Genomic DNA, 43,078 nt, shown 5'->3' with positions numbered 1-43,078 from the left:
AAAGGCATCGTGCAGGGCGAGATGCCTCCGCTCTTCGTCATCGGTCCAGACGGCAAGACCGAGCTCGTCAACTATCGCGCTTACGGCAACGTGTTGATCGTCGATCGGCTGTTTGCTGCCGCCGAACTGCGGCTTGGCGGCGAGCACCAGCAGAGGGTCAGGATTGTCAGGACCGACGGGAGGCCGTCGTCATGAGCACTCGGAATGCAAACGATCACGAGCAAGCAGTTCCGCCGGAGACACAAGGGGAGCAGTCCGAGAGCTTCCGCTTGAGAGCGGAGCATCCGCGCGTGACGCGGTTGTCGCGGAAAGTCCTGGCTGGAGGCAGCGCCGTTGCATTGCTCGTCATCGGTGGAACTGTATTGTGGTCGCTGCAGAACAATCGTTCCCGAAACTCGACGGCCGACGAGCTTTACAGTACCGATCATCACAATGTTGCCGACGGAATTACGACGCTGCCGAAGGACTATGCTGGCGTTCCGCGCCAGCCAATCCCGCAGCTCGGTCCGCCGCTCCCCGGGGACCTCGGTCGACCGATCCTTGCCGCTCAAGGCCAGTCGCCGACGATCGGCGCTGACCCGGACCAGCAGCGTCGGGATCAAGAGACCGAGGCAGCCCGCATCAGTCATCTGTTCGCTTCGACCAATGGACGAGAGTTGCGTCCGCCCGCTGCTGCGGCTGTTGGAAGCGACCGCGTCGTGCCACCGAACGCAATGAGCCCCGTCGACGATGGATCTGCGCAAAACGGTCAGGACCGCAAGCTTGCCTTCGTGAATGCTTCTGTGGATCGGCGCACGGTAAGCCCTGACCGCGTCACCAAGCCCGCTTCACCCTACATCGTGCTGGCCGGGACGGTAATTCCAGGGGCCTTGATCACCGGGATCCGATCGGACCTGCCAGGCCAGATTACCGCGCAAGTAACCGAGAATGTCTTTGACACGCCGACCGGTCGCTATCTGCTTGTACCTCAGGGATCGCGTCTGATCGGGATCTACGATAGCCAGGTCACTTTCGGCCAGTCCCGCGTCTTGCTCGTCTGGACCCGGCTGATCGTGCCGAATGGACGATCCATTGTTCTCGAGCGGCAGCCTGGCGCTGACACTGTCGGCTACGCAGGCCTCGAAGACCAAGTCGACAATCACTGGGGTGAGCTATTCAAGGCTGCGGCACTATCGACGCTTCTAGCTGTTGGGACGGAACTAGGCGCGGGCTCCGACACAAATAGCAACGACAGCGCGATCATCCAAGCATTGCGACACGGCGCCTCCGACTCACTGAATCAAACCGGACAGCAGGTCGTTCGCCGCAGTTTCAGCATCCAGCCTACTCTGACCGTGCGACCTGGTTTCCCGGTTCGTGTTCTTGTCAATCGTGACCTCATACTTACGCCGTATAGAGGGTGACAACATGCCAAAGCTCAAAATAGGAGAGCTTCCAGACGACAAGCCGGTCAAAGTGAGTACGGAGCTGCCGGCGGCCGTGCATCGCGATCTCATTGCATATGCAGAAGCCCTTACGCGTCAAGGTGGTCAAGTGGTCGAACCGACTAAGCTCATCGCCCCCATGTTGGCGCGCTTTATGGCCACGGATCGAGGATTTTCTAAATTGAAACGTGAAGGCCACGTACCGGTCGCTGACGAAGGACAGTGATGCTCAAGGCTTCTCGAAGCTGGCGGTCAACGCTAAATAGTACGATGCATCAACCTAGGCGCTGTCGGGTTTGGCCCGAGAGCTAAGATATCGTGTCGAAAAGTGTGTTCCTGCGTCTGCTCCGAAATAACTCCGATTACGAGGCTTTCTCTGTTTTCAGATGCGACAGCGCTGGGCGTCGGTGGGCATTTATTCGTCACCTTCAGGCGCGTTACACTGCTCCGGCCATCGACGCTGATAGGCACGTCACCCTCGATCGTCGCCCGACGCTGCGGGCGCTGCGAGCCAGCGTTTCCCATTCCCTGGTGAAGCCGTTCATCGGTAGCGAACTGCTCGCGTGCGTCAAGTCCACACTCGAATGCCGGTCGGCGCAAAGGAGGCACCCATGAATATTGCCGTATCCAGCTCTACGGGGGGTCTCTCAATGCGCTCTCAGGTGCGGTGGAAGCTGTGCTGGGAAAACGAGTTGCAACTCGCCGACCATGTCGAACTCGCCGAGTTCTTTCGAAAGACGTATGGGCCGACTGGGGCGTTTAATGGAAAGCCATTCGAAGGCAGTCGAAGTTGGGCCGGCGCGAGGCCTGAGCTCCGTGTAATCGGCTACGACTCGCGCGATGTAGCGGCTCATATGGGCTTACTGCGCCGTTTCATCAAGGTTGGCGCGGTCGATGTACTAGTGGCCGACCTAGGTTTGTACGCGGTACGTCGAGATTTTGAGGGACTCGGAGTCACCTATCACGGTGCAGTGCACGTCCTGCGTCCAACCCTGCAGGAGCTTGGTGTTCCCTTCGGCTTCGGCGCGGTTCGGCCTGTGCTGCAGAAGCATGTTGAAAGGGGCGCCCGGCAGGGTTTGGCAACCGTTTTGTCGGGGGTTCGCGTGCGGTCGACCCTTCCAGATGTGCGTCTCGACAAGCCGCCCACACGCACCGAGGACGTACTCATCGTGATTATACCAATTGGACGGTCGATGAGCGAGTGGCCGACCGGCACGATGATTGATCGGAACGGGCCGGAGCTGTGACACACCTCGACTGCTCTTGCGAAGCGCGCGGCGAATACGCTGACCGCACCGAAAGTCGCGGCGTCTATCTGACGTTTGACGACGGTCCTAATCCACTTTGCACGCCGAATGTCCTCGATGTGCTGGCGGAACACCGAGTGCCAGCGACTTTCTTCGTCATTGGCGCGTACGCGGCGGACCAGCCGAAACTAATCAGACGAATGGTCGCAGAAGGGCACGAGGTCGCAAACCACACAATGACTCATCCGGACTTGTCCAGATGCGAACTCGCCGAAGTGCAACAAGAAATACTAACGGCGAGCAGAGTCATCAGGATGGCATGCCCCCAGGCCTCGCCGCGGCACATGCGTGCACCCTATGGCATGTGGACCGAAGAGGTGCTCGCTACGTCAGCGAGGGCTGGGCTGGCTGCCCTGCACTGGTCGGTAGACCCGCGAGACTGGTCTCGTCCCGGCGTTGACGCGATTGTCAACGCGGTGATGGCCTCTATCCGGCCGGGAGCAATTGTGCTCTTGCACGATGGATGTCCACCCAGCGAGTTGGGACGGGGCACTCATGCTGGTCTGCGCGATCAGACCGTCTTGGCGCTTTCCAACCTGATTCCAGCATTGCATGTCCGCGGATTTTCAATCCGCTCGCTTCCTCAACCTCACCAAACCGGCACCCTATGAACCTGCTTACCACAACCAGCACTGTCGCTATCTCGGTCTATGCGCTTCTCTCGACTGTCCATAGAAGCGTGCAGGTGCTTTATGCTCTGCCGACAAACGTTTCATCGCCGTCGGGCGACGTGGTCAACTCCGACGCTCTACCAAGCGTGGATGTCATCGTCCTCTGCTTCAACGAGGACCCGCGTACGCTCTCGGCGTGTCTGAAGTCCATTGCAAGCCAAGACTACGCCGGAAAGCTGCGGGTCTATGTGGTTGATGACGGTTCTGGAAATCTCGACGCTGTGGCACCCGTTCACGACGCCTACTCTGACGACCCGAGGTTCGGCTTCATTCTGCTGCGAAAGAATGTCGGAAAGCGGAAGGCACAGATCGCTGTGATACGCCGCTCATCTGGAGATCTCGTGCTCAACGTCGACTCGGACACGATAATAGCTGCCGATGTGGTCACGAAGCTTGCACGGAAGATGCAGGATCCAGCGATCGGGGCGGCCATGGGGCAGTTGACGGCGAGCAACCGAAGCGACACTTGGCTGACCCGGTTGATTGATATGGAGTACTGGTTGGCTTGCAACGAAGAGCGCGCGGCACAAGCTCGCTTCGGCGCCGTTATGTGCTGCTGCGGCCCATGTGCGATGTACCGTCGTTCCGCGCTCCTGTTGCTACTAGATCAGTACGAGACGCAATTCTTTCGGGGAAAGCCAAGCGACTTCGGTGAGGATCGCCATCTCACGATCCTCATGTTGAAAGCAGGGTTTCAAACGGAGTACGCTCCCGACGCCGTCGCGGCAACAGTTGTTCCGGACAGGCTAGGGCCGTATCTGCGCCAACAACTCCGTTGGGCACGGAGCACTTTCCGGGATACGTTCCTTGCGCTGCGCCTGTTGTCTGAACTTGATCGCTATCTCACGCTAGATGTAGTCGGACAGAATCTCGGCCCGCTACTTCTCGCCCTGTCATCGCTAACGGCGCTCGCGCAGCTCGCACTCACAGCCACAGTGCCGTGGTGGGCAGGACTGATTATCGCATCAATGACCGTGGTTCGCTGCAGCGTCGCAGAGTTTCGTGCTCGCGAACTTCGATTTCTCGGCTTTTCTCTGCGCACACTCATCAACATCTTTCTCTTACTCCCCGTGAAAGCCTATGCATTGTGTACATTGAGCAATAGCGATTGGCTGTCGCGCCAGGCTGCCAAGCTACCAAACGGGGGGAAAGCAGGTCGTCATCCGAAATCCGGTCGCTGGACCAAATGTTACAGAAGGTCCGGGAATTGGTGGGTCAATCCGAAGGAGGGATCTTTCGTGTGCTTCTTCGACGTTGGTAACGTCTGACAGCGCTTGCAGCGGCGAGTGATCGTGCAGTTACATAGGTGAATAGCTCGTGAGCCTGGATAAGAAATACCAACTGTTAGAGCGGGAACTGGCTGCCGACGATCCGTGGCGCCTCGACGGAAATCCGTTTGAGCGGGAGCGTCACACGCAAATGCCGCGGCTTTCGCTTTCCAGAGGGTCTATCACAAATGCCCTCGAAGTGGGGTGCGCAGCCGGCGCATTCACGGAAAAGCTGGCGCCGCACTGCAAGCGGCTCAGAGCGCTCGATGTCGTGCCGCGAGCGATTGGTCGAGCGTGCCAACGGACGAAGAGATGGTCGCACATCACGTGGATAGTCTGCGACGTTCAGCAGTTCTCGACCGGAGAGCTGTTCGATTTGATCGTCGTGGCGGCAGTTCTCGATCACCTGGCTGACACGGCCGAGATACGCGCCTAGTGCGGATGCTTGCGCCAGAAGGGCCGCTGGTTTTCGGATCCGCGCGCGATGCCACGTGTCGGCGCTGGGTCACCATGCTGGTGCCGAGACGGTCATCAGCATGTTGAACGAAACGCTGATCGAGGTCGAGCGGCTGCAGTGCCATGACGAGTCGGTCAACGAAGACTGCTTGCTCGCCTGCTTCCGAAATCCGATTCGATCTCGAGTCAATCGAATCGCCGACGTTGACATGGAGGCACAATGCGCATCTGCGGTATAAAGCTGACGCATGACGGGGCGATCGCTCTTGTCGAGGACGGACGGTTGCGTCGAGCAGGAGAAGCGGGGCAACAATCTGCGATATCAAGCCATCGACAATCTCGACGCAGTTGTCGCCGCTTTAGCGGAGCACGGTCTGGATCCGCGGGATGTCGATCGGTTTGTCATCGATGGTTGGGACGGGGAAGTCGAATCCCAATCCGAGGCCCTCAGTGGGGCGGCAGCGATCACTCTTAAAGGGGCGCCGTATGTTGAACGCTATGCCGAGGGCCTTCTCACTTCGCACGACGGCTTTGGGCTCATGCTCGAGGGCAGGCTCTTCCCTTATAGAAGCTATCCGCATGTCACAGGCCATGTGGCCTCCGCATACTGCACCAGCCCCTTTGCCAAAGCCGGACAACCAGCCTTCTGCTTGGTATGGGACGGCTGCATCTTTCCACGTCTCTACTATGTAGATCGTCGGGGCGCCCGGTTCCTCGAATGCCTGTTCCCGATGATAGGCCATGCATATGGTGCCGCTGGCTCTCACTTCGGACCTTATAGGCAGGCGAACCGGACCGGCTGGGACCTAGGTGTTGCCGACAAGCTGATGGCTTACACCGCGCTCGGGTGTGCTGATGAAGCCATGATGGCGGTATTTCAGGAGCTCTACGAGGAGCGCTTTGCGGCCGACACGGAGCAGGCTCGCCGTTACCGAGCGGGCATAAACAGCGCGGAGTCGTCACTTGCGGCTATGCACGACTTCTTCGAGCGGAGCGCGCTGCGATTGAAGGCTAAGGCACCCGAAGATGTACTTGCATCTTTTCATTGTTTTCTCGAGCGTCTCCTTGTTCAGGAAGTGACAGTCGCTTTGCAGCGGCATTCGGGTTTTCCGGGATCGCGCAACTTGTGTATAGCCGGTGGCTGCGGTCTCGACATAAAATGGAACAGTGCACTACGTGCTAATGGCCTGTGCGATGCTGTCTGGGTGCCGCCCTTTCCGAATGACAGCGGCTCGGCAATCGGCGCGGCTTGTGCCGCAATGGCGGCGGACATAGGCTTCGTGCCGGAATGGTCGGTCTACAGTGGCCCTGCCCTGGCACGCACCGATGTGCCGTCTGAGTGGGAGGCTGCGCCGTGTAGTATGCATGAACTTGCTGCCATCCTGGCGAGCAATAAGCCCGTGATTTTCCTCGCCGGCCGCGCTGAGCTCGGACCACGAGCGTTGGGCGGCAGAAGCATTCTCGCAGCCGCGACATCGGCGGGAATGAAGGATCATCTTAACGACATCAAACGTCGCGAACACTTCCGGCCAGTGGCGCCGATATGCCTGGAAGATCGCGCGCCGGAAATTTTCAGCCCTGGAACGCCGGATCCTTACATGCTGTTCGATCACCAGTCGCGAGCGGAATGGCGGGACAAAATCCCCGCCGTTGTACATCTCGACGGGTCTGCCCGGTTGCAGACCGTTCCTAGAAACTCTGAGCACAAAGTCGCTGAGCTTCTCGTCGAATATGAAAAACTCACGGGCATTCCGCCGCTTTGCAATACAAGTGCCAACCACCATGGGCGTGGGTTTTTTCCGGATGCCGCCGCAGCCTGCCAGTGGGGACGCGTTGAACACGTATGGTGCGACGGCCTGCTGTTGACCAAGCCGCTTGCAGCTGAGCTATCGCCGGGCGACGGCATCCCTCACGCCAAGATGAGCGCATGTCCGCGATAGCGATCGGCCTTACCGGCGTAACAAAGTCATATGGCGACAAGGTCGTTGTCGACCGGCTGTCGTTCACCGTTGCGTCGGGAGAGTGCTTCGGCTTGCTGGGACCGAATGGCGTAGGCAAGAGCACGATTGCGCGCATGGTTCTCGGCATGGCGTCAGCTGACGCGGGCAACATCACCGTGCTCGGGGAACCAGTGCCGGGACGCGCTCGCTTGGCTCGCATGCGCATAGGCGTGGTCCCGCAATTCGACAATCTTGATCTTGAGTTCACAGTCCGGGAGAACCTGCTGGTGTTCGGGCGCTATTTCGGCATGAGCGCGCACCAAATCGAAGCGGTCACGCCGTCACTGCTCGAGTTCGCTCGCCTCGAGAACAAGACGAATGCGCGCGTCGCCGAACTCTCTGGCGGCATGAAGCGGCGCCTGACGATAGCGCGTGCGCTCATCAATGACCCTCAGCTCCTCGTCATGGACGAGCCGACAACCGGCCTCGATCCGCACGCGCGCCACCTGATCTGGGAACGGTTGCGCTCGCTGTTGGCGCGCGGCAAGACGATTCTTCTGACCACCCACTTCATGGAAGAAGCCGAGCGGTTGTGCGACCGGCTGTGCGTACTCGAGCAAGGGCGCAAGATCGCTGAAGGCCGGCCTCACATCCTAATCGACGAGCAGATCGGCTGCCAAGTGATCGAGATCTACGGTGGCAATCCGCATGAGTTCGGTGCGCTGATCAGGCCGTACGCGCAGCGTATCGACGTGAGCGGTGAGACGCTCTTTTGCTATGCGCCAGATCCGGAGCGGGTGCGCGGGCAGCCGCGCGGGCACACGGGTCTACGCTTTCTGCAGCGTCCACCGAATCTTGAGGATGTCTTTTTGCTGCTGACTGGTCGGGAGATGAAGGACTGAACCATGTGGGGACGTTATGCGGCGGCTCTGCCCGCCAATGCGTGGAACTGGATCGCGGTATGGCGACGCAACTATCTGGCGTGGCGGAAAGTCGCGCTGGCATCGGTTCTCGGGAACGCCGCCGAGCCCATGAGCTCTCTATTCGGCCTCGGCTTGGGCCTCGGAGCAATGCTAGGTCGCGTTGACGGCACCTCATATGTCGCGTTTCTGGCGGCTGGCATGGTCGCGACAAGCGCGATGATTTCCGCCACCTTCGAAACCATTCATGCGGCTTTCGCTCGCATGCATCATCAGCGCACCTGGGAAGCAGTCCTGTGCACGCAGCTCACGCTCGGCGACATCCTTCTCGGTGAAGCGGCGTGGGCAGCCAGCAAGGCCTTTCTGGCCGGGACGGCAATTACGATTGTTGCCGCCATCCTGGGCTACGCAGCGTGGCCATCCATCCTCTATGCGCTGCCAGCTATCGCCCTTACCGGTCTCACCTTCGCGAGCCTGGCGATGGTCGTCGCAGCGCTTTCACCAAGTTACGACTATTTCGTGTTTCACCAGACGCTCGTCCTCACACCCATGCTGTTCCTGTCCGGCGCGGTCTTCCCGGTTACCCAACTGCCCGACGCCTTTCAGCAGGTGGGGCGCTTCTTGCCGCTGGCACATTCGATCGATCTCATTCGTCCGGCGATGCTTGGCCGCCCGGCCGGCAGCGTCGGCCTGCATATCGGTATAATTTGCATGTACGCAGTATTGCCGTTCTTCCTGTCGGCGGCACTGTTTCGTCGACGCCTGATGCGTTGACGCTACTCACGACCACTACGAGAAGGAGATATGCGATGCAGTATCGTGAACTGGGCCGCAGCGGCCTGAAGGTGAGCGCACTCGGCTTGGGCACTATGAGTTGGGGGGAGCAGAACGAGGAAGCCGAGGCACACGCGCAACTGGACGCAGCCCTAGATGCCGGCATAAACTTGGTCGACACTGCCGAAATGTACCCTGTGCGACCCCGTGCGGAGACACATGGATTTGCGGAGCGCTATATCGGCAGTTGGCTACGCAAGACCCGGCGCAGGCAAGACGTCGTGCTTGCGACCAAAGCCGTCGGCCCTGTTCGAGCAGGCAAGGCAAACTTGCCCTATGTGCGCGACGGCCGCGTCAGCTACACACGCGCCAATCTGTTCGAGGCCGTGGACACCAGCCTGCAAAGGCTCCACACGGACTATATCGACCTCTACCAACTGCACTGGCCCGACCGCAGCACCAACGTCTTTCAGTTAGTCGACTACCAGTACGAACTCGACGAGGACACGGTCCCGATCCTGGAGACGCTGGAGGCGTTGGACGCACTCGTCAGAAGCGGTCGTGTTCGTCACATCGGGCTCTGCAACGAAACACCTTGGGGCCTTGCGCGCTTCCTGCATCACGCAGAAGTACATGGTTTAGCCCGCGTGATGAGCATTCAGAATCCGTACAATCTGCTTAACCTCGACTTCGAGAACGGCCTCGCCGAGATGGCTCAGCGCGAACGGGTAGGGCTTCTAGCGTATTCGCCGCTCGCGATGGGCACACTGACCGGTAAGTACCTGGGTGGGTAGCGACCAGGCGGTTCGCGGCTGAACTTATTAGGGAGATTCTTCCGCTACAGCAATGAGAGGGCCCAGCATGCGGCCCTCGCATATACAACGCTGTTTCGGGAATATAACATTGATCCAGCGCACGGCGCGTTGTCATTCGTCAGCAGCCGGCCATTCGTTGCAAGCACCCTCGTAGGCGCGACCTCCGAGCTGCAGCTAAAGCAGAACATCGCCAGTGTGGAAGTCAGCCTGTCACGCGAGGTCCTCGATGGAATCCAGTCAATCTATCAGCGTTATGGAACGCCGTCCCCATGATTCGGGTATTGGCCTCCTGGTACAAATCACGTCGCCGATCGGGTCCCGTGAGCCGTATTGTGAGAACCAGGACAAAGAGCCGAGCGGGTTGAAACCGGACACTCACGCCGGCCTGCGCGACCAGACGGGTCATGGTGCTGTCCCGCTTGATTGCAGCGTTGCATGAGCGCGGATTTAGTCCCCGCCGCTTCTCAACATCATTGAACGAGTCGGCGGAGAGATGACAGCGTGGATTCTTGTGCGGGGCGCCACCCCAAGCCTCGCGATCAATATTAGTTGGAGCCACATGCAATGACGTACCCCGCACTGTCACCTGAGCCCTTTGTAATTCTTGCGATGCCAAGGACTGGCACGCACTATCTGGAAGCATTGCTAAACGAGCATCCGAACGTGTTCAGTAACGGTGAGTTGCTCAATCCATATGATACGAAGTGGCCCGATAAGGATCGCCTGCTACATAGCGATCGCGAGCTCCTAGAACTTGCCTACCTGCGCTATCCCCCGCGGAGGGACAAGGTGACGCACGTTGGCTGCAAGATCAACGAACCTCAGTTTCACGATCGTCCGGGCTTTTTTGCCGAGCTGGCCGGTTGGCCAGGCCTGAAGGTCATCCTCGTGGTTCGCAGAAACACATTGGAATCGCTACGATCGCTGGTGCAGGCAAGGCAAACCCGCCAATGGCTGAAATTCAGCTCTGACAACGCGGCTCCGCCGCCGTGCGTCAGATTGTCAATCGCCGACTGCGAGGCCTACTTCAAGACTGCCGACAATTTCCACGCTCGGGTCGCGCACTCCTTCGCGCTGACCAACATGCTTGTGATTGAGTACGAGAGTCTTCTTCGCGAACCCGCCGCTTGCTTGGCAACGATTTGGGAGTTCTTCGGGGTTCCAGCGCTTCAGCTTTCTGGTCGCGCCATTCTTCAGCGCCAGGAAACGCGACCGCTGGACCAGACGGTACAGAATTTTCATGAGTTGCGGCTTCACTTCGCAGACGGACCTTACGCTAGATTGTTTGAGGTCGGTAACTTCTGACTGACTTTCGCGGCGGCGAGCGACAGTGCACCTCACTCAGGTGGAACCTCACTCAGGTGGAACGGTCCTGAGTCAGGCCAGTAGAGTGTCCCTATCACGACGAATGGAGCGCGACATGCTGTGTCTAGTCTGACCAAACCTGCTAAGCCCCCGCCTATGGCGGGGCGAAAACCGGCAGTTCTACAGCTGCGGGAATGAAGTCATGGAGTCTCCTTGGGGAACCGCCAAGAACCCTCAAGGAGACCATGATGGAAGCAGAGTACAATCATCTTAATCACGCGACTTGGGAGTGCAAGCACCACGTCGTGTTTACGCCGAAGTACCGCAAGAAGCTGCTGTTCGGGAAGATCAAGCGGCATCTGGGCCAGGTATTTCACAATCTGGCACGACGGAAGGGGTGCCGGATCGAGTAGGGGCACCTGATGCCGGATCATGTCCACATGCTGATATCGATACCTCCGAAATATTCGGTGGCGCAGATCATCGGGTATATGAAGGGGAAGAGTTCGATCTGGATCGCGCAGAACGTCGAACGGAAGATGCGAAATTTCCTGGGCCACAAATTCTGGGCACGCGGATATTTTGTCATGACCGTCGGCCGTGATGAGGAAATGATCCGAGCCTACATCAAGAATCAGGAAATGGCCGACCAGCAACTGGATCAGTTTGAGCTAAAGATTTCAGCTGCCCCAAAATCCAAGCAATCGTCCTAACATCCCTTAAAACCGCCTTGGCGGTTCCCAATCAAACCTCCAGCTTTGCTGGAGGTTATTGGCTTAAGCCGCCTCAACCGCCGATCCTGAACGCCGGGCTGGGGCCGATCGAAGCCGATACGGCAGTATTCGACACCTTCAAGTCGACGACCGGGACGTTCACGGCCAGCACTTCCAACGTCGGAACGCTGACATTCGGCATCGGCGGAGGGACCGCCGGCAGCACGGTCCTCAACGGACTTGCATATGATGAGTCGGAAACCGGCTCCTTTGGCACGCTCTATCTCAATAGCGAGTCGGGGGCTTACACATTCGTCCCGAACAACGTTGCGATAAATGCGCTCAAGATCCCCACGACCGAGAGCTTCGTCATTACGGTCTCGGACGGCACGCTCTCGGCAAGTCGAACCTTCACGATCATCATCAATGGCGTCGAGGACGCCGCCATCATTTCCGGCACCACCGCCGGTTCGGTGATCGAGGCCGGTGCCGCCGTCAACGCCACGCCCGGCCTGCAGACCGCGACCGGCACGCTCACTGATACCGACCCCGACGATCCGACCAACACGTTCACGGCAGTCAGCTCGCCGACGAAAAGCGCCGGCGGCTACGGCACCTTCACCATGACGACTGACGGCGTGTGGACTTACATGCTCGACGAGGCCAACAGCGCAGTGCAGGCTCTCAAGGTCGGCGACACGTTGACCGACACATTCACGGTGACCAGCATCGACGGCACACCAGAGGAGGTGACGATCATCATCCGCGGCCCGATGGTTGGCGTGACGGGAACAGCCCGTCGCTGACGCTGAGCGAGACGCATCTGACGGCGACGGCGCTTGACGACAACATCGCCGGCTCGGCGCCGGACGTGACGTTGACGACAATGTCAGGCGATTTCTCGACGGGCGTTCATCTCGGTCCAGGGAGTGGACGGAGCGACAATCAGTTACGCATTGTCGATCACCGGCGGCAACGGCGCCGCGTCGGGTCTGATCGACTCGCATACCGGCGTCGCCGACGTGCTGGTCCAGAGCGGCAACACCATCGAAGGTCATGTCGGCACTATCGACGGCGCGCTGGCGTTCACTATCAACGTTGACCCGGCGACCGGGGTCGCGACCTTCACCGAGTACCGCGCTGTGACGCAACCTTTCGGCACCAACCCGGACGGCGGGGAAGGTGTGTCGTTGCCCGCCGGGATTGTGAACCTAAGTGCAACGATCACTGACAGGAACGGCAGTTTCCAGACGGTGAGGCGCGATCTCGGCAACCAGCTGACCGTCACCGACGACGGCCCGACGATCGTGGCGTTGGCGACGGCACCGTCGCTGACGCTGAGCGAGACGCATCTGACGGCGACGGCACTCGACGACCACATCGCCGGCTCGGCGCCGGACGCGACGCTGGCGACGACGTCAAGCAACTTCTCGACGGCGTTCACCGCGGTTCAGGGGGCGGACGGCTCGACGATCCGCTATGCGCTGTCGATCGCCGGCGGCAGCGGCGCGGCGTCGGGTCTGATCGACTCGCACACCGGCGAGGCTGACGTGCTGGTTTTGAATGACAACACTATCGAAGGTCATGTGGGTACCGCCGGCGGCACGCTCGCGTTCACGATCCAGCTTGATCCGACGACGGGGCTCGTGACCTTCACCGAGTACTGGGCGGTGCTGCAGCCGTTCGGCACCAACCCGGACGGCGGCGAAGCTGTGTCGCTGACCGCCGGGATTGTGAACCTGACGGCGACGATCACCGACAAGGACGGAGACTTCCAGACGGCGGCCCTCGACCTTGGCAGCCGGGCTGACCATCACCGACGACGGTCCGATGATTGGAGGCTTCGACACCGCAACTATTCTCGCCCAGGATAATCAAGTCGCCAACGGCACCTACCATGTGAATTTCGGCGCCGATGGCGATGCCGCGATGCTCGTAGCCGTCCACGATGGCGCGGTGAATGGTTACAATCTCGCGACAACGGATCTGGGCGGCGGCATCACGTCGGTGCACGTGACCGGGAATGGTGACGACACCTTCTACTACACGACCCAAGCGGTGAATGGCGGCGTGGAACTAGAACGCGTTCTTCGCCGATACAGGCGGGACTCTAAGCGATCCGTTCTTTACACTGCGGATCAACCCCGACGGAACTTACACGTTTGACATCGAGGGCGTCGGTTTCTTGCAGCAGACGACAGTCACCGGCTCCGATTTCGGAGCATCCGGCGGCGGTCAACTGTCACTCACCGCTCCGGACGGTCTATTCGTCATCACCGGCGACTTCAACGGTGCACCTGCTGACATCAAAGCGTCGAGCAATGGCATCGCGGTCGGTGACACCGGACTGCAGATGGATCAGAACGAGACCTTGCTTCTGACCTTCAGGCCCGAGCAAACGGACGTCAGTTTCATTCTGACGCAGTGGCAAGGAAACGGCACCGCAGACGTCGTATTCAAGGTCTTTAATGGTGCCACCGAGATCCATGACTTCAACATCAACATCCCAAAGCCATTGGGTGACGCCCGCATCGTTGTAGAAAAGACTTCAAATCTCGCGCTGATAAACACCTCCACCTTCGATAGTGCAACTTCGACCGATACGCTCTTCGTTGGGTCGGAATACAACCAGATCGGGGTGTCGTACGATCACGCCGTAACCGGCAACACCACGTTTACCGTCAACAACATCACTTACAGCGAGGGAACGAGGATCCCCAGCACCGACCTGCTGTTCGACGTGACAGCAGTCGACCGTGACAATGATGCGTCAACGACCAGCCTACAAGTTGACCTTCTGGGCAGCACGAATGTTGCGAGTGGCCTCGCCTTGAGTGCTACCCCACCGCCAGTGACCACCAACATCAGTGGCACCAACGATGCGGCCATCGTTTCCGGGGCCACGACCGGCGCCGTGATCGAGGCCGGCGGCGTCGCCAATGCAACGCCCGTCACACCGATCGTATCGGGCACGCTGACCGACCTTGTTGCATCAATGAATGAACTGGCGGTCCCGAGAGCTGCGGAGTCTTCTGGATCTGTCACTGGCGCTGGGAGGTTAGTAGTCGCCCAAGTCGACGAGCAATGAGGCCGCCAGGCCTTCTTCGGCGATAGAGACTCGATGATGTCGCATAGCCTTCGTCAACGCCGGATCCCAGGCAGCGTCGACCACCTTCCCCGTGAGGGGGGCTGGGATGGCTGAGGCCGCCCGGAGGGCAAGCTCGTAATCCTCCGCGAGGAAACGCCACGGTTGCGCGCCGTGTTCCCGCATGACGTGGTTGCCAATGTGCAGTCCCGGCCAGTCGAAATCGCCATGATATTGAAGTCGCGCGCCGGCGGACGCGAGTTGAGAGAGTAGGCATCGCTGCGCGGCGGCCGGCATGCCATCGGTGCAGACCATCGGAGCGCAATTGGCACCCCAGCGGTCGGCAGCGATCGAAAGCAGGTTTGCATTCTCGCAAACGTATACTTCGCGTCCGGCGACGTTCCATCTGGGCGATGAACGCAGCAAAACGCGCAGCGACGCGTACGCCGGCTCTCCCGGCGGCCTTCCGTAGCTTTCCGTTTCGCTCGTGGGGAGATTCAGAAAGAGGGCAGGGCGTGCCAGTTCGTTGACGAGAACCCCTACCTTCGCCCAGATGTCGCGATCCCGTTCTCCGTCTTGTCTCTCCTCGTCCGGGCTCTCCTCCACAGAGTCATCGTAGGTTCGCGGGATGGCCTGGCGGCAGACCGCCATCACGATGGTGGCTGTTGCCCGTCCGCTATCCAGCGCATGGGCATCGCCCAACACCTCGGCAGCCAGTTGCGAGCGCGTGATGCCGTTCGCCGGCAGACGTTGCAGGACCGCTTCAGCACGGCGACATAATTGGCTCGCTGCCGAAGGCTCTCGTTTGGCGAGGCGTTTGAGCAGGCCCAAGCCTGCCGGATTCTCGAGCAATCCGACGAGTCCGGGGTGATTGCAGCCCCTGATCACATCCGACCAAAGGGTTTGCGATTGAAATCGCTCGCTAGCGAGGTTGGCAATCGGGCCGTCAAGCCGCTCAAGCGCGTCGCGCAGCGAGAAGGCGATGCCAGAATTCCGGAAGGCGGCGTCGACCTGGCGAACATCGATCCGCAGCGAACTCGCGTAGTGCTGCGGACGACCCAGCAGCGAAGCCAGCGCAGCGTGCTCCGGCGCCGTCAAGTCGCCGATGCGAAAACTCTCGACCACGCCATTCAGCGGCACGCGTTCGAAGCGCCGACGCAGGCGCTTGCGCAGGGAGGCGAGATGGTTGCCGCCGAGCAGGCGTCGAAGACGTTCTTCGGTCCCATCGGTCATGCCGGCGCAAACCTGCGGTCGGGATCGGCTTCCCGTACTCTTGCCTTTCCGTCCCAGGTCCAGCGCGAAACGAACACTGCATCGATGCCCTCCTGCCGCTGCAACTGGCAGATCGATACGCCAGGCAGTTCAGCGTAGCAGGCCCACTCTCGTTCGCTCGTAATGACGAAATCCAGATCGAACTCCCGGATGAGGCCCATACAATGAGCGCGTGCGGTATCGTCAATGCCGGCAAAGGCTTCGTCGAGCAAAATCAACCTCGGTGCCAGCGCGTAGCTGCCCTGGCTGTAGAAGCTGGCGACAGCGGCAAACAATGGCACGGTGAGGCCGAGGGCTCGCTCCCCGCTGGAGGCCGGGCCGGAAAGTTTTCGCCATTGACCGTCTTGCCAGCGCTCGACGCGGAATCTGTGCCAGCGTCGATAGTCGAGCGCGCGCGAAAGCTGGTCGATCAGGCTGCCGCCATCCACTTCGGCGAGCTCGCGCTCGGCTGCGATGCGCTGCTGCAACATCGCGCCGACAACCCGACGGTCCTCGGACGACCACAGGTCCGCGTTGGTATTGAGGAGACGTTTACGCGCAGCCTCCAGGCCGACGGGGGCGCCTTCTTCTTCCGACAGAGGCGGCCACAATAGACGAAAGCGTACGCCCGTGGATGTTGGCCGACTGTACAGTTCTTTGTTGATCGCATCGCGCTGCGCCTCCGCTGTCTGCAGCAGACGCTGGATTTCGGAGGCGATCTCGGCCTGAAGATGATTTTCCAGCACAGCGCGCTCATTGGCGTTCAACAGCTCGGTACGCTGGTCGATCTCTGCCGCAAGCCGCGTCGCGAGGCGGTCCGGGCGTTCGGACCGGTTCTGGTAGATGACGTTTACGATGAGGCCCCAGTCGCTCTGTTCGGCAAGCACCTGATGGCCGAGCGCGCTGAGGGAACGTTGCAGTTCGGTAAAGTCTTCGCCGATCTGCCGCTGGACGCGCGTCCACGCCTCGTCGTCGTCCTTTACGCCGGACAGGGCCTGTTCGGCGCGGCGGGCCAGCGTCAGCGCCGGATCTATCGTCCAGGGGCTGCTAGCGTCCGGTACCTCCAGGTCTGTCAATGCGGCCGACAGCAGACCTGCCAAGGTGAATTGCCGGAACTTCGAAACGGCTTGTGCACGCGCTTCGCTGCCGCGCTCAAACGCCACATTAGCGGTCGCGGACTGCTCGTGGGCGACGGCACGGGCTTCGCCGGCCTTTTGCAAGGCCGTCCCTGCCTTCTTCCATTCGGTCTCGTACCCGTCGACGCCGGCACGCGCCTCGCTGAGCATCTGCTGCAGTTCCTCGACTCTTGCACCTACCGCTTCGCGCAATACAACAAGCCGCGATGATGCTTCTTCCGCCTCGATCCGAGCCGTATCGCGTTGCTCTTGATGCCTCTTCACGTCGTCAAGCAGTTCAGCTTCGCGGGCGCGTTGCCTATGTAGGTCTGCGAGCGCCAGGCGCAGCTCATGGATGGTTTGCGTGAGCCGGATCTGCGCGTCCTGATAGTTGTTCAGCGCCGCTTCGATCGCAGGCAGGGCGGCAGGTGATATTGGCAAACGCAAATCGCTAGCGTCAGCGGCAAGCCGTTCACGCGCTCTCCGCAGATTTTCTTCCGCCTCCCGGTATTGAGCGTCTGCCTCGCCCAACCGGTCGCGGGCAAGTTGTGCCTCGCGGGCGGCAGCGACGCCGGCGATGTGGGCTTCTCGAAGGACATCATCGGCCGGAGCCAGGCGCCATTCAGCGTCTGTCTCGTGCTGATCGTTGGTGAGTTGCTCGGTCTCCGCCTGCAGGGCCGCGAGTTCATGGCCGACTGACACTAGTCTCTCGGCAATTTCGGCCAGCCGTCGCTCACGGGCCGCTGCGCGAGCAGCGTATCCGATGTAGACCGCCGCAGGTTTGTCCCAGGCACCTGCCAGACTGCCAAGGCGGAATCGGCCGTCCGGAGCCACCCACGCTTCACTATCGACAAGATCGTCGTCGCTGCAGGCGATCGTTGCCAGCACCCGCTCGATGACATCAACTGATACGGTGCTGTGGTCCGGCAGGGCCGCCTGCAGCCAATTGGCAAGTGACGTCGGATGCGGTCCTCGCTCCAAGACCTGCGTATCGTGCAGCATGGAGCCGCCATCTCTGGTTTGCAGCCGGCCATCGGGCGAAACCCATGCATCCAGAAGGCCGGCAGCTTCCAGCGCAGCTTCGAGGCCGGCCCGCTGCGGACTGGTTACCGCGTCACGAAAGTCCACCAATTGCCAGAGTGGCGCGCCGGTACGGGCAGCCCTCGCATCGGAGCTTCGCGTGTAAGGTGCGGGGGGCATCGTGTCGATACCGGCTTCGAGACAGCTACGCTCGTCTCCGAGGGTCTCGCGCTCAGCCTCCAGCACCTGGCGTTTGCCGTCGAGTGTGGCGCGACGTTGTGCAAGCCGCCAATTGGTTTGCAACTGGGCTGCCTGCAGCAAAAGGCGCGCCGGGTTATCTCCATCCAGGGCCGCGACCCAGTCGCCCAAGGCCGCCAACGCCGCAAGACAATCGTCGGAACCAACTTGCAGTTGTTTCACGCTAGCGAAGTATCGCTCCCAGGTCTCGATGAGATCGATGCCCTTGCGTTCAACGTCGGCATCGGCCAGCTCACGTCGGTGCACTGCGGTTTCGACCGCATCCTGTCTATCATTACGTGTACGCAGGCGCTGTGCGTGCTCGGTCTCGATGGACGCCATGTCGGCGTGGCGCTGGCGGAGCAGCGCGATCTGTTCGCGTCGTCTGGTGACCAATTCTTGCAGCGCGGTCGATGCACCGTCGAACGTCTTTTGCGTCAGCTCGACCAGTGCATTGGTCGTGAGCGTTGACAGCGGGTTCTCCGCATGGAGGCTGGCGATACCCGCCGCCTCGGCATGGGTCATGCCGTCATGACGCAATCCAGTCATCCTGTGTTCGGCCGCGAGCGCGCGTTGATTGGCGAGTTCCGTATCCTTCGCGCTGCGCTCCGATCGTTTGGTTGACTCCTCGAGGGTTGAAGCTGCTCCCTGCGCTGCGCGTCCACGCACCTCGGCTTCCTTCACGGCCAATTCGAGGCGGTTGGCATCTTCCATCGTCGGGCTGCTACGTAGCGTTTCGAGGCGGGCGCGTTCGCTGGCCAGGGCGACCTCCGTCTCATGATGTGCGGTCTGGGCTTTCGCCTCATCGCTGCTTGCGTTCTCAAGCCGGACTTGAGCCTCGCTGCGCGCTCGGCTGGCGCTGTCGAATTCAGTCTGGGCCTGACGCAGCGCGCGCGCTTGCCGGCGGCTCTGCGTTCCGGCGTAAATGCGATAGCGTTGGTCGAATTGCACAACGGCCTTGGTCAATGCCTGGTATTCTTCAAGCTGACGGCGGTCCTCCTCGAGTTGGCCGAGCGCTTCGGCCACATCGCCGAGCAACTCCGGCGCAAGTGGCGGCAAGGCCTCCGTCAGTGCGTTCGAGAGCGCAGTTTCATCCGGCTTCCTGGAAAGTTGCGGCTGCCGCAACTGGATAAGGGTGTCCATCAATGCATCGTAACGCTTGGCGCCGAGGTGAAACAGACGTTCGTCGACCGCGCGACGATAGCTGGTCGCGGTGTCGAAGACCTGGCCATGGCTATGGAGAGCGTCGCGAAGGCGTTCCCTGGTCAATACGACGCGCTGGTCGCTCATCAACCAGAGGTCCTGATTGATGCGCGGCGCCTGCTCTGCTTCCTCGATCAGGAAGAACCAGCTTTCCACCTGCGGACGGGCGGCGACCGCGGAAAGTCCGACCCCGAGCGACAGATATCGCGGCGTACCGTCGTCGGCGAGGCGGCCGAATTCGATCCACGCATAGCCATTGCGACGATCGTGGCTGTTCATCAGGAGATTCCAGGCCATTCTCTTGCCGCTGTCCCCGTCGGGTTCGATGCGCGATGGCTTGACCTGCGCGTCGAGCAGGAAGGGCAGGGTCAACGACAGCACCTTCGACTTGCCGGTGCCGTTATTGCCGCGCAAGAGCAGATGGCCGTCGCGGAACCAGAATTCTTCACTGTCGTAATGAAACAGCTCCACGACACCGAGCCGTAAGGGTTGCCAGCGCGGTTGCGCTGGAACTGGTAGATTCGGCCTCTCGTGCGGTGGCGAAAGCAAGGCCGACATCGTCTTCATCTGGAAAAGAGATCATCGGAGACGGGGATTGGCATGTCCGGTGTTTCCTGGCGGATTTCGGCCTCGCCGAGCGCGAAACGCGCGAGCGCCGGAAGCGGCAGGATGGAGTCTGCGCTCCTGACAATTAGCTGGAGCTTCTCAAGACGCCCTATGGCAATCTTCGCGAGCTCACGTTCGGCGCCTGGTTCGCGTGCCGATTTCCGCCAATAGCGGCCATATCGGCTCTTGGCGTCACGCAGGAAGTCGACGATATCGTGCTCGCGCTTGACGAAGGGCTGCCTTCGACCAGCGGTATCGGTTTGCTGCCGGTAGTCCGTGGCGAGATATTCTGCAGCCAGCAATGTCACATGCGCATCGGTGCCTTCGGCAGGCATTGCGACATCCGTTAGCGTGCCTGTTTCATCGACAAGGGCCAGCCCCTCGGCTCGCTGCTCTGCGACCAAACCTGTCGCGTCGCACAGACGGGCGGCCATCGCCCCGCGTTGGTTTATGAAATAGGAACGGGCGTCCGGGTTCAAGTCTTCAAGGTAAACCGCCGGATCGTCGAGGAGGCGACGCGCGATCCGGTGTCTCAACGCCGTGCGCTGACCCTCGTCGCTGTCCGCGACGTGCTCATCGAGCAGAGTGTGCAACCGCTGGTCCAGTGTGTTGGGCGCCTCTTCTGCGGGCCAGGTCGACGGGCCCCGCACGGCCGCCAGTAGGCCGGCGAGCGCCGGCCGATGCACATCGTAGAGCGCATCCGCCTGATCGCCTCCACCCTGCACGAAAGCATCTTCGTCACCGGCAACACGTTGCAGCACGCCCAGGCTCAACAAGGTACGGCACACCGCCACCAGTTCGCGTCGCTCGTGATGGGAGCCGAGCGTGAAGGTGAAACCGAGTGACGTCAGTCCCGGTTCGGCGGAAAAACCGAGTAATCTTTCTCCCAGAATGCGAAGGGTGACTTGGGGGTCGGCGCGTTCGAGCACCGCGCAGGCAAGGCAGAGCAGCACATACTTGCGGCGATCATAGTCGGGCAGGCCCCGGGTGGAGTTGTTGAGATCGGCGGGCCGCTTGTAAAGGCGCGCGCCCTCCCGTCCGATCTGTAACGGCCATCCGGTTTCGCGGGTAAACCACTCTTGCAGGGCGTTTGCCTGGCGGCGCACTGCAATGAAGTCTTCATGCATCGGGCTCATCAACGGCGTCATCAACAAGGCGCGAAGGGCGCTACGAAATTCTTCGCGCTGGAACTGGCGCTGCTGCTGGCCGATGCTGCGGCTGTCCCTGGGTCTCTGACGACTTGTCTTCATTGCGCGTCTTGTGTCGATGTGATTGTGATCACGTGGTCGCGCCCGCCGAACGTGCCCCGCGGCGTATTGATTTCGGCATAACTGTCCGGAGGAAGCGGCTTCAGATGAATGTGCAACAGACCGTCACCTGTCGGCCGTTCTGCTACGGATTCTGGACCAGCTTGCTCGGACAGAGCTTCGCCAAGCAATCCCAAGAACAGGCTGAAGGCGTGTGCGTCGAGCTCGCCCAGGCTGGAAAGATGTGTGGGCAGCCCGGTCGCCAGGCGCTTGCGAGCTGCCTCGACCTGCTGAGATTCTTGTGCGAGTTCGCGCGCCAGGCGCGCGCGGGCCTCCGTACGGTCCCGTACGCGCGGCAGAGGCCCTCTTGGAGCGGCTTCGCCGTATTCACGCAAGCGGGGGTGAATCACCAAGGGCGGGGCATCGGCCCAGCGGGTGGTGGCCGGCAGGTCAAGCCCCGCATCGATGTCGAGCGAGAAATGCCGCGCGGGATTTAGCGCAAAGGCGGCGCGGGCAAGCCGATGGGCCTCGTTGTCGTCGGCGCAGGCGGCAAACCAGCCGGCCAGAACGCGGAAGTCGGCTGAGCGATCGCTGCGGCCGCTCCGCCGTTCATTGAGTGCAGCGATGGCCGCCAGAAGCTGCGGAATGGCCGATCGTGCCCGCGCTCGCAACAGCTCGGCTTGCGATGGTTCGTGGCTGGAGCGGAAGAACCAGCCACGCAGCCCCCTCCAGCGCTCGCGCCATGCGCCCCGGTAACGGGTTTGCGCGTCGATCTGATCCTGGATTTCGCCCGGAGCGGCGTCGCGCCCTTCGCGCGCGGCGACCTGTTGCAGCATCGCATCGATCCTGGGCTCCAGAGCATCGATCAAGCCGGCGATAGTGTCGGACCGACGCACCAGATCGCCGATGAAGCGCTCCAGATAATCGATGAGTTGTCGCTTGTAGTTCAGCACTGCACCGGCTTGGGCCTGCTGCAGCTCAATGCTGCGTGCAACGCCGGCCATGAACGCCTGTGCATTCTCGGCAAGGCCTTCGAAAACGCGGACGAGATCCCGAAGCGTTTCATGGACCTTGGCCGCATCCGGCTCGGTCTCGGCAGCCAGCGCCCGCAGGGCTTCGAGCCGGCTTGCGATGTCTTCGAGGGCTACGCTTTGCAGTTCGGCGCGGCGCTCCAGGGTCTGCACGAAAAGCGCCAGTGCCGATTCTACGGCTTCACCGCCCTGCGAGAGCCGATAGAGATAGCGAGCACGGTAGAAATCACTGAGACTGGACACCCGCGCAGTGTCAGGATGCGACTCCAGATTGCCCCAAGCGGTGAGCTGGGTCAGCGCGGCATTGACTTCTTCAATCTCAGGGAGCTTGGCTGGCCATCGAGCTTCGGCAAGCACTTCGTCCGGTCTTAGCTGCAGCCGGTACTGCCGCTTGGCTGCGGCGAAAACGTCCATGATGCAGCGATAAAGGTAGGCCTTTTCGGCGCTGACGTGCCTGAAAAGTTCGGCCGAATCGCTTACTGCTTGCATGGGCAATCTTCTCGATATTCCGACGGAGATCCGCAACTTGCGCGATAGGCTAGTCTATTTTCCCACCCGCTGCAGCGTGCAGTGCTATCTCGGCCCTCGGAATACACCCGGTTTACAGAACCCCAGATAGCCATTGGTCGTCCTTCGTCGGTGTCGCTCGCTGATCTCTTCGCGCACGAGCGGCGAGGGTGAAATCCTTCGTCGGCATCGCGCCGGTCGCCATGCGGCGCCGCTCGTCGGACGACAACGGTCGCCGCTGTGAGAGCAGCACGGAATTTCGAAAGCGTCCGTCGCGGGCGACATCGGTTGGTAGGCATTGAAAATGTTCCTTATTTGTTCTATTTAGTCAATGTCTTCCGCGACCAATATCTTCCCAACCCCAGGGTTTGCCTACTTAAAGAGGCGTTTGAGCCAATCTTTGATAAACGAACTTCCATATGAGGCATGCGCCCGGCCAAACCGACAATTATAATAGGCAAATTTGGTCACGAATTGACTATTATAGGCTGCAAGCATGGACCTTATCGAACTGGGCGAACGTGTTAAGGCGGCCCGTAAATCCAAGGGATGGTCGCAGACCAAGCTGGCACAAGCTGCGGGTATCAGCCGCGCACGCCTGGAGGCGCTTGAGAATGTGCGCCTTGCGGAAATGGGCATCAAACATCTGCTTCGTATCTTGAATGCGTTAGATCTCGACCTGAGGTTGACGCAGCTTAATCGCGGTCGCCCGACACTCGAGGATCTGGTAGCGGAGGAGGCTCGCTAATGCTCCGCGTCTGGACAGATCAGCAGTCCGCTGGACATTTGGACCGCCATGGACCGCGAGGGACAGCTTTCGTCTACGAGCCGAAAGTGGCAGCCGAACGTGCAGTCTCGATCACGATGCCAGTGCGGACGGCATCTTGGAATACGCAACATGGTCTTGCGCCGGTATTCGATATGAATCTCCCGGAGGGGGCGCTCCGGGCGTACCTTGTCCGAAGATTTGCCAAGGCGACCGGAACGTTTGATGATTTCGATTTGCTGGCGGTTGTTGGACGAACCCAGATTGGGCGTATCCGCTACTCTGATCTTGATGTCGAGCTAAATGAGGACGTTCCATTCCAATCGATCGACGAGATCCTCAGCGCAAAGCGCGGTGGCGAGTTGTTCGCTTATCTTCTTGAGAAGTTCGCGGTCCATTCAGGGCTTTCGGGAATCCAGCCGAAGGTGATGATCCGCGCTGTCGACGACGCGGGAAAAGGTACGGGTGATTGCCAATCCCAGAGCTTCCGCAGCGCTACGCACATCGTAAAGTTCTGGGACCCGAACGAATATCCCGAACTGGCTGCCAACGAACATTTCTGCCTGTCGGCCGCAAAGGCCGTGGGATTGACCGTTCCGGATTTCCAGCTTTCGGACAACGGTACCGCCATCGTTGTGAAGCGCTTCGATCTGCGGCTCGATGGCACTTATCTGGGCTACGAGGACTTTTGCGTCCTCAACGGTGTACCCACTACCGAGAAATACAACGGTGGCTACGAAACACGCTTATTCAAGCGTGCCCGCGATTTCATTGATCCGGCCGAACAGCGCAAAGCGCTAGAGGATCTGTTCAAGCTGTTCGTCCTCAATTGCGCGCTTCGCAATGGTGACGCACATCTGAAGAACTTCGGCGTCATCTATGAAGATGTCACTGGCCCCGCACGTCTTGCGCCGATTTATGATCTCGTCAGCACGGTGCCCTATTTGCCGAAGGACGGCATGGCGCTTACGTTGAATGGTTCGACCAAATGGCCAGACCGCAAAGCGTTGGTTCGTCTTGGCCAAACTCGATGTGATCTTTCCGTGCAGATGATCAACAAGATCATAGAGCAAGTCGCCGATGTTCTGGCGAAGCTGGCGCCGGAGGTAACGAAGTATTTCAATGAGAATTCGGTTCATCGTGAGATCGGAGGAAGACTTCTCGCGGCCTGGCAGTCGGGCATTCGAGAGAGTCTTGGCTTTCCGAGAGCGGCGCTCGTGTAGCAAGCCCAAGTTTGGCTTCTGGGGACGAGTTCAATCCGCGGTGGATTGTGGTCTCGCTGGGGGTGTGTCGCGATTGGCCAGGAGCTAGGATCGGCGGTCAAAATCGTCTCGCGAGACGACCCTGTTGAACCGTGAACCGAAGGTGCGTCGATGAGATCGATGTACCGTAGTTGCGAGCCCGCCGTGAAACCGAACAAAGAAGTCAAGCTTGCGCGCACCCACGCGCCCGTTGATCTATCACCGGCCGATTGGCAGCGCGGTTTACGCCGCCAGTTTGGCCGCGAGCAATCCTTTGTGCTGGAAAATCTCGGCAGCGAGCCGTTCTTCTCCGAGTTCCGGGTCACCAATCCCGATTCGAAATCGAGTTACCGCGTGGCGGTACGTGGCCTGGGGCCGGGAGGCAATTTCTGCTCTTGCCCCGACTACGCAACGAATGAGTTGGGGACCTGCAAGCACCTGGAGTTCACCCTCGCCCAATTAGAGAAAAAGCGAGGCGCAAAAGCAGCGTTCGCACGCGGCTACCAGCCGGCCTTCTCCGAGCTCTATTTGCGCAATGCAGGCCCGCGCCGCGTGCACTTCCGTCCCGGGACGGATTGTCCGCCAGCGGTGAGGCTGGCTGCCGATCGCTTGTTCGATATGAAGCGTGATGGAATCCTCGCAGACGATCGACTGGGCGAGCTCAAGCGCTTCATGACCTCGGTGTCGGAGAGTGGTCACGAGTTTCGCGCCTATGACGATACCCTCGATTTCGTTGCTGGAAGGCAGGACGCCGATCATCGAGCTTCCAAGCTCGAGCGATTGTTCCCGCGCGGTGCCGCCGACCCCAAGCTGCGAGGACTCCTGAAGGTGGCGCTTTATCCCTATCAGGCCGAGGGCGCGCTGTTCGCGGTGAGGGCTGGTCGGGCGTTGATCGGCGACGATATGGGATTGGGCAAGACGATACAGGCAATCGCCGCGACAGAAATACTGGCCCGCCACTTCGGCGTATCGAGAGTCCTGGTGATTTGCCCGACATCCCTCAAATACCAATGGCAGAGCGAGATAGCTCGTTTTTCCGGGCGGCGAGGCAAGCGCGCGGCGCGCGTCATAAGTGGCGGGCGAACCCGACGGCAGAACGACTATGGGCTCGACGACTTCTGCAAGATTACGAACTATGAGAAGCTGCAGGGCGATCTAGACCTGATCGCCGCCTGGGCGCCTGAACTGGTCATCGTCGACGAAGCTCAGCGTGTAAAAAATTGGAACACAATTGCAGCGAGAGCCTTGAAACGCATCGACAGTCCGTATGCGATCGTTTTGACTGGAACGCCCCTGGAGAACAAGCTGGAAGAATTGATCTCGATCGTGCAATTCGTCGATCAGCACCGGCTGGGTCCCACCTGGAAGCTCTTGCACGAACATCAGGTCAAGGACGAGGCCGGCCGCGTCACTGGCTATACGGGGCTGAAGAAGATTGGCCAAACCCTGGCGCCTATCATGATCCGCCGGCGAAAGCCGGAGGTGCTCCAGCAGTTGCCCAGTCGGACGGACCAGAACGTGCTGGTTCCAATGACCGAACCGCAAAAGCTTTTTCATCAGGAAAATGCGGACATCGTGGCCCGGATTGTCCAACGCTGGCGCAAGACCAGGTTTCTCTCGGACAAGGATCAACGGCGCCTGACCTGCGCCCTTCAGAACATGCGCATGTCCTGCAACAGCACCTATCTGCTCGATCAGCAGACTGACCACGGCGTCAAGGCCGATGAACTGGCCGCGCTGTTCGAGCAGTTGTTTGCGACGCCGGAGACCAAAGCCGTGGTGTTCTCGCAATGGACGCGGACCCATGACATCGTTATCCGCCGCCTGGAGGCGCGTGGGATCGGCTATGTGAGCTTCCATGGTGGCGTGCCGTCGGACAAGCGGCCGGAACTCATTCAGCGCTTTCGCGACGATCCCGCCTGTCGCGTGTTCCTGTCGACCGATGCCGGCAGCACGGGTCTCAATTTGCAGCACGCTTCGACACTGGTGAACATGGACCTGCCATGGAATCCGGCAGTGCTCGAACAACGCATCGCACGCGTCCATCGGCTCGGCCAGGCGCGGCCGGTTCAGGTCATCAATTTCGTTGCGAAAGGCTCGATCGAAGAGGGCATGCTTTCGGTGTTGGCATTCAAGCGTTCGTTGTCGGAAGGAATTCTCGACGGTGGCAGCGGCGAGATTTCGCTGGGCGGGTCGCGGCTCAACCGCTTCCTGAAGGACGTGGAAGGTGTCACGGGAACCATGGGTGCGGGCGAAGCCATCCCCCCTGCCGAGGAGGCAGGAGCGGTCGACGGCGCCGCCAGCGGACAATCAGTCGGCGCCGTCGATGCAGATCCAGTTGTCGGTGCTGACGATGTGGCGGTCGCGCTGGCCGGCGAAGCCGAACAGCGGTTGGGCGACGCATCTTCCGATCCATGGCAATTGCTGCTGCAGATCGGTGCACAGTTCATTGGCACCATTGCGGCCGCGAACGACTCCGGCTCTGTCGCACGTTCATGGGTCGAGCGCGATCCGCACACCGGCGCGCAAACTCTCAAGGTTCCGCTGCCGCCACCGGAGATGGCGAGGCAACTGGCCAATGTGCTCTCGGCAGTAGCCGAGAGTTTGCGTGGACGGCAGCCCTGACCCCCTCATGGAGGGCTGCCTTTATATTTGGAAACGGCTGCCAACCTATTGAGATTGTTGAAGCGTGTTTTGACCGTTTCTTCCAAAGGCGCCTTGAAATCATTGCATAATCGAGCGGATTTTGATTCCGCCATTCGGAGGTTCGATCCCTCCCGCCCCAGCCATTCTATCGCATTGATTTATCAGGCGATTTTAATGGTGTTCGATCCGGCGTTCTGAACGTCGTCCCCCGTCGCATTCTGAACACCTGTTGCCGCTTGGTTCGCCAGCATGTGCGCGTGCCGCTTCCGGGTCGCCGACAGCATCCGGGCCTCGGTTCGCTTGGCATACCCGGCATAGCTTTCCCGGGTACGATGCGCCGAAAGGGCGCGACCTTGTCCTTCGGTCAGTTCCGCCTCCTCGAGCTCGGTCATGCCACCGTGGCGGCAGGCATCCAAGGTGAACTCCTTGGGCAGTCCAATCTCCTTGCGCATGCGCTGGACGATCTTCTGCATACCGGAAAACGAGTAGGGCTTGGAGGCGGTCTTTTGGTCCTCGCCCGAGCCGCGGTACTTGGGGACAATCTCTCGCAGGATCATCGGGACCCCGCGGCGGGTCAGCTTGGCCAACACGCCTTCGGCCTCCTCGTAGAATTTGACGATCTCGCCGGAGGGCAGTCGCTCCTCCAAGGGATGGTCGATCACAGCACCGGTCTTATGGTGCTCGATCCGGATCGTCGGCTTCGGCCCGGTGCGGTAGCCCGTCCATTTGATGTGGCCGGCAATCACATTCTCCGGGCGCTGCAGCCACTCGAAGCAGATCACGGCCGCAGCGCCGCACTCCGGCTCGCCGCGCTCCACGCAGCCGTGCGCGAATTTGTAGGCCTGCTCTCGTGTGACCGCGTGCTTCACCAGCTTGACCCTGGTGACCATCGTGACGCCTAGCCAAGGGTTCGGGATGTCTGATGGAAACTCGGCGGGGTGGATCCGATGGACGACGCGCCAAGCCTTGCGGCAGAGCACCACCAGCTTTTCGGCAGTCCGCAGCCGGTCGCCTTTGCCGCCCTTAACGAATGTATCGTAGAGCTTGTCCGCGCCAAGCGGCGTCACGGACTTGATAGGCCTGACTCCGATACGATCGCCACGCTTGGTCAGCGTATCGCAGATCTCGCGCATATTCCATTCGTAGTTCCGCCGCGATCGCGGCTTGACCTTCTCGAGGTAGGCGCGGCTCTGCCGGTATTCCTGGAAGAGCCAATCGATCGTGCCAATCCGAGGCACGGCCTCATTCGATATCGGGAGGCCCCTGCGCGCGTCCATCCATTCGTCGAACAAACCATTCAGGGTGGCCGCCCGGCCGCCCGTTCCGCATGCTTCGGCATAGTCGGTGCCTAACGGCGCGTTCGGCACCGGGCAACCCATCTTTCGATAGCGCGTAGGGACGTTGTAGTAGAAGGCCGTCTTTCCTGATGCCAGTTTCTTTGGGATGACGTGCCGAGGTAGCTCCACGGCTACAAATCCGCGGCGATATCGGTTGCCCGGATCATTTCCCGCGGCAAGATTGCCGCGTCCAGATCGTCCCTGAGCCATAGCCGGCGCCGTCCTTCTGCTACCCGGGGCAGAGGATAATCTTTTCCCACGCGCTTTAGGAAGGCCTCAGCGGTTGGTTCACCGCAATACCCAGCAGCGAGCGCAGCTGACATGCGACGCGGCCAAGATCCAGAGGGAATTACGGCAAAACGTGGCATGATCCGTCGAAACTTGAGCTGCCGAAAGGGCGTCAGAGTTTGGTGCCGATGCATATTGCAGATCGCAGCCAGCGCTCGAAACCGCGACGGCAGCGAGATCGCGCAAGAAGACAGTAAATCGTACTAAAGGGATGGGATTGCCGCGCCGGACCGCGATCGTCCTCCGCTTGGTGGCTTGCTATCGTGTCGGCAGGCGCATGACGGTGTCGATGTAGCCGTCCGGCGTTGCCGGATGCAGTGAGATGGGGGTAGGGCGTTCCTCAAGAGCGGCCAGTTCCGCCTCAACGCGCAATAGAATCTTGTTCTGCCCGCGACCCCGTCAAGAACATGCTCCGCCAGCAGATGCACGAGCCTGCAACCAGACCGTGATGAGCGGCGGGATAGCGACTAGCTTCGTTGAATAGTACGCATCCGGCGAAGGCCCCGCGCAAACCGTTTTTTGGCGGAAGGCTGATCGCGCTTAAGCGGCCTGGCGGGGACACCAAACTCCGCAGCCTGAAGGTGTCGCCATTGTCGGATCGCGTCGTCGGGGCTTTGGCCCTCTCGTGCTCATCGCGGTTTACTACTTCGGTTCGGAATTAACGGACCCGTCTCCCGGATCTGGCGAGCCACGCGCTCCAACAGATCCGGGAGCGCAAGGGTCGTATCCATATCGGCCTGACACGAGAAACCGTTGCCGTGCTCGCCGCCCATCACGATCAGCAGCACGCCGCCGCTTTGCGGGATTTCCCCGCCACCGAGGCCGACCTTCTCGCGGATCTCGCGGCATAGCTCGTCATATTTGCCCGGTCCCAACGCCATCGCTCATCCTTTCGTCGCTCGCGGCTGGGAGTGTGCATCGCGGGCTGTCCAAAAGCCAGTCTGTAGGAGACCGTATTGCTCTTAAGCGGCCTGAGCAGCGCTTTGTGGCTGCCACTTCCAAGGCAGCAGTTCGTCAATGCGCTTGGCAGGGTGATCCGGTAGGCGCTCCAGCACGTCGGCAAGCCAAGCCTGCGGGTCGATGTCATTGAGCTTGGCAGCGGCGATGAGGGTGTAGATCGCAGCCGCACGCCGGCCGCCCTCATCGGAGCCGGCGAAGGTCCAATTTCTTCTGCCCACGGCGACCGCCCGTAGCTCACGCTCAGCGGCATTGTTCGACATGCAGAGCCGTCCGTCATCAAGGAAGCGGCTAAATGCATCCCAGCGGCTGAGGCAGTAATTGATCGCTTTGGTCGTGTCGTTGTTCCTGGAGAGCTTGGCGCGCTGCTCGCGCAACCAGGCCTCCAGCTCGACGATCAGGGGGCGGCTACGCTCCTGGCGCACACGCAAACGCTCCTGCGCATTAAGACCGTTGATCTCGCGCTCGATGGCGAACAGAACATCGACGCGCTTGACCGCCTCGGCCGCGATCGGCGCCTTGCTGAGCCGCGCGAGATCGAAGAACTTGCGCCTGCCGTGCGCCCAGCCCGCGGCCTCGATGATCGGGCCGCCCTTGCGATGGGCCTCGTAGAGCCTGCCAAAGCCGGCGCAGGCATCAGCCTGTTGAATATGCTGACTTTTTGTTTGAATCTGATCGAGTTCGTTGCACCGCGGCCGGGTCGTTTCTGGTGCGAAACTGGTGCAGTGACGCCTGCTCATGCAGACGAGCCGGGCTGACCTCCGCACGGTCTCCATCGCAGGACCTCAAGCGGATCGACTTTACCCTCTCAAGGCTGAAACAGGGGTTCGATTCCCCTAGGGAGCGCCATCCGTCAAGCTAAATTCAGCGGTTGCAGAGGGTTAGCTACGAAGCTTGGCTAACCAATACCGCGCGTTAGCCATCATTTGTTCAGTCTATGTACCTGCGCTGGCGGGGGCGGTTGACCGGCTCCCTGCGCTCACAAAATCGCTATGGGAATGCTCGACGCGATAGAGGCCGTGCAATGCATACGGTGCCTGTGCATCGACTACGCCATGTAGGTGAATGAAGAAGACTCTATCCTTCGATGGCATCAGTGGCTCGAGAAGGCGCGGGAGCTTAGGGCTAGCCTCTCGCGATCCCGTACAACGCGAGCCTTTTTTTACCTCCGTCAGAGATGAGGGCGTCGCGTCGATCAGGCATGCGCACCCCCACGTGCTACCGGCTTTCAGCCTCTTCGGCTCAGTCCTTGAGCCACATAAGGGATGATGCGTATTCACCTGGTGGTGTCGACGCGTTCGTGTAAGTGTGTCATCGCTGCGAATCTTCCTGCTAAGTTCGACAAGCTTGCCTTGCTGCAGGTCCTCGAGAAATTTGGAATCAAGTTTACGGCTCATTTCGCTAATCTTCATGTCTTCGGTGGTTGGAGATCCGTTCTTATACCGCTGATCGACCAAGGGCCGGCAGCTTGCAGCAACTCACCTTCGAAATTCGTCGCGCAGCTGAGTACAGTCAGCGATCCGCTCGCGCTCTCATGGTGCTTTCCAATGCTGGTCTATAATCCGTCGACGGGTCTTGGCCTCCGAAGTCAGTTGCGCAAGGAAGCCTGCACAGACGCCGCATCTTTGTCGCCTAGCGTCTTTGCATACTCGGCCGGCTTGGGCTCCAGCGCTGCGATATACACCTTGCGCAGGTACTCCATTTTCTCATCTATCTCCTCCGAGTCGATTTTATGCGCCAGCTTGTTACGCAGTTGTCCGATTGCCCAGAAGACAGCCCACATATCATCTTTGCCGCGCCGGCGGCCAACGAAATGGCGATATTGCCCTTTGTAGAGAAGTTTGTGCGTTCAAGCTTGAGCTGTTCTGAATTGAATAGGGCGGCTTCCAGGAAGCCGTTGAGCGCTTCCTCCATAAGCAGTTGGCCTTCGAGCACCGCTAGCCTCAGATCGACAATCTTCTTTCTGCGCTTGCGCCGCCGCAATGCTCTCTTTTATTTCATTCTCGTTGAGCTTCATCGTCCCTACTCCTTCGGTAAAAACTGCCGCCGGCATCTACCATATATAGGAGCCGCATGTGCGGCATCGCTCGAACGAGGAATAGCGCCCAATTTTCAGCAGCGGGATAGGTTTGGTACTGGCCCAAGCTAGACTCCTGTGCGAACCATTCGGTCCCGACCGGGCATACGGATTGATGTTGATGGCGCTCCTTTCGTTTCTGGCAGGGCCGGTGCTTCTCTTCGCGATTGCCCCTGTCAAGCTGCTCATGTCCGCAGGTTAGGATACGAAATGAAGATCTTTTGGGCATGGCAGTCTGACCATCCGCGCAAAATCTCCCGTGATGTTATCCGGACCGCGCTCGAAGAAGCTGTTGAGCATCTGAAGCAGCAGAACGGTCTCGTCGAGGCGCCTGAAGAATCCCGTGGTGAGCTTCACCTTGACCACGACACCAAAGGACTCACGGGCTCGCCAGATGTAGCGCGATCCATCTTGGAAAAGATTAAGGCCAGTAAGGTGTTCGTCGGTGACATCACCCCAGTTGGAACGACCCAAGTGGGTCGTGCCCTCATCAATTCTAACGTCGCTATTGAGTACGGCTTCGCCCTTCGGAAGCTGACCGACAGTGCAGTCATCGGTGTACTAAATGAGGCCTACGGCAGCCCGGATGATTTGCCCTTTGACATCATCCATAAGCGCTGGCCCGTGCGGTACCGCCTGGCAGACGGGGCGAGCAAAGCGGAGATTGATGCTGCGCGGAAGCACCTCAAGGACCAGTTCGTCACCGCACTGAAGGGCTTCATCGATCAACCCGAGTCGGAAGAGGTGAGCGCCGCTCCTGAAGTCCCACAGGGGCTTGGTGTACCGTTTTATTTCCAGAACGCGGAGAAGCTAGGGCACTGCAACAGACTGGAAGGCGAAGTGGAGATGCCGTTCCGGGACGTGCTCTACATGCGCCTCATCCCCACGATAGAGCCTAAGCGTCCTGTGCCCGAAGCGTTGATGCTAAAGCACGCGCACCGGTTCGGAGCCATGGGAAGTCCGGGCCCGAACATTCCCATCACCAACCAGTACGGTGCGATGTGCTTTGCTCCGGCTGGCGACACCAGAAATGTCGATGCGCTGACGCAGTACTTTCACAGTGGCGAGGTGTGGTCAATCAACGCCGACCTCATGCGGCAAGGCATCAATGGGCAATCTCGCGTTTATCTCGTTCAGCCGGTGGAGGATGCTTTCATTGCAACGCTGGAAAATGGCCTGGAGTACATGAGAGAGTTCGCCGGGATTCAGCTCCCAATTAAAGTCGTTGCCGGAGTCGCGGGGATGAAGGGTAGAACGCTTGGCGTCTCCGGCGCGGTCATCGGTGCTTACGGCAAGATGACTAAAGACCACGTCGAGCATACGATGATCCTCAAGGATGATTCACATGACGCTCAAGACATCTATCTGCTGCAGCTGTTCAATAAGATCTTCGATCAGTCGGGATATGCGCGGCCTCATAATTTGAACCCGTTCCTGGACAAATCCCGGAGGTGAAGATGATCGCAAAGCTTAGGGAGACGATGCCGAAGAAGAGCTGTCCCATTCTCGCGCCCAAGTTTCGGCGGAGCTTAGCCAATCGTTAGAGAGGAGCGCTCATTTCGTGCCCTCCGGCTCGACATCTTCCTTACCCTTTCCCGGAAACTGTACGGTCAGGCGCTGAACGAGTGACCTGAATCGCAAAGCATCTTCTTCCGTAAACGTGTCGGACGAGCTGCCGTGTGCAGCGCGGTTTCCAACTGCTCTCAGATCATCAAGAATGCCGGCTGTCTTCTCGTCAATATAGTTGTGTTTTCGAAGAGTGCGGATCATCACTTGTAGGCTTGCGTTTCTATAAGCACTCTTAGGGTCAGCCATTCTATAGGGAATCTGTAGAGCCTCCTCTAAGTCGCTCCGCATCTCCAAAATTGCAGCGCGCGGCGAAATCCGTGCGAGTTGCTCGAACCGTGAACTCTCCTCAGGCGTGGGCTGAACTGTAGGTTCGGGAGGCGCTGGTAATTGTTTCGCGTCCCTTTCCGCCTGATCGAGACGGAATGAAACATCTAGATCTTTGTATTTGAAGCGCAGAAGAGGCATGAGCTCGATAAGCTTCTCGCGGAATAGCCAGACCGCGCCGACAAAGGCGGCGGGCCAAGCCAATGAGACAATGGATTTTATTACGTCAGCGGTGAATTGAAGTTTGTCCATCATTTACTCGCAGACAAGCTCAAGCTGGTTACGGGGCATGTGCGGCGCCGAGGAAGGAGGCCACGAATCTCTGCAAGCCAGATCGAAGAGCACTATTTCCCTCCCACCACACAATCCTAGACCCCTTGAACGCGATGACACAGCTACCCGGGCGAAGCCTTGTCTGGTTTACTGTCCCAAACGGGAGGTGAGTAGCCATTCTTGAGCGCCATAAAGACCAGTTCGTCGAAGGCTGCTTCGACGTAGGGAAAAAGACTAATCATATTCAGGCATCCTGTTCCCAACGCAGCGCTCGCGTGGTCTAGAGCGAAGCCCGCTGTAACCTTGCTGGCGTTGCTATCGGGTTCGTATACACGGTTCGCCTCTGTTCGTATGAATGACATGGCGGTCGAGTGAGCGTGAGATGAAAGATACTTGTAGATTCCCGCAGTCCGTTCGTTGCCCCAGCCAAACACCAGCATCGTATTATGCCTGCCATGTAGGAACGTGTTGCTGCCATTCAGTATCTTCCCGCGCTGATCGCGGGTCAAAGCGCTGAAGGCTGGGTTAGCCTCTAGCTCGGCGCGCATTTCGGGAAGGCGATCATCCTTCGTGTCTTCGGGCAATTGACCTATCTGTTTAAGGAATATGGCTCGATTAACTCGGTCGTTGAGCCGCATGATCAACCGACGAGCGTTCCACACGTCTTCACTAGCCTTCTGGTCACCCAAATAAATGCAGGTAGCTACATTCTCTATGAGCGCACGGGCGAGCGCGGCGATAGATGCGTGGTCAATGTAGACCGCCTTTCCTTCCAAATGGGGTTCAAAGAGCCGCGTCATGCTGGATGCGGTAATACACGCTCGTAGCCAAAGCCAAGTGGCGTAACCTTGACGAGGATTCGCGATTTGTCGGCCAATGCGATTGCTAATGAACTTGGCCTGCTCAGTTATCCAAGCGAATTGGGTTTTCTTCTCCTCAAACCACTTGTTTTCTTCCTCCCTGAGGGAGCGCCGCCTTTTAGCTCTACGCATGATTCTCAACCGTCAAACCGTCGAGTTATACTGCAGGTTGAACGAGTTCGCTCATCAAGTCGAGGTTTCATTCAAAACCGATCGAGTCACAGACCTTTGCAACAGCCTCATGGTGCCCCAACGGGATAAAGACGGCGATGCTCGCCGCAAGTTCATGTCTGGTGCGATAGTTCTTCTGATTTTTTTGATCAACAGGCCTTACGAGGTAGCAAAAAAGCGATTGGCTCCCGGGGAGTGGAAGACGTCGTTGTAACCGCGGGCTTCACTCAGGGCGGGGCGTTCAAATTTGCGACTGGCTTTTAGTTTGCGCTGTTTTGCCAACACACCCGCCCAGCACATTTCGAGCTGCTTGATTAAATCATTCGTGATTGGTGTCATCGGCGCGCTGGGCCACTCATCGAAAAGGCCGTAGAATTACGGGTCTCATCTTAAGAATGAATGCAGGTAAGAAAAACTTCCTCCGTTGTCGGGCGTATAGAAATCGCGGAGGACGGGATGAAACCTACATTGGAAGAATTGCAGGCTCTCAGATTGCTGAGGGCCTTTTCGAATATTCACGAGCCAGATAATCGGAAGACAGTCGTCGAGTTTGTTGAGGCAATTGCGAAGGCTGAGCGGCTCAAGCTATTCACCGCTGGCGTCGGGCAATCATCGGTCTAGTCGGCGGATCGAAGCTAACGTGACGAGCAATGGCATTGGCGAGGTTGCGTGCCTGTGCGCGAATGGTCAAGCGCGAGAATGGTTTGGTCGTGTGGTAGGAGGGCCCTGAAGCTCGCCACGCGGAAGTCCATCGCCTTGGCGAGCCGCGCATCGGCGTCTGCATCGAACCGCTTTCCGCTCGATTCTCAAGCGTCAAAGCTCCCTTATCGAGTTGCAAGCTTGAGGGTCAACGACACTGGCAAACGCAGTGTTGAAAAGATGAAGGCAGCCTCGAAGCGAGGCGCGTGCTTCTTGAGCCGGCGCGCATGGGTTTGATCTCGATCTATTCGAGGCTAGCGTAGAAGTTTAAGTCGTCTGCGGCCTCGGCACCCAAATGTCGCTGCATAAAGTCAAGCGGCTTTGTGCTCGTGCTCCAAGCGAACTTGATGGCGCGGCGAACGATGCGATTGTTGACTGTTCCGACCAAGTCTGCCGCCGAACGACTTTTGATCTCTTGCTCGATGTCGATATCAGCGAAGGCTAAGAAAAGCTTCTTGGGGCTGATGGGGATGACAAGATGGCCACCTTTCCGGCCTATCCCGCGGGTCATCACGACTGGACGGTCGGACGTGAAGAACTCCAACGCAGACGAGCGGAGATTGTAGATGCTCCACTTCATCTTGCTGATCTCGTCCTCGACGCCTGTACCGCGTATCATTTCCACGAGTACACGCAGTGTAACGCGTTTCATTTCGATCGGCGTAAGATCCTCAAGGGCAGGCTCTGCGCCCAGAATCTCGCGGATCTCTCCCTTCTCGCGTTCAGTAGGGTTCATCATCTTTTCGTAGGCGTTTGTGATGTTCTCCGGCGTTCGGAGCAGCAAACCGACGAGAAAGCGTGACCAGGCATCCCGGATAGGTCCGGGGATGCTCTTGAGGTCGTCGCGCAGTATGTATTGATGGGCTATCGCCGCGTTGTGGTCTACAGGTCCCATAACGAGCGTTTCGATAGTGTTTGCGGCCTCGTCGTCGTCAGAGCCTTGCAGCCAGTAGAGGCCACGATCATAACCTGTGTGAGTTGGTGGCTTTTGCGTCGCAACAACCTTGTCGTTGTGAAAGCGTTGAAAGGCGCTGACGCGGCCCTTCGAAAGCGCCCACTGCTTGAGATAAAAGACCGGTACATAGTGGTGCTTCGGTATTTTCATGGAGGCAACGTGTTCGATATTAAGAATTCCAAGGACTTTCTCGAGAAGCTGTACGAGGACTACGCTGATTATGAAAGCAATCGTAAATCAGCGCGTCTGGCGATAAACGCTGCGCTCACGTCTTACCATCTGGCAGAGTGGGTCTGGGGAGATTGGCTGAAGACTGACTACGCCACATGGAGAAAACTAGGTATTCGCGACGAGGATACCTTCAAGGCCTGGCTAGACAAGGAATGCTTCTACTTCCCGGTAATGCAGCGCATTGCCAATGGCTCGAAACATTTCGTCCGCTCGGAGCAGAAGAGTACGCTGAAGTCGGGCGGTTACGGTGAGGGCGGGTATGGCGCTGGAGGATACGGTGAAGCGTCGCTGCAGATTGAGGTGATAAACGCCGACGGAGATAGTGTTTGGCTAGATGCTCAGGGTCTCATCGAAGATGTGTTGATCTTCTGGAGAGAATTCTTCAAAGAGTATTCCCCATATAAGGATGACATGCCGAGACACGGTCATCTAATGTACGATTTCAAGGATTAGCCGACCGCTTCGTAACCTGATGGTACTGGCGGCGGTTAAACGAGATCGTCAAGATGATACTTGTCTTCTTTCGGCTTCGAGACGCCTCGCAGCGATCATGCCTTGCGATGCTTGGTTGGTCGGCGTCGTAATATTCCACAGCCTCAACGGCAACGCGAAGCAAGTCGAGAAAGCGTCTTGGACTTGGCCATCGTTTGGTCGGAAACGGCAGCCCGGAGATCACTAGAGGCTATCTGGGCAGATATTCCTTCCAATGTGCCTCAGAGACAATGCTGATTGGCGATCCGCTGTCGCGCCATTCGCAGGCCTTCATGATCTTGTTACCGAAGGACGAGTGCTTCCAAGAGTCGGTCGCATAGATGCCAATCACTAGAACGGTTGTTTTCTGTGTGAGGCTGCCGACTTCGGCACCCAAATTCTCGACCACGCGCTCGCACTCCTTGCGGCAGCCAAAGTTGAACGTGCCTGTGAAGCAGTACCGTTGACCTGCAAACGTCAGTGGTGGCTCTGGATCATTCAAGGGGAGGGACGTTGATTTGAGAATCTCGCCTAAGCCGCCAATGTCGCGATTTGAAAACTGATTCAGCGTGTCGAGCAGTTCGGCTTTCTCGTTGTCGTCGACGATCCCGTCGCTCAACATTTCCGTGACGCGCTTGTAGAGCACTCGCACCACCGGTTGGTCGCTTATGTGAAGATTGGCGGCAAGCCATTTCTGCAGGAATTCAACTTCCGCCTGATTGATTTGATTGTCTGCGACGAGGCCTCGTGCAATGCCGACTAATTCGTCGATCTGCCTAGAGCCAATTCTGTCACCACCCACGCGATTGTAGAATTCGTCGCCACTGCCTGCCGCCATTGGAAAACTCCTCAAGCGATCAGTAGCGCGGCGTCCGATGGCCAGCCGCGCCCGTGTACGGATTAGTGTTGCCGCTCGCGCTAAAATTGTCGCGCTGGGTGCCGTTCGGATTGGTCGCGACGTAGGGCTGCACGTAGGTGCCGTTGCTTCTGGTGTACCCGGATGAAGTGAGAGTGTTCGGATTTGTTCATTGCGCTTGCGCGGCCGTTCCGGCGAGCATCAAACCGACGACCAAACTAAACTTCCTCATTATTTTTCCCCCGGCAGCTTTAGTTGCTTAGACCACGGCACCGAAGTGGCATTCAACCACGGGTAAATACGGGGTTGTTCGTACTACCAAAGTTTAGGTGTGAGTAGCGGAGCGCTGTGCTTTGGTCGACGCCTTGCTAAACTGTTCAAACATTAGCACTCGAGCGCAAGAAGCCGGGGTACTCTTTTCCGCGAGCTACCGCCGCCGATGGTCTTAACAGTCCTGCAGTGTTTCCTGAGTCGACGGACAATGTCCGCCAGTCAACGGGACAAAATTTGGAAGAAAGCATAATCGGATGTTTTGCGCCGCAGCAACCAATCCAAAATTGCCATTGGCCGGTTGCCCGGCTTACACTCGGTAGGGTTGATAGGAGCAGGCTGGGTCTATGTTTCGCGGTAGGGGCGTCCGCTGGGCGCCGGTTGTTTTTTTTCTGATCGGGGGAAGCGCGGCAGCCCAAAACGCCAACGATATGGTCAATCTGTTCGGCGGCCTCATCCGGTCCGGCATAGTGTCGGCAACACTGTCTGCGTGGCAGAAGCTTCCAGCCGATGAAGTGGCCTGCGTTGATCAAAATCTGAGGCGGGAAGGCTTTTCCCTGAACTCCGCTATTCAGCAGGGCATCGGTCCAACAGATCCGCGGATGTTGGATGCTCGATCGGCATGCCGTGGCCGCGGACCGCAGCAAACGGTGAGGGCGGGTCCAAGTTTCGATTGCGCCAAGGCAAACTACGCCGATGAGTTTGCGATCTGTTCGAACCCCGAACTGTCGCAGCTGGATGGCCAGGTCGTTGCTGCCTATGACTACGTGCGTGGCCACGGTGGTGAACAAGCGGCACGTGCCACCCGCGACCGGTCTCTCCGCGCGCGTCGATCGTGCGGTCCCGATATTGGGTGCATCAAGCGAGTGCAGATCGAGGCCATAAAAGATTATCAGAGGCTAGGCGCGCCCAGTGATGCGGGACCGGCGATAGCCGCAGCCCATCCCGAATACGTCGTGGACGGGCTTGCCCTGGGTAACAAGGTCGTTTTCGGATCCGCGGCCTACCGGGAGTATCAATGCCGGCCAAGCGACCAGTTCGGCGGATTTTTCTTCTGTCAGAAGCAGCGCCAAATGCAGGAGGCGCGAGGCGCGTATACGTCTTCAAATACCATCCTGCACGCGGCGGACGGAACGGCGGTTTATGTCAATCGATCCCTCGAGCCCGCCTTTTTCGATGCCGATGAGGCCAAGAGCGACGTCGAAGCTCGTAGCAAGAGGTACGGTAACCCAGCGCATGTCATACCCATGCCCGCAACATCGGCCGTGCCGAATGGCATGATTGTGAGCTGGGGCGACGTCAGTCTTGAGCCAGTTGACGTGGCAACCACCAAGGCCCTTGCCGACGGAAGGGGTGTGCGGGTCGGATTCATGATCGACCACATCGGGAACCTGCGACGTTCCGCCAGCATGGGTCTGCCCATCTATCGGATGCGCGGCGGTGCCGGGTATGTTTGGGCCGCTAGTTGGAACGACAACGGTATTGGCACGCTCCAATTCCTCACTATCGATGCGTCTCGCTTCATGCAACCGGACTCGGCCGTTCCAGCAGACCCGAGCCTTGGGCCGCCGGCATCGGCGCCTGCTGCGTCGGCGAACGTCACACCCGGAGCGGTGTTGCCTCGCGATCCTTCATCAATTCCGCCAACGACCCCCACTGCTCCGTCTGCGGCGAAGGTGCCGATCACGCCAGAGCAGGCGCGTGTGCGCATCAAAGCCGGGCTCGATCGAATCACGAGCCAGCGAAATACCCTGCCCAACGAGGCCTTCAAGGTTAGGCTCGATATGATTGCGGCGAAATTGGCGACCGTTAACGACCAGATGGACGCCGATGCACTGAAAGGACTCTTGCGTGAATGCGATGCGGAGGACGCAATCTTCTCCGAAGCTGCCGAATTTCGTCGGACATCGGAGGTTGCCACGCGGGCAGTCGCGATCATCAAAACTCGGCTGGACACCATTAACTTTGACGCGCCGCTCGTCCACGATATCAAGGCCGCTTTGAGCTCCGTTAACAATGCGCTCGCGGAAGCCGACATCAAAACCCTCCAGCAGGCTTTGAGCGAGCTCAACAGCGTTTACGACGCAAACAAGCTGGATCGGCTTGTTGACGCAAAGGCGCATGGCTTTGACACGATCGAAAGTTACGACGACTTCAAGGAGCGCCAATCCAAGCTCGGCAAGTCGGGAATTCGTTTGAATGAGAAGTGAATCATGCTGACGCTGACCGAGTCCTTTTTTGTTCGCTTGCTAAGGGGGACTGTCGTCACCACCGCCTTTGTTTCGTTTCTGGCCGCGGTGCTGGCTGTCGTCTATGCGCTTTACGCCCAATTCGCACCCGAGCCCCAACCCAATATCCGGGGTTCGATCGTACGGTTACGCGATGCGGTCGATCCGGCGAAGTTGATCAAGGAAGTCTTCACGTCCGATTCGGCGATCGCCAAGGAGGCCGAGACGCCGGATCATATCGCATACCAGCTGAGCAAACCTTCACAAGCCGAGCTGTTTCAGCAATTCAACACGTTCCTGACTCGATCGCTAGGCGCCAGCTTTGAAAGTCAAAATCAGTTTTCGGACTGGCTTTACGGTAGCAACAGCATCAAGTTTAATTGGAGCGGAGACCTCGATCGCACGTCTGCGTCCGATGAAAGCAACATTAACGTCCTTTGGCTTTCTCTGTTTTACGACTTCGCCAAACGACTTGATTATCGAGCGCCCTCAATTGCTGCCGCCAACAAAGACAAAGCGAACACTGCTGGTATCGATAGGTTTACGGCATCAACGCCGCCATCACGCGCGCCGTACTTTCTTGTGTGGTTCTTCAATAAGCTTCAAAACGAACTTCAACAGGTCGGCCAAGAGTTGCAGGCCGAGAGAGTGCAGCGTGCAGCGTTGAGGCTGACGATCCCGATATCGCTCTATATCGCAGCCGGAGCCTTCTCTTATTTTATCTTCATCATGTTTCTATTCTTGCTAGTCTCGATCGAAGCTAGCGTGAGGCAACTCGCGACAAGCGGAATAGCCGTACCGGCCCCACCCGGTGCTCTCCCAAGCGGCGGGATTCAAGATAATACCTAGGCGGTTTGCAGCGTTAATAGTCCGTGCGGCTTGGCCCGACAGGATCACCGTGTCAGCTCGTTGGCCCGCAGCAGACATTGTCGCGCCACCAGTCTATTTCCGCTGCCCGAAGCCGACCTTTGCGCGCGGGCGCGACGTCCGCTGTCGGAAGCCTAGCCGACCAGCATTGAAAGGGCGCCATGGGCGGCTTGTGACCCAGAGCAGACGCACGCACTTCATCTAACGCAAACCTCAACCAGGACGCATGCCTTTGCCCTTGATCACCGCCTCGGCGTCCTGTGTCTTCAAAAAATCGAGAAGGGCCTTTGCCGCAGCGGCTTCCTTCGTTTCCGTGCCAAGTGCCGCTGTGAACGCGACGTCCTGCTGCACCTCGGTTGGGAACGGACCGACCACGTCTAGCCCCGGGGCCATCAAAACGTTCATCAAGAACAGGGCAAGCTCGGCTTCACCTGTGGCAACCACCGCGACAACTTGCGCTGGCGTCGGCTGCGGCTTCATCTTCGTCTTCATCGGTTCGGTGATGCCAAGTCGGTCGAACACCTTAGCGATTGAATAGCCAGTCGCGCTCTGCGGAATTGAGGCAACCGAGTTTGCCTTTAGCAGCGTCGCCTTCAGCGCATCGGGTGTCGAGATATCCGGCTTCGACCCGCCCGACCGAACTGCGACTCCGAGGCCGACGCGGGCGATGTCGATGGTCGGGCCACTCGCAAACCGCGCCCGTGCGGCGGCATCCTGCATCACCTCGACCGGTACGATTCCGACGTCGAATGATTTCCCCGACGTTGCTTCCTTGATTAGGTTTGGCGTCGTGCCGAAGAAGCTATCGAGCCTGTGGCCTGAAGCCTGTTCGAACTTCGGCTTGATCTCCATCCAAATCGCGTTCATCGCACCGCCCGCCAGCACTCTGATTTCGGCTGCGTGCGCGCTCGGCACCAAATGCTTGATAAACGCCAACGCGAGCAATGCAACGAGCGAATAAGACCACCTTGCCATGATGTGCCTCCCAAGCAACCTATGGAAGCTAGCCTGCAAGATGCTTCGTCGGAAGGCTATTCCGCGCCTATTTAACGTGCTGCCTGTCATCGGGCACCGTGAAGTCCGAAGTCGGCTTGTGG

The 43,078-nt window shown here is 59.1% G+C and carries 34 protein-coding genes and 4 pseudogenes; 24 read left to right on the top strand and 14 right to left on the bottom strand.

Annotated features, from left to right (window positions below; all coding sequences use genetic code 11):
- The 17 genes and pseudogenes from H8B02_RS13615 to H8B02_RS13535 form a co-directional block, all read left to right on the top strand.
- Window positions 1–195 (top strand): TrbG/VirB9 family P-type conjugative transfer protein (locus tag H8B02_RS13615; RefSeq protein ID WP_229166708.1); only part of this gene is annotated, 195 nt, incomplete at its 5' end.
- The gene (locus tag H8B02_RS13610; protein ID WP_229166707.1) at window positions 192–1,403 is read left to right on the top strand and encodes a TraB/TrbI/VirB10 family type IV secretion system protein; all 1,212 of its coding nucleotides are present in this window, start codon (window positions 192–194) and stop codon (window positions 1,401–1,403) included. The genes H8B02_RS13615 and H8B02_RS13610, both read left to right, overlap by 4 nt.
- Before the next feature lie 4 nt (window positions 1,404–1,407).
- Window positions 1,408–1,650, top strand: coding sequence for a DUF2274 domain-containing protein (locus H8B02_RS13605; protein WP_229166706.1), 243 nt, complete (start codon window positions 1,408–1,410; stop codon window positions 1,648–1,650).
- Between the two features lie 385 nt (window positions 1,651–2,035).
- Complete coding sequence (locus H8B02_RS13600; protein ID WP_274617383.1) at window positions 2,036–2,671, top strand: NodA family N-acyltransferase; 636 nt, start codon at window positions 2,036–2,038, stop codon at window positions 2,669–2,671.
- Complete coding sequence (gene nodB, locus H8B02_RS13595; protein ID WP_130582779.1) at window positions 2,668–3,342, top strand: chitooligosaccharide deacetylase NodB; 675 nt, start codon at window positions 2,668–2,670, stop codon at window positions 3,340–3,342. Before H8B02_RS13600 ends, nodB begins: the two co-directional genes overlap by 4 nt.
- A complete protein-coding gene (gene nodC, locus H8B02_RS13590; protein ID WP_229166705.1) occupies window positions 3,339–4,670 on the top strand; it encodes a chitooligosaccharide synthase NodC in 1,332 nt (443 codons plus the stop codon). Before nodB ends, nodC begins: the two co-directional genes overlap by 4 nt.
- Window positions 4,671–4,719: 49 nt before the next feature.
- Window positions 4,720–5,365, top strand: a pseudogene (gene nodS / locus H8B02_RS13585) (nodulation methyltransferase NodS).
- Window positions 5,347–7,066 (top strand): annotated as a pseudogene (gene nodU / locus H8B02_RS13580) (nodulation protein NodU). Before nodS ends, nodU begins: the two co-directional pseudogenes overlap by 19 nt.
- Complete coding sequence (nodI, locus tag H8B02_RS13575; RefSeq protein WP_229166704.1) at window positions 7,054–7,968, top strand: nodulation factor ABC transporter ATP-binding protein NodI; 915 nt, start codon at window positions 7,054–7,056, stop codon at window positions 7,966–7,968. The pseudogene nodU and the gene nodI overlap by 13 nt, the downstream one beginning before the upstream one ends.
- A gap of 3 nt (window positions 7,969–7,971) precedes the next feature.
- Window positions 7,972–8,760 (top strand): nodulation factor ABC transporter permease subunit NodJ, encoded by a 789-nt coding sequence (locus H8B02_RS13570; RefSeq protein ID WP_229166703.1) that lies wholly within the window; start codon window positions 7,972–7,974, stop codon window positions 8,758–8,760.
- Between the two features lie 35 nt (window positions 8,761–8,795).
- Window positions 8,796–9,848, top strand: a pseudogene (locus H8B02_RS13565) (NADP(H)-dependent aldo-keto reductase).
- Between the two features lie 291 nt (window positions 9,849–10,139).
- The gene (locus H8B02_RS13560; RefSeq protein WP_229166702.1) at window positions 10,140–10,880 is read left to right on the top strand and encodes a sulfotransferase; all 741 of its coding nucleotides are present in this window, start codon (window positions 10,140–10,142) and stop codon (window positions 10,878–10,880) included.
- A 248-nt stretch (window positions 10,881–11,128) separates the two neighbouring features.
- Window positions 11,129–11,593, top strand: a pseudogene (tnpA, locus tag H8B02_RS13555) (IS200/IS605 family transposase).
- Window positions 11,594–11,610: 17 nt separating this feature from the next.
- Window positions 11,611–12,399, top strand: a complete 789-nt coding sequence (locus tag H8B02_RS13550; RefSeq protein WP_229166701.1) for a VCBS domain-containing protein — start codon at window positions 11,611–11,613, stop codon at window positions 12,397–12,399.
- Window positions 12,400–12,489: 90 nt separating this feature from the next.
- Complete coding sequence (locus H8B02_RS48500) at window positions 12,490–13,467, top strand: DUF5801 repeats-in-toxin domain-containing protein (protein ID WP_312000882.1); 978 nt, start codon at window positions 12,490–12,492, stop codon at window positions 13,465–13,467.
- Complete coding sequence (locus H8B02_RS13540) at window positions 13,424–13,759, top strand: hypothetical protein (RefSeq protein ID WP_229166699.1); 336 nt, start codon at window positions 13,424–13,426, stop codon at window positions 13,757–13,759. The genes H8B02_RS48500 and H8B02_RS13540 overlap by 44 nt, the downstream gene beginning before the upstream one ends.
- 19 nt (window positions 13,760–13,778) lie before the next feature.
- Window positions 13,779–14,681: a hypothetical protein gene (locus H8B02_RS13535; protein ID WP_229166698.1), complete on the top strand. Its 903-nt coding sequence runs from the start codon at window positions 13,779–13,781 to the stop codon at window positions 14,679–14,681.
- Here H8B02_RS13535 and H8B02_RS13530 read toward each other — a convergent pair.
- Genes H8B02_RS13530 through H8B02_RS13515 form a run of 4 tightly spaced genes read right to left on the bottom strand, consistent with a single transcriptional unit; the run spans window position 14,652 to window position 22,877 of the window.
- Entirely contained in the window at window positions 14,652–15,911 is a 1,260-nt protein-coding gene (locus H8B02_RS13530) for a TIGR02679 family protein (RefSeq protein WP_229166697.1), read from the bottom strand. The genes H8B02_RS13535 and H8B02_RS13530 overlap by 30 nt on opposite strands.
- Window positions 15,908–20,062 carry a TIGR02680 family protein gene (locus H8B02_RS13525; protein ID WP_233286931.1) on the bottom strand — a complete coding sequence of 1,385 codons (4,155 nt, stop codon included), beginning with the start codon at window positions 20,060–20,062 and terminating at the stop codon, window positions 15,908–15,910. The genes H8B02_RS13530 and H8B02_RS13525 overlap by 4 nt, the downstream gene beginning before the upstream one ends.
- Window positions 20,063–20,067: 5 nt before the next feature.
- On the bottom strand, window positions 20,068–21,360 hold the full coding sequence (locus H8B02_RS13520; RefSeq protein WP_229166695.1) for a TIGR02678 family protein: 1,293 nt from the start codon (window positions 21,358–21,360) through the stop codon (window positions 20,068–20,070).
- Window positions 21,357–22,877 carry a TIGR02677 family protein gene (locus tag H8B02_RS13515; RefSeq protein ID WP_229166694.1) on the bottom strand — a complete coding sequence of 507 codons (1,521 nt, stop codon included), beginning with the start codon at window positions 22,875–22,877 and terminating at the stop codon, window positions 21,357–21,359. Before H8B02_RS13515 ends, H8B02_RS13520 begins: the two co-directional genes overlap by 4 nt.
- A 514-nt stretch (window positions 22,878–23,391) precedes the next feature.
- On the opposite strand from H8B02_RS13515, the gene H8B02_RS13510 reads away from it, so the two are divergent.
- From H8B02_RS13510 to H8B02_RS13500, 3 genes are all read left to right on the top strand, one after another.
- Complete coding sequence (locus H8B02_RS13510; protein ID WP_229166693.1) at window positions 23,392–23,643, top strand: helix-turn-helix domain-containing protein; 252 nt, start codon at window positions 23,392–23,394, stop codon at window positions 23,641–23,643.
- Window positions 23,643–24,884, top strand: coding sequence for a type II toxin-antitoxin system HipA family toxin (locus H8B02_RS13505; RefSeq protein ID WP_229166692.1), 1,242 nt, complete (start codon window positions 23,643–23,645; stop codon window positions 24,882–24,884). The genes H8B02_RS13510 and H8B02_RS13505 overlap by 1 nt, the downstream gene beginning before the upstream one ends.
- Window positions 24,885–25,067: 183 nt before the next feature.
- Window positions 25,068–27,527: a DEAD/DEAH box helicase gene (locus H8B02_RS13500; RefSeq protein WP_229166691.1), complete on the top strand. Its 2,460-nt coding sequence runs from the start codon at window positions 25,068–25,070 to the stop codon at window positions 27,525–27,527.
- Window positions 27,528–27,709: 182 nt separating this feature from the next.
- On the opposite strand, the gene H8B02_RS13495 is transcribed toward H8B02_RS13500, so the two are convergent.
- From H8B02_RS13495 to H8B02_RS13475, 5 genes are all read right to left on the bottom strand, one after another.
- Complete coding sequence (locus H8B02_RS13495; protein ID WP_229166690.1) at window positions 27,710–29,095, bottom strand: site-specific integrase; 1,386 nt, start codon at window positions 29,093–29,095, stop codon at window positions 27,710–27,712.
- Between the two features lie 707 nt (window positions 29,096–29,802).
- Window positions 29,803–30,054, bottom strand: a complete 252-nt coding sequence (locus H8B02_RS13490) for a hypothetical protein (RefSeq protein ID WP_229166689.1) — start codon at window positions 30,052–30,054, stop codon at window positions 29,803–29,805.
- An 81-nt stretch (window positions 30,055–30,135) separates the two neighbouring features.
- Window positions 30,136–30,906, bottom strand: a complete 771-nt coding sequence (gene tnpC, locus H8B02_RS13485; RefSeq protein ID WP_312000876.1) for an IS66 family transposase — start codon at window positions 30,904–30,906, stop codon at window positions 30,136–30,138.
- An 812-nt stretch (window positions 30,907–31,718) separates the two neighbouring features.
- On the bottom strand, window positions 31,719–31,913 hold the full coding sequence (locus tag H8B02_RS13480; protein WP_229166687.1) for a hypothetical protein: 195 nt from the start codon (window positions 31,911–31,913) through the stop codon (window positions 31,719–31,721).
- Window positions 31,914–31,979: 66 nt separating this feature from the next.
- Window positions 31,980–32,147: a hypothetical protein gene (locus tag H8B02_RS13475; protein ID WP_229166686.1), complete on the bottom strand. Its 168-nt coding sequence runs from the start codon at window positions 32,145–32,147 to the stop codon at window positions 31,980–31,982.
- A 270-nt stretch (window positions 32,148–32,417) separates the two neighbouring features.
- On the opposite strand from H8B02_RS13475, the gene H8B02_RS13470 reads away from it, so the two are divergent.
- Complete coding sequence (locus tag H8B02_RS13470; RefSeq protein ID WP_229166685.1) at window positions 32,418–33,662, top strand: hypothetical protein; 1,245 nt, start codon at window positions 32,418–32,420, stop codon at window positions 33,660–33,662.
- A 99-nt stretch (window positions 33,663–33,761) separates the two neighbouring features.
- Here H8B02_RS13470 and H8B02_RS13465 read toward each other — a convergent pair whose 3' ends face one another.
- From H8B02_RS13465 to H8B02_RS13455, 3 genes are all read right to left on the bottom strand, one after another.
- Window positions 33,762–34,352 carry a DUF4145 domain-containing protein gene (locus tag H8B02_RS13465; RefSeq protein WP_229166684.1) on the bottom strand — a complete coding sequence of 197 codons (591 nt, stop codon included), beginning with the start codon at window positions 34,350–34,352 and terminating at the stop codon, window positions 33,762–33,764.
- 143 nt (window positions 34,353–34,495) lie between these two features.
- On the bottom strand, window positions 34,496–35,365 hold the full coding sequence (locus H8B02_RS13460) for a hypothetical protein (RefSeq protein ID WP_229166683.1): 870 nt from the start codon (window positions 35,363–35,365) through the stop codon (window positions 34,496–34,498).
- Window positions 35,366–36,347: 982 nt separating this feature from the next.
- Window positions 36,348–37,208, bottom strand: a complete 861-nt coding sequence (locus tag H8B02_RS13455; RefSeq protein WP_229166682.1) for a DUF4238 domain-containing protein — start codon at window positions 37,206–37,208, stop codon at window positions 36,348–36,350.
- Window positions 37,209–37,217: 9 nt separating this feature from the next.
- On the opposite strand from H8B02_RS13455, the gene H8B02_RS13450 reads away from it, so the two are divergent.
- Window positions 37,218–37,742 (top strand): hypothetical protein, encoded by a 525-nt coding sequence (locus tag H8B02_RS13450; RefSeq protein WP_229166681.1) that lies wholly within the window; start codon window positions 37,218–37,220, stop codon window positions 37,740–37,742.
- A gap of 229 nt (window positions 37,743–37,971) precedes the next feature.
- On the opposite strand, the gene H8B02_RS13445 is transcribed toward H8B02_RS13450, so the two are convergent.
- Window positions 37,972–38,598 carry a BRCT domain-containing protein gene (locus H8B02_RS13445; protein WP_229166680.1) on the bottom strand — a complete coding sequence of 209 codons (627 nt, stop codon included), beginning with the start codon at window positions 38,596–38,598 and terminating at the stop codon, window positions 37,972–37,974.
- Between the two features lie 719 nt (window positions 38,599–39,317).
- Between H8B02_RS13445 and H8B02_RS13440 the strand changes: the two genes are divergently transcribed.
- Both H8B02_RS13440 and H8B02_RS13435 read left to right on the top strand, forming a co-directional pair.
- Complete coding sequence (locus tag H8B02_RS13440) at window positions 39,318–41,096, top strand: lysozyme inhibitor LprI family protein (protein ID WP_229166679.1); 1,779 nt, start codon at window positions 39,318–39,320, stop codon at window positions 41,094–41,096.
- A gap of 3 nt (window positions 41,097–41,099) precedes the next feature.
- Window positions 41,100–41,963, top strand: coding sequence for a hypothetical protein (locus tag H8B02_RS13435; RefSeq protein WP_229166678.1), 864 nt, complete (start codon window positions 41,100–41,102; stop codon window positions 41,961–41,963).
- A 231-nt stretch (window positions 41,964–42,194) separates the two neighbouring features.
- Here the strand turns inward: H8B02_RS13435 and H8B02_RS13430 are convergent, their stop codons facing one another.
- Window positions 42,195–42,917 carry a molybdate ABC transporter substrate-binding protein gene (locus tag H8B02_RS13430; protein WP_229166677.1) on the bottom strand — a complete coding sequence of 241 codons (723 nt, stop codon included), beginning with the start codon at window positions 42,915–42,917 and terminating at the stop codon, window positions 42,195–42,197.
- Window positions 42,918–43,078: the final 161 nt, after the last annotated feature.

It is taken from the genome of Bradyrhizobium altum (assembly GCF_020889705.1).
In the GTDB taxonomy this organism is placed as follows: domain Bacteria; phylum Pseudomonadota; class Alphaproteobacteria; order Rhizobiales; family Xanthobacteraceae; genus Bradyrhizobium; species Bradyrhizobium altum.
Note: the sequence above shows the minus strand (reverse complement) of the source record. Positions and strands in the feature narration are given on the sequence as shown.

What these genes read in the sequence shown, in the direction of transcription:
- H8B02_RS13610 (WP_229166707.1), top strand. Translation starts at nt 192, where the DNA reads ATGAGCACTCGGAATGCAAACGATCACGAGCAAGCAGTTCCGCCGGAG.
- H8B02_RS13605 (WP_229166706.1), top strand. Translation starts at nt 1,408, where the DNA reads ATGCCAAAGCTCAAAATAGGAGAGCTTCCAGACGACAAGCCGGTCAAA.
- H8B02_RS13600 (WP_274617383.1), top strand. Translation starts at nt 2,036, where the DNA reads ATGAATATTGCCGTATCCAGCTCTACGGGGGGTCTCTCAATGCGCTCT.
- nodC (WP_229166705.1), top strand. Translation starts at nt 3,339, where the DNA reads ATGAACCTGCTTACCACAACCAGCACTGTCGCTATCTCGGTCTATGCG.
- nodI (WP_229166704.1), top strand. Translation starts at nt 7,054, where the DNA reads ATGTCCGCGATAGCGATCGGCCTTACCGGCGTAACAAAGTCATATGGC.
- H8B02_RS13570 (WP_229166703.1), top strand. Translation starts at nt 7,972, where the DNA reads ATGTGGGGACGTTATGCGGCGGCTCTGCCCGCCAATGCGTGGAACTGG.
- H8B02_RS13560 (WP_229166702.1), top strand. Translation starts at nt 10,140, where the DNA reads ATGACGTACCCCGCACTGTCACCTGAGCCCTTTGTAATTCTTGCGATG.
- H8B02_RS13540 (WP_229166699.1), top strand. Translation starts at nt 13,424, where the DNA reads ATGATTGGAGGCTTCGACACCGCAACTATTCTCGCCCAGGATAATCAA.
- H8B02_RS13530 (WP_229166697.1), bottom strand. Translation starts at nt 15,911, where the DNA reads ATGACCGATGGGACCGAAGAACGTCTTCGACGCCTGCTCGGCGGCAAC.
- H8B02_RS13525 (WP_233286931.1), bottom strand. Translation starts at nt 20,062, where the DNA reads ATGTCGGCCTTGCTTTCGCCACCGCACGAGAGGCCGAATCTACCAGTT.
- H8B02_RS13520 (WP_229166695.1), bottom strand. Translation starts at nt 21,360, where the DNA reads ATGAAGACAAGTCGTCAGAGACCCAGGGACAGCCGCAGCATCGGCCAG.
- H8B02_RS13515 (WP_229166694.1), bottom strand. Translation starts at nt 22,877, where the DNA reads ATGCAAGCAGTAAGCGATTCGGCCGAACTTTTCAGGCACGTCAGCGCC.
- H8B02_RS13510 (WP_229166693.1), top strand. Translation starts at nt 23,392, where the DNA reads ATGGACCTTATCGAACTGGGCGAACGTGTTAAGGCGGCCCGTAAATCC.
- H8B02_RS13505 (WP_229166692.1), top strand. Translation starts at nt 23,643, where the DNA reads ATGCTCCGCGTCTGGACAGATCAGCAGTCCGCTGGACATTTGGACCGC.
- H8B02_RS13495 (WP_229166690.1), bottom strand. Translation starts at nt 29,095, where the DNA reads ATGGCTCAGGGACGATCTGGACGCGGCAATCTTGCCGCGGGAAATGAT.
- H8B02_RS13490 (WP_229166689.1), bottom strand. Translation starts at nt 30,054, where the DNA reads ATGGCGTTGGGACCGGGCAAATATGACGAGCTATGCCGCGAGATCCGC.
- tnpC (WP_312000876.1), bottom strand. Translation starts at nt 30,906, where the DNA reads ATGGAGACCGTGCGGAGGTCAGCCCGGCTCGTCTGCATGAGCAGGCGT.
- H8B02_RS13480 (WP_229166687.1), bottom strand. Translation starts at nt 31,913, where the DNA reads ATGTGGGCTGTCTTCTGGGCAATCGGACAACTGCGTAACAAGCTGGCG.
- H8B02_RS13475 (WP_229166686.1), bottom strand. Translation starts at nt 32,147, where the DNA reads ATGAAGCTCAACGAGAATGAAATAAAAGAGAGCATTGCGGCGGCGCAA.
- H8B02_RS13470 (WP_229166685.1), top strand. Translation starts at nt 32,418, where the DNA reads ATGAAGATCTTTTGGGCATGGCAGTCTGACCATCCGCGCAAAATCTCC.
- H8B02_RS13465 (WP_229166684.1), bottom strand. Translation starts at nt 34,352, where the DNA reads ATGGACAAACTTCAATTCACCGCTGACGTAATAAAATCCATTGTCTCA.
- H8B02_RS13460 (WP_229166683.1), bottom strand. Translation starts at nt 35,365, where the DNA reads ATGCGTAGAGCTAAAAGGCGGCGCTCCCTCAGGGAGGAAGAAAACAAG.
- H8B02_RS13455 (WP_229166682.1), bottom strand. Translation starts at nt 37,208, where the DNA reads ATGAAAATACCGAAGCACCACTATGTACCGGTCTTTTATCTCAAGCAG.
- H8B02_RS13445 (WP_229166680.1), bottom strand. Translation starts at nt 38,598, where the DNA reads ATGGCGGCAGGCAGTGGCGACGAATTCTACAATCGCGTGGGTGGTGAC.
- H8B02_RS13440 (WP_229166679.1), top strand. Translation starts at nt 39,318, where the DNA reads ATGGTCAATCTGTTCGGCGGCCTCATCCGGTCCGGCATAGTGTCGGCA.
- H8B02_RS13435 (WP_229166678.1), top strand. Translation starts at nt 41,100, where the DNA reads ATGCTGACGCTGACCGAGTCCTTTTTTGTTCGCTTGCTAAGGGGGACT.